Source organism: Butyrivibrio sp. XPD2002, from assembly GCF_000423945.1.
GTDB lineage: Bacteria > Bacillota > Clostridia > Lachnospirales > Lachnospiraceae > Butyrivibrio.
The window spans coordinates 1-57671 of record NZ_AUIY01000004.1; the positions used below are offsets into that span (position 1 = coordinate 1).

Annotated in this window: 45 protein-coding genes, 6 tRNA genes, 1 rRNA gene, 1 other RNA gene and 2 pseudogenes (1 of these 55 running past the window's edge); 50 read left to right on the plus strand and 5 right to left on the minus strand. The window is 43.0% G+C overall.

The window, feature by feature from the left end:
* The 8 genes from G587_RS0102960 to G587_RS21165 all read left to right on the plus strand — a co-directional run.
* Positions 1 to 347 (plus strand): 23S ribosomal RNA (locus tag G587_RS0102960); the annotation flags it as partial.
* A 94-nt stretch (positions 348 to 441) separates the two neighbouring features.
* A tRNA-Asp gene (locus G587_RS0102965) sits at positions 442 to 515 on the plus strand.
* A 30-nt stretch (positions 516 to 545) separates the two neighbouring features.
* Positions 546 to 618, plus strand: a tRNA-Val gene (locus tag G587_RS0102970).
* A 31-nt stretch (positions 619 to 649) separates the two neighbouring features.
* Positions 650 to 722 (plus strand) — tRNA-Thr (locus tag G587_RS0102975).
* 8 nt (positions 723 to 730) lie between these two features.
* Positions 731 to 812 (plus strand) — tRNA-Tyr (locus tag G587_RS0102980).
* Between the two features lie 13 nt (positions 813 to 825).
* Positions 826 to 899: transfer RNA gene (locus G587_RS0102985), tRNA-Met, on the plus strand.
* 9 nt (positions 900 to 908) lie between these two features.
* A tRNA-Phe gene (locus tag G587_RS0102990) sits at positions 909 to 981 on the plus strand.
* A gap of 160 nt (positions 982 to 1141) precedes the next feature.
* Complete coding sequence (locus G587_RS21165) at positions 1142 to 1678, plus strand: HD domain-containing protein (RefSeq protein WP_051200637.1); 537 nt, start codon at positions 1142 to 1144, stop codon at positions 1676 to 1678.
* A gap of 126 nt (positions 1679 to 1804) precedes the next feature.
* Here G587_RS21165 and pckA read toward each other — a convergent pair whose 3' ends face one another.
* Positions 1805 to 3418, minus strand: a complete 1614-nt coding sequence (gene pckA, locus G587_RS0103000; protein ID WP_026491029.1) for a phosphoenolpyruvate carboxykinase (ATP) — start codon at positions 3416 to 3418, stop codon at positions 1805 to 1807.
* A gap of 174 nt (positions 3419 to 3592) precedes the next feature.
* Positions 3593 to 3769 carry a hypothetical protein gene (locus G587_RS25300; RefSeq protein ID WP_155829405.1) on the minus strand — a complete coding sequence of 59 codons (177 nt, stop codon included), beginning with the start codon at positions 3767 to 3769 and terminating at the stop codon, positions 3593 to 3595.
* Between the two features lie 25 nt (positions 3770 to 3794).
* On the opposite strand from G587_RS25300, the pseudogene G587_RS26830 reads away from it, so the two are divergent.
* From G587_RS26830 to G587_RS0103050, 10 genes and pseudogenes are all read left to right on the plus strand, one after another.
* Positions 3795 to 3928 (plus strand): annotated as a pseudogene (locus tag G587_RS26830) (sugar ABC transporter permease); the annotation flags it as partial.
* A gap of 135 nt (positions 3929 to 4063) precedes the next feature.
* Positions 4064 to 5827 carry a carboxylesterase/lipase family protein gene (locus G587_RS0103010; protein WP_242830024.1) on the plus strand — a complete coding sequence of 588 codons (1764 nt, stop codon included), beginning with the start codon at positions 4064 to 4066 and terminating at the stop codon, positions 5825 to 5827.
* 100 nt (positions 5828 to 5927) lie between these two features.
* Positions 5928 to 7397, plus strand: a complete 1470-nt coding sequence (locus G587_RS21170; RefSeq protein ID WP_035785607.1) for an aminotransferase class I/II-fold pyridoxal phosphate-dependent enzyme — start codon at positions 5928 to 5930, stop codon at positions 7395 to 7397.
* A gap of 1 nt (position 7398) precedes the next feature.
* The gene (locus G587_RS0103020) at positions 7399 to 7992 is read left to right on the plus strand and encodes a hypothetical protein (protein WP_026491031.1); all 594 of its coding nucleotides are present in this window, start codon (positions 7399 to 7401) and stop codon (positions 7990 to 7992) included.
* Positions 7993 to 8007: 15 nt separating this feature from the next.
* Positions 8008 to 8448 (plus strand): YaaR family protein, encoded by a 441-nt coding sequence (locus G587_RS0103025; RefSeq protein WP_026491032.1) that lies wholly within the window; start codon positions 8008 to 8010, stop codon positions 8446 to 8448.
* 33 nt (positions 8449 to 8481) lie between these two features.
* Positions 8482 to 9513, plus strand: coding sequence for a DNA polymerase III subunit (locus tag G587_RS0103030; RefSeq protein ID WP_026491033.1), 1032 nt, complete (start codon positions 8482 to 8484; stop codon positions 9511 to 9513).
* Between the two features lie 3 nt (positions 9514 to 9516).
* Positions 9517 to 10407 (plus strand): annotated as a pseudogene (locus tag G587_RS26530) (PSP1 domain-containing protein); the annotation flags it as partial.
* Positions 10408 to 10846: 439 nt separating this feature from the next.
* Complete coding sequence (locus tag G587_RS0103040) at positions 10847 to 11602, plus strand: tRNA1(Val) (adenine(37)-N6)-methyltransferase (RefSeq protein ID WP_026491034.1); 756 nt, start codon at positions 10847 to 10849, stop codon at positions 11600 to 11602.
* A complete protein-coding gene (gene rsmI, locus G587_RS0103045) occupies positions 11592 to 12458 on the plus strand; it encodes a 16S rRNA (cytidine(1402)-2'-O)-methyltransferase (RefSeq protein ID WP_026491035.1) in 867 nt (288 codons plus the stop codon). Before G587_RS0103040 ends, rsmI begins: the two co-directional genes overlap by 11 nt.
* A gap of 23 nt (positions 12459 to 12481) precedes the next feature.
* Positions 12482 to 12922: a restriction endonuclease gene (locus tag G587_RS0103050; protein WP_026491036.1), complete on the plus strand. Its 441-nt coding sequence runs from the start codon at positions 12482 to 12484 to the stop codon at positions 12920 to 12922.
* 98 nt (positions 12923 to 13020) lie between these two features.
* Here the strand turns inward: G587_RS0103050 and G587_RS0103055 are convergent, their stop codons facing one another.
* Positions 13021 to 13578: a hypothetical protein gene (locus G587_RS0103055; protein WP_026491037.1), complete on the minus strand. Its 558-nt coding sequence runs from the start codon at positions 13576 to 13578 to the stop codon at positions 13021 to 13023.
* Positions 13579 to 13874: 296 nt separating this feature from the next.
* Here G587_RS0103055 and G587_RS0103060 point away from each other — a divergent pair, with 296 nt between their 5' ends.
* The 29 genes from G587_RS0103060 to ffs all read left to right on the plus strand — a co-directional run bounded on the left by G587_RS0103060 (position 13875) and on the right by ffs (position 51101).
* The gene (locus G587_RS0103060) at positions 13875 to 14972 is read left to right on the plus strand and encodes a GntR family transcriptional regulator (RefSeq protein WP_026491038.1); all 1098 of its coding nucleotides are present in this window, start codon (positions 13875 to 13877) and stop codon (positions 14970 to 14972) included.
* Positions 14973 to 15022: 50 nt separating this feature from the next.
* The gene (locus G587_RS0103065) at positions 15023 to 16618 is read left to right on the plus strand and encodes a xylulokinase (protein ID WP_026491039.1); all 1596 of its coding nucleotides are present in this window, start codon (positions 15023 to 15025) and stop codon (positions 16616 to 16618) included.
* Between the two features lie 72 nt (positions 16619 to 16690).
* Positions 16691 to 17389: an L-ribulose-5-phosphate 4-epimerase gene (locus G587_RS0103070; protein ID WP_026491040.1), complete on the plus strand. Its 699-nt coding sequence runs from the start codon at positions 16691 to 16693 to the stop codon at positions 17387 to 17389.
* A gap of 127 nt (positions 17390 to 17516) precedes the next feature.
* Positions 17517 to 18347: a transketolase gene (locus G587_RS0103075; RefSeq protein WP_026491041.1), complete on the plus strand. Its 831-nt coding sequence runs from the start codon at positions 17517 to 17519 to the stop codon at positions 18345 to 18347.
* A gap of 12 nt (positions 18348 to 18359) precedes the next feature.
* Entirely contained in the window at positions 18360 to 19301 is a 942-nt protein-coding gene (locus tag G587_RS0103080) for a transketolase family protein (protein WP_026491042.1), read from the plus strand.
* 196 nt (positions 19302 to 19497) lie between these two features.
* A complete protein-coding gene (rpe, locus tag G587_RS0103085) occupies positions 19498 to 20148 on the plus strand; it encodes a ribulose-phosphate 3-epimerase (protein WP_026491043.1) in 651 nt (216 codons plus the stop codon).
* A 615-nt stretch (positions 20149 to 20763) separates the two neighbouring features.
* Positions 20764 to 21486: a leucine-rich repeat protein gene (locus tag G587_RS0103095; RefSeq protein ID WP_026491044.1), complete on the plus strand. Its 723-nt coding sequence runs from the start codon at positions 20764 to 20766 to the stop codon at positions 21484 to 21486.
* Between the two features lie 116 nt (positions 21487 to 21602).
* Complete coding sequence (locus tag G587_RS0103100) at positions 21603 to 23162, plus strand: O-antigen ligase family protein (protein WP_026491045.1); 1560 nt, start codon at positions 21603 to 21605, stop codon at positions 23160 to 23162.
* Between the two features lie 81 nt (positions 23163 to 23243).
* Positions 23244 to 24119, plus strand: a complete 876-nt coding sequence (locus G587_RS0103105) for a methionyl aminopeptidase (protein ID WP_026491046.1) — start codon at positions 23244 to 23246, stop codon at positions 24117 to 24119.
* Between the two features lie 14 nt (positions 24120 to 24133).
* Positions 24134 to 26191 (plus strand): methionine--tRNA ligase, encoded by a 2058-nt coding sequence (gene metG / locus G587_RS0103110; protein ID WP_026491047.1) that lies wholly within the window; start codon positions 24134 to 24136, stop codon positions 26189 to 26191.
* Between the two features lie 297 nt (positions 26192 to 26488).
* On the plus strand, positions 26489 to 26851 hold the full coding sequence (locus G587_RS26535; RefSeq protein ID WP_051200642.1) for a competence type IV pilus major pilin ComGC: 363 nt from the start codon (positions 26489 to 26491) through the stop codon (positions 26849 to 26851).
* A 25-nt stretch (positions 26852 to 26876) separates the two neighbouring features.
* Positions 26877 to 27236, plus strand: a complete 360-nt coding sequence (locus tag G587_RS0103120) for a hypothetical protein (protein WP_026491048.1) — start codon at positions 26877 to 26879, stop codon at positions 27234 to 27236.
* Between the two features lie 40 nt (positions 27237 to 27276).
* Positions 27277 to 29001, plus strand: coding sequence for a GspE/PulE family protein (locus tag G587_RS0103125; RefSeq protein WP_026491049.1), 1725 nt, complete (start codon positions 27277 to 27279; stop codon positions 28999 to 29001).
* Positions 29002 to 29013: 12 nt separating this feature from the next.
* On the plus strand, positions 29014 to 30066 hold the full coding sequence (locus tag G587_RS0103130; RefSeq protein ID WP_026491050.1) for a type IV pilus twitching motility protein PilT: 1053 nt from the start codon (positions 29014 to 29016) through the stop codon (positions 30064 to 30066).
* A gap of 15 nt (positions 30067 to 30081) precedes the next feature.
* Positions 30082 to 31305: a type II secretion system F family protein gene (locus G587_RS0103135; protein ID WP_026491051.1), complete on the plus strand. Its 1224-nt coding sequence runs from the start codon at positions 30082 to 30084 to the stop codon at positions 31303 to 31305.
* A gap of 1 nt (position 31306) precedes the next feature.
* Entirely contained in the window at positions 31307 to 32098 is a 792-nt protein-coding gene (locus G587_RS0103140; protein ID WP_026491052.1) for a prepilin peptidase, read from the plus strand.
* 13 nt (positions 32099 to 32111) lie between these two features.
* Positions 32112 to 33695: a pilus assembly protein PilM gene (pilM, locus tag G587_RS0103145; RefSeq protein ID WP_026491053.1), complete on the plus strand. Its 1584-nt coding sequence runs from the start codon at positions 32112 to 32114 to the stop codon at positions 33693 to 33695.
* The gene (gene gspM / locus G587_RS0103150; RefSeq protein WP_026491054.1) at positions 33692 to 34288 is read left to right on the plus strand and encodes a type II secretion system protein GspM; all 597 of its coding nucleotides are present in this window, start codon (positions 33692 to 33694) and stop codon (positions 34286 to 34288) included. The genes pilM and gspM overlap by 4 nt, the downstream gene beginning before the upstream one ends.
* Positions 34289 to 34294: 6 nt before the next feature.
* A complete protein-coding gene (locus tag G587_RS0103155) occupies positions 34295 to 34921 on the plus strand; it encodes a hypothetical protein (protein WP_026491055.1) in 627 nt (208 codons plus the stop codon).
* Between the two features lie 21 nt (positions 34922 to 34942).
* Positions 34943 to 35161, plus strand: coding sequence for a type II secretion system protein (locus G587_RS0103160; protein ID WP_026491056.1), 219 nt, complete (start codon positions 34943 to 34945; stop codon positions 35159 to 35161).
* A gap of 11 nt (positions 35162 to 35172) precedes the next feature.
* Positions 35173 to 35736 carry a hypothetical protein gene (locus G587_RS0103165; RefSeq protein ID WP_155829406.1) on the plus strand — a complete coding sequence of 188 codons (564 nt, stop codon included), beginning with the start codon at positions 35173 to 35175 and terminating at the stop codon, positions 35734 to 35736.
* A gap of 43 nt (positions 35737 to 35779) precedes the next feature.
* A complete protein-coding gene (locus tag G587_RS0103170) occupies positions 35780 to 44755 on the plus strand; it encodes a SpaA isopeptide-forming pilin-related protein (RefSeq protein ID WP_026491058.1) in 8976 nt (2991 codons plus the stop codon).
* A gap of 131 nt (positions 44756 to 44886) precedes the next feature.
* Positions 44887 to 45822, plus strand: coding sequence for an alpha/beta fold hydrolase (locus G587_RS0103175; protein ID WP_026491059.1), 936 nt, complete (start codon positions 44887 to 44889; stop codon positions 45820 to 45822).
* A 168-nt stretch (positions 45823 to 45990) separates the two neighbouring features.
* Entirely contained in the window at positions 45991 to 46704 is a 714-nt protein-coding gene (locus G587_RS21185) for a YesL family protein (protein ID WP_051200644.1), read from the plus strand.
* A 223-nt stretch (positions 46705 to 46927) separates the two neighbouring features.
* Positions 46928 to 48037, plus strand: coding sequence for an ABC transporter ATP-binding protein (locus G587_RS0103185; RefSeq protein ID WP_026491060.1), 1110 nt, complete (start codon positions 46928 to 46930; stop codon positions 48035 to 48037).
* A gap of 197 nt (positions 48038 to 48234) precedes the next feature.
* A complete protein-coding gene (locus tag G587_RS0103190) occupies positions 48235 to 49326 on the plus strand; it encodes a PucR family transcriptional regulator (protein WP_026491061.1) in 1092 nt (363 codons plus the stop codon).
* A 17-nt stretch (positions 49327 to 49343) separates the two neighbouring features.
* A complete protein-coding gene (gene tadA, locus G587_RS0103195) occupies positions 49344 to 49895 on the plus strand; it encodes a tRNA adenosine(34) deaminase TadA (protein WP_026491062.1) in 552 nt (183 codons plus the stop codon).
* Positions 49896 to 49914: 19 nt separating this feature from the next.
* A complete protein-coding gene (locus tag G587_RS0103200) occupies positions 49915 to 50892 on the plus strand; it encodes a radical SAM protein (protein WP_242830025.1) in 978 nt (325 codons plus the stop codon).
* A 109-nt stretch (positions 50893 to 51001) separates the two neighbouring features.
* Positions 51002 to 51101, plus strand: an RNA gene (ffs, locus tag G587_RS24975) — signal recognition particle sRNA small type.
* Between the two features lie 36 nt (positions 51102 to 51137).
* Here the strand turns inward: ffs and G587_RS0103205 are convergent.
* Positions 51138 to 52004 (minus strand): helix-turn-helix domain-containing protein, encoded by an 867-nt coding sequence (locus tag G587_RS0103205; RefSeq protein ID WP_026491064.1) that lies wholly within the window; start codon positions 52002 to 52004, stop codon positions 51138 to 51140.
* 359 nt (positions 52005 to 52363) lie between these two features.
* Here G587_RS0103205 and G587_RS0103210 point away from each other — a divergent pair, with 359 nt between their 5' ends.
* Positions 52364 to 53341, plus strand: a complete 978-nt coding sequence (locus tag G587_RS0103210) for a glycoside hydrolase family 43 protein (protein WP_035785610.1) — start codon at positions 52364 to 52366, stop codon at positions 53339 to 53341.
* A 41-nt stretch (positions 53342 to 53382) separates the two neighbouring features.
* Here G587_RS0103210 and G587_RS0103215 read toward each other — a convergent pair whose 3' ends face one another.
* Positions 53383 to 54858 (minus strand): nicotinate phosphoribosyltransferase, encoded by a 1476-nt coding sequence (locus G587_RS0103215; protein ID WP_026491066.1) that lies wholly within the window; start codon positions 54856 to 54858, stop codon positions 53383 to 53385.
* A 296-nt stretch (positions 54859 to 55154) separates the two neighbouring features.
* Here G587_RS0103215 and G587_RS21190 point away from each other — a divergent pair, with 296 nt between their 5' ends.
* Positions 55155 to 56447, plus strand: a complete 1293-nt coding sequence (locus tag G587_RS21190; RefSeq protein WP_051200647.1) for a 5-bromo-4-chloroindolyl phosphate hydrolysis family protein — start codon at positions 55155 to 55157, stop codon at positions 56445 to 56447.
* 98 nt (positions 56448 to 56545) lie between these two features.
* On the plus strand, positions 56546 to 57671 hold the 5' portion of the coding sequence (locus tag G587_RS0103225) for a toxic anion resistance protein (RefSeq protein ID WP_026491067.1). 32 nt of this gene lie beyond the right edge of the window; the window shows 1126 of its 1158 coding nt (coding positions 1–1126); the start codon lies at positions 56546 to 56548; the stop codon falls past the right edge of the window.

The window sequence follows — 57671 nt, forward strand, 5'->3', positions numbered from 1 at the left end:
TGTTCGCCCATTAAAGCGGTACGCGAGCTGGGTTCAGAACGTCGTGAGACAGTTCGGTCCCTATCCGGCGCGGGCGTAGGATATCTGAGAGGAGCTGTCCTTAGTACGAGAGGACCGGGATGGACGGACCGCTGGTGTATCAGCTGCATCGCCAGATGCATAAGGCTGGGTAGCCAAGTCCGGAAGGGATAAACGCTGAAGGCATCTAAGCGTGAAGCCCCCCTCAAGATGAGATATCCCTGCTTCGGCAGTAAGACCCCTTAGAGACTATGAGGTAGATAGGCACAAGGTGTAAGCATGGTAACATGTTCAGCTGATGTGTACTAATAGGTCGAGGGCTTGTCCAAAAAATGGATATAGAACGAAAAAATGTGTTGACTTTCTGAAATAGATGTATTAAAATCTTTAGTGTTCGGTTTTGAAGGTACAGACGAAATATCTGGCCCGGTGGCTCAGCTGGTTAGAGCGCCGCCCTGTCACGGCGGAGGTCAGGGGTTCGAACCCCCTTCGGGTCGTTCATAATCTAATTTTTGTATATATAATCTGGGGTCTTAGCTCAGCTGGGAGAGCATCTGCCTTACAAGCAGAGGGTCATAGGTTCGAGCCCTATAGGCCCCACTATTTCTGAGAAGAGATTCTCATGAAATAAGCCGATGTGGCTCAATTGGCAGAGCAGCTGATTTGTAATCAGCAGGTTAACGGTTCGAGTCCGCTCATCGGCTCTTTATATGGATGGCTTCCCGAGTGGCCAAAGGGGACAGACTGTAAATCTGCTGCAAATTGCTTCGGTGGTTCGAATCCACCGCCATCCATTCAACTAAATAACGCGGGGTGGAGCAGTCTGGAAGCTCGTCGGGCTCATAACCCGAAGGTCATAGGTTCAAATCCTGTCCCCGCTACTCAAGTTTGCCTAGATAGCTCAGTTGGTAGAGCAGAGGACTGAAAATCCTCGTGTCCTTGGTTCGATTCCGAGTCTAGGCATCTTTTTTATTAATCTTTTTGATATTCCTTTTCTTCCCAAATACTTATAAATGATATTTTATTTCAAGAAGATAGTGATTTAATTAATTGTTTATTGATTATTGTAAAATATGCTTTTAAAATAAACTCTAGACTTACTTTTAAAGGTGGTACCATTTTAATGACTAAGCAAGAGAAATTAGAGAGAAAGAGTAAGATCAGAGAAGCACTTAAGAAACATGGACAGGAGATTCTTTCTTCTCACTCATTTATAAAATCCAATGGCTTTATCCAGCACGGAGATATGTCAGTATATGAGCATAGTATAAATGTTGCAGAGAGAGCTCTTAGAATAAACAGATTCCTGCATGCGAAGAGTGTTGAGCGTGATCTGGTAAGAGGCGCTCTTTTGCATGATTATTTCCTCTATGATTGGCATGTAGATGGCAAGGATAAGGGTAATATACATCCTAAGCTTCATGGCTTTTATCACCCCGGTACAGCGCTTAAAAATGCCAGCAGGGACTTTGTATTAACACCCAGGGAAAAGGACATTATACAGAAGCATATGTGGCCTCTGACGATTGTTCCTCCGCTTTGCAGAGAAGCATGGATTGTGACACTGGCTGATAAGTATTGTTCTCTTATGGAGACCTTAGGACTTCATAAAGCTAAGGTAAAGGCCAGATATATCGAAATACCAAGAGAAGATGATTGATATTGATTATAAATTGTTTAAAGGTGCCGTATGGCACCTTTTTTCATGTAGGTTAAGCGCAAAATAAAAAAAGGCAAATGCACGAAGCATTCGCCTTTATTATATCTATTGAACCAAATCAAGCTATCAAAGCTTAGGGCCAGCAGCTACAAGAGCCTTACCAGCGTCATTGCCTTCATACTTCTTGAAGTTCTTTGTGAATCTTTCAGCAAGATCCTTAGCCTTAGCTTCCCACTCAGAAGCATCAGCGTATGTATCACGAGGATCAAGGATTGCAGGATCAACTCCAGGAAGAGATGTAGGAACCTCGAAATCGAAGATCGGGATCTTCTTTGTCTCAGCCTTGTTTACATCACCGTTAAGGATAGCATCGATGATACCACGTGTATCCTTGATGGAGATACGCTTGCCTGTGCCGTTCCAACCTGTGTTAACAAGGTAAGCCTTAGCACCAGACTTCTGCATCTTCTTAACAAGCTCTTCACCATACTTTGTAGGATGAAGCTCAAGGAATGCCTGACCGAAGCAAGCTGAGAATGTAGGTGTGGGTTCTGTGATACCACGCTCTGTACCAGCAAGCTTAGCTGTGAATCCTGAAAGGAAGTAGTACTGTGTCTGCTCAGGTGTAAGGATAGAAACCGGAGGAAGTACTCCAAACGCATCAGCTGAAAGGAAGATAACGTTCTGAGCATCAGGACCAGCGGAAATCTTGTTAACCTTTGAAGCAATGTTGCCGATGTGGCTGATAGGATAAGATACACGAGTATTCTCTGTAACGCTCTTATCATCGAAATCAATCTTGCCGCTTCCGTCAACTGTTACGTTCTCAAGAAGAGCATCTCTCTTGATAGCGTTGTAGATATCAGGCTCAGCGTCCTTATCAAGACCGATAACCTTAGCATAGCAACCACCTTCGAAGTTGAATACGCCGTTGTCATCCCAACCGTGCTCGTCATCACCGATGAGGAGTCTCTTAGGATCTGTTGAAAGTGTTGTCTTACCTGTTCCGGAAAGACCGAAGAAGATAGCTGTGTTCTTACCATCCATATCTGTGTTAGCAGAGCAGTGCATGGAAGCCATACCCTTAAGAGGAAGGTAATAGTTCATCATTGAGAACATACCCTTCTTCATCTCTCCGCCGTACCATGTGTTTATGATAACCTGCTCACGGCTTGTGATGTTGAATGCTACGCAAGTCTCAGAGTTAAGACCAAGCTCCTTGTAGTTATCAACCTTAGCCTTAGATGCGTTGTAAACAACGAAATCAGGCTCGAAGTTTGCAAGCTCTTCATCTGTAGGAACGATGAACATGTTCTTGATGAAGTGAGCTTGCCAAGCAACCTCAACGATGAAACGAACCGCCATGCGAGAATCCTTGTTAGCACCGCAGAAAGCATCAACTACGAAAAGTCTCTTGTCGCAAAGCTCTTTCTTAGCGATATCCTTAACTGTTGCCCAAACCTCCTCGCTCATAGGATGGTTGTCGTTCTTATACTCGTCAGTTGTCCACCAAACAGTATCCTTTGAGTTAGCGTCCATAACGATGTACTTATCTTTAGGAGAACGTCCTGTATAGATACCTGTCATAACATTAACAGCGCCAAGCTCAGTATCCTGACCCTTTTCATAACCTTCAAGACCAGCCTTCATCTCTTCTTCATAGAGAAGCTCATAAGAAGGATTGTGAACGATCTCAGTTGTGCCAGTAATACCATACTGTGTTAAATTGATTTCTGCCATTTCTTTAACTCCTTTTCTTTTTCTATTGTGATAGCTGATTGTCTGAAAAAACAACAGCTAAACGCTCATACACTACATTATACAATACTTTGTCAGAAAAATAACGTAAATTATAGAAATTTAACAAATAGTTAAAATTTGCAGGTATAAACAGGATTATATGAAAATAATTTACTACTTCTGAGAAATTGTCTCATTAAATAAAGAGATGAAGGATTGTGCCGTAAGTGAGAGCTCATCTAAGGTGTAGGTCTTATTTACATCAATATCAAAGTCTGAAGAGACAATAGGAATATCATGAAATTCCAAAACCTTTGTAACCTGGAAAATATCAGCTATAGGCGCAGGCATAACAAGCGTGATCGGAATTCTGGATGTGGTATTTGGATTCCCGGCACCGATTATCTTTGCACTTCTCCTTAATGAAGTAAAAAAGTTAAATACAAGAAGCTGGTACAGACTGTTTCATACATGCCGTACTTCATTTCAATGGTTGTTGTATGCGGGATTCACTGATGAAGTACTTAAGTCACAGGGGTATAATGAGGATGATAACTTCAACATCGTTGCAACATGTGCACCTGTAATGAAGGAAGGCGACACACCTGAGATCGGATATTCCACAAGTGAGCTTGTAAAGGACAGATGGGTATCGCGGCAACAACAAAGGATCTTGAGCTTGCATGCAGATATCTTGATTACTGGTACACACCTGAGGTAATGATGCTTGGAACAATGGGTGTTGAGGGTGAGACCTACGTTGTTGATGATGACGGAACATATCATCTTTCAGACCAGATGAAGGATATGGTATCAAGCGGCAAGGTTAACACAGATTTACACGGAGGCTACATAATAATGAAACAGTTTAGACAGGATGATTCCACTATCGTAAGCACGAAAGCAGGAAAACTACAGGGATACTTTTTTGACGGAACTTATATTTTCAAGGGAGTTCATTATGCAGAAGCAGAGCGTTTTTGTCAGCCTACAGAGGTTGAGCCCTGGGAAGGAATAAAGGACGCTACATCATTTGGCATGGTCTGCCCGCTTATGCACCAGGATACACCCCGCGGAGAGCTCATGGTTCCCCATGCATACTGGCCTCAGGATGAGCATTGCCAGAACCTCAACGTATGGTCAACAGAGCTCGATAAAAATGCTAAAAAACCGGTTATGGTATGGCTTCATGGAGGCGGATTCTTTGCAGGATCTTCCATAGAACAGCTCTGCTATGACGGCGCGGCTATGGCTAAGGAAGGTGACGTGGTTGTTGTAACAATCAACCACCGTCTAAACCTCCTTGGCTACCTGGATCTTTCACCCTTTGGAGATAAGTATAAAAATTCCGGCAACTGCGGTAATGCGGACATGGTGGCAGCACTTAAGTGGGTTAAGGAAAATATTGCAGCCTTCGGTGGAGACCCTGACAACGTAACAATCTTTGGACAGTCAGGCGGCGGAATGAAGGTTACATCACTTATGCAGACTCCTGCTGCAGACGGCCTCTTCCACAAGGGCATCGTAATGAGCGGTGTTCTTGGTAAGGACTTCATGGATACAGGAAAAGGTGATGGAAAGCCTATCGTAACCGCAATGTTAAAGGAGCTTGGTCTTACTGAAAATGATGTTGATAAGCTTCAGACACTGCCTTACGAGAGACTGGTTGAAGCCTATGAAAAGGCTGCTCCTGAGATCAAAAAGCAGGGCCTCTATGTTGGAATGTCACCTATGATCAATAACTGGTATCAGGGAGAGCCTCAGTTTACAGGCTTTACCGAGAACGCAGCAAAGATCCCGATGATGATCGGAAGCGTCTTTGGAGAATTTGCTTTCATGCCTCTTGATTTTGACAAGACAAAGATGACAGAGGATGAGATGAAGGAGAGACTTACAAGGATATTCGGGGGTAAGACAGAGGAGCTTATTGAGAAGTTTAAAAAGGCATATCCTGATAAGAAGATTATTGATGTTATGTCCTTTGACTCAATTTTCAGAGCACCTACCAAGGTTCTTATTGAAGAAGCAAGTAAGAGACCTGAGGCACCTGTGTATTCATACCTGTTTGCCTTAGAGTTCCCGATTCAGCATAACAAGCCGGCATGGCACTGCTCCGATATTGCATTCTTCTTCCACAATATAGATCTTGTGCCTGTGGCTAATGTTCCGGGAGTCTCAGATAAGCTTCAGGAGCAGATCTTTAAGGCAGTTATTAACTTTGCAAAGACAGGCGACCCGAATCATGAAGAGCTTCCTGCCTGGGATGCATCAAAGCCCGGTGATGAGGCGACAATGATATTCGACAGAACTTGTGAATGCAGGCATAATTTTGACAACGAGCTTGTAGATCTCCATAAGACAATCATTCCTAAGTTAGAGTTTGGAGGAGATGTGGAGATACAGCACTAAAATTGGTTACTCTCTTTTTCATAAACCAACTTGAAAAGGCTACCGCCATGTTGCGGTAGTCTTTTCGCGATATTATAGTTATATGTAGAAAGAGAGGCCTATGAAAACAATAAAGGAAGAACTTGAAAACTTAAGAGATGGTGATCTGTATCCGTTCCACATGCCGGGGCATAAGAGAAATCCTGATGCCGGAAGCATGGCGGGATACATGGATATAGATATTACGGAAATAGATGATTACGATAACCTCCATGATGCAGAGGGCATGATACTTGAGGCACAAAAAAGGGCAAAGAGGCTTTACGGCGCAGACGAGACCTTTTTCCTTGTAAACGGAAGTACCTCAGGAGTGTTGTCTGCTGTGTCGGCAGCAGTATCAGAGGGAGGTCTTCTTATTGTGGGAAGAAATTCCCATAAGGCGCTGTATAACGCAGCATATTTAAGAAAATTAGAGCTGCGATACTTATCGCCTGTAAGGGTAAAGGTCCCCGGTGGGGGATTTCTTATGGGAGCGGTAGACCCCGAAGAGGTTGAGAAGAAACTCGCTGAAAATGAAAAGGCCGAGGCGGTTTTTATCACTTCACCAACCTATGAGGGAATATCCTCGGATATCAGAAAAATAGCAGATATTTGCCATAAGTATAATAAAATCCTGATAGTTGATGCAGCCCACGGAGCCCATTTGGGATTGCATGAGGGGCTCCCCTTAAATGCGGTGACAGAAGGAGCGGACATTGTAATACACAGCGTCCATAAGACTTTGGCATCAATGACACAGACAGCGATTCTTCATGTTCAGGGAGACCTTGTAAACAGAGACAGGCTGCGGAGATTTCTCAGGATTTATCAGTCAAGCAGTCCCTCCTACGTATTAATGTCATCAATAGATTCCTGTATAGGAGATATTGAAAAAAGAGGAGACGAGATATTCGGGGGACTTCTGGAATATAAGGACAGGATACTTAAGGAAACAGCTGACTGCAAAAATCTCTTCATCGCACCTGCGGGCATTATTTCAGATCCCTGCAAGGTCCTTGTGTGTGCAAGGGACTCTGCTATCACAGGGCAGCGTATATATGATATACTTCGATTAGAATACAGACTTCAGCCTGAGATGGCAGGTGACTTTTATGCGCTAATGATCATCACGGGATATGATACGAAGGATGGCATAGAGAGACTCATAGCTGCCATAAAGGACATGGATATCCGCATAACAAACGAGGATATCGTTAAAGAAAAGTCCGAGTTAAAAAAAGCCGGTATTAATGATATTACTGAAAAGGAATCTGTAATAAACACAGAGTATCCAAAGGCACTTTTCCCTATATATAAGGCATGGGATACGGAGCGGGAGATGGTGGATATCACCACAGCTTCCGGCAGAGTGTCTGGTGAGTTCATTAATTTGTATCCGCCGGGGATACCACTTATTGCACCGGGAGAGATTTTTACAAAGCAGATGATCCATGATATAGGCGAATACATTAATGCAGATATGAATGTGCAGGGCGTCTGTATATCAGGTAACGGAGATAGAAAGGTAAGCGTATTAAAAAGCGCTGATTGATATGGGAAAGATATTTGAGATCATGGGCAGAAGCTCATGTGGCAAGGACACAATTTATAAGCACCTTTTGGAGAGGGGCAATGTTGACCTCAACAAGGTCATTATATATACGACAAGACCTATGCGTGAGAAGGAAAAGGACGGTGTGCAGTACTTTTTCTGCAGCATAGAGCGTTATGAGAGTCTTAAGGCAGACCGAAAAATAATAGAGGAGCGCACATATAACACCGTCTATGGCCCTTGGCACTATTTCACGGTTGATGATGGACAGATAGATCTCTCCAAGGGAAATTACCTCATTATCGGAACGGTGGAAATGTTTGTATCCATTCGTGAGTACTTCGGAGAGGGCAATGTGGTGCCGCTCATGATAAGTGCCACAGACGGCGAGATCATGAAGAGAGCCATGAAGAGAGAGCAAAAGCAGGAGGAGCCAAAGTACGATGAAATGTGCAGGCGCTTCCTTGCGGATAAGGCGGATTATGCAGATGAAAAGCTTGCAGCAGCAGGCATAACAAGAACCTTTGACAACAACGGTGAGCTTGAGGACTGCATAAAGGAGATTGAGAAGTTCATCCTCGAAGAGACAAAGTAAAGAGGTGGGTTTATTATGGATATCAGGATTGATAATATTCAGCAGACCACACAGGTTCAGCAGACTGGGGGCGTCCAGGAGGCAAGCGGGGATTTTAAATTCACGCTTACAAGTAAGATCGAGGATGCGTCACTTGCCGAGCGCTTAAATCTCATGATGCAGGATATTGTTCAGCAGGGAAAACAGATCTCCAAGAAAAATGATATCCGTGACATGCAAAGATACAGGCTTCTCATAAAGGATTTCCTTAATGAGATAGTTACAAGATCCCACGCCTTTTCAAGAGAAAACTTCCTGGACAGAAGAGGACGCCACAGAGTCTACGGCATAATAAGGCTGATTGATGATAACCTGGACGAGCTGGCGCAGGAGCTTGTTAAGGATGAAAAGGACAACATAAATATCCTGGCAAAAATTGGACAGATTGAAGGCCTTTTGCTTGATATTTTCACGTAATAAAGGTTAGGTACAGGGGAGGAACTGCCGTAAATGGCGCTTTTTTCAGACATAATAGAGCAGAATCAGATAAAGGAGCATATGCAGAATGCTCTAAGGACAGATAAGATATCCCACGCATACATAATATCGGGGGATACGGGCAGCGGCAAAAAGATGATCGCAAATATCTTTGCTCAGGCGATTCTGTGTGAGGATAAGAAGGAAATAGACGGCTATATCGAGCCCTGCGGGGAGTGTCATTCCTGTAAGCAGGCGCTGGCGGGCACACATCCGGACATCCGCGTCGTGATGCATGAAAAGCCGACCTCAATAGGTGTGGATGAGATAAGGACGCAGGTTTGCGATGATGTTTATATTAAGCCCTATTCGGATCATAAGATCTATATAATTCCGGACGGCGAGCTAATGACAGCTCAGGCGCAGAATGCTCTTCTTAAGACTCTTGAGGAGCCTCCTGCTTACACTACGATCATTATTCTGACTTCAAATATAGACGCATTTCTTCAAACCATACTCAGTAGATGTATAGTCTTTCCGATAAAATCAGTCAGGGACGATCTCATACAGAAATATCTCATGGAAAAAAGAAAAATTGTGGATTACAAGGCAAGGCTGGCGGTTTCCTTTGCACAGGGAAATGTCGGCAAGGCTATCCTTTTGACTGAAAATGAGAACTTTGAGAAGTTAAAGAACGGCGCCATAGATCTGATGGACAGACTTCCGAGAACTCAGGCGGGAGATCTGGCAGAAAGGCTTCTGGCCCTTCTTACACCTGAGGATTCATCGGATAAAAAGCCCGATGTGATAATGACAAATGACTTTCTGGATGTACTGCTGTTTTACGTCAGGGATCTTCTTGTCTACAAGGCGGAGAAGAGCGCGGATCACTTGATTTTCGCGGATAAACTGTCGTATATTAGTAGTGTTACGGATAAGTGTTCCTATAAGGAAATTGATAATATTTTAAATGCAATCGAGAGGGCGAGAACAAGGATTCGTGCCAACGTAAACAGCATGATGACTCTCGAGATGCTGATGCTTGATATAAAGGAGAATTTATAATATATGACCAGAGTTATCGGCGTAAGATTCAGAACGGCCGGCAAGATCTACTATTTTGATCCGGGTAACTTTGATATAAAAAAGGGTGACCATGTAATTGTTGAGACAGCCAGAGGTGTTGAGTACGGCACAGTACTTTCAGATCCCAAGGATGTTGAGGATGAGGAAGTTACAAAGCCCCTTAAGTCAGTGCTTCGCATGGCCAATGATAAGGACAACGAGCAGGAAAAGAACAACAGAGTCAGAGAGAAGGAAGCCTTCAGGATCTGTAAGGAGAAGATAATCAAGCATGGTCTTGAGATGAAGCTTATAGATGCTGAGTATACCTTTGACAACAACAAGGTTCTGTTCTATTTCACTGCTGATGGAAGAATTGACTTCAGAGACCTTGTTAAGGATCTGGCATCTGAGTTTAAGACAAGAATCGAGCTCAGACAGATCGGTGTAAGAGATGAGACCAAGATAATCGGTGGCTATGGAATATGCGGAAGACCGCTTTGCTGCCATTCTTATCTTTCAGACTTTATACCTGTTTCCATAAAAATGGCTAAGGAGCAGAATCTGTCACTTAATCCCACCAAGATTTCAGGTGTGTGTGGAAGACTTATGTGCTGCCTCAAAAACGAAGAGGATGTATATGAAGAGCTTAACCGCAAGATGCCCGGAATCGGTGATATCGTTAAGACAGAGGATGATCTTGAGGGCGAGGTAGCAAGTGTAAATATTCTTAGACAGACTGTTCGAATCCTTGTTGATGTTGATGATGAGAAGGAAGTTCATGAGGTAAATGTGGACGATCTTACTCTTGTAAGGAAAAAGCAGAAACATAAGCAGAACGGTCCTAAGGAGAAGGATGCTGACGAAGAGGCTGCAAAGGCTTTGGAGCAGCAGGACAGAGATATTAATACCTCTGAGAAGCCTCAGAAGAACAAGAATCAGAACAGAGATAATCAGGACAGAAATAAGAATCAGGAAAACAAGGGCCAGGATAACAACAGAGGCCAGGACAATAACAAGAACCAGGGAAATAATAAATCCCAGGATAACAACAAGAATCAGAACAACAATAAGCCTCAGGAAAACAAGGCTCAGGAAAATAAGACCCAAGATAACAATAAGAACCAGGACAATCGTGATAAGTCCCAGGATCATGGCCAGAATGACGGTCCAAACGGACCTCAGCAGAAGGGCCATAAGAACTTCGATAAGAAGAATAACAACAGACGCAGGAATTTTAATAATAAGAAGAACCACAATAACCGTGGTCAGAATTCCGGAAACCAGGATAACAAGGGACAGGACAACAGAAACCGAAATCGCGGTGAGGAATCGGATGCAAAGAACTGAGGACAAAGATAAGCTCCTTAAGGAAGGAGAAAGACTGGATGATCTTCAGCGAAATGGACTGATGATCATTCAGGATCCCGAGAGGTTCTGCTTTGGAATGGATGCGGTTCTGCTATCAGGATTTGCCACAGCGGCAGCAGGCGATAAGGTTCTTGACCTGGGAACAGGTACGGGAATCATTCCGATTCTAATGTCTGCAAAGACAAATGCGGAGCATTTCGTAGGACTTGAAATACAAAAAGACAGTGCGGATATGGCTATGCGAAGCGTCATGTACAATGACTTAACTGAGCGCGTGAGTATAGTAAACGGAGATATAAAAGAGGCGGAGAAATTATTTGAACCTGCCTCTTTTGACGTTGTAACAACAAATCCGCCGTATATGATAAAGGGGCACGGTCTGACTAATCCTGACAGCCCCAAGGCTATAGCAAGACATGAGGTGCTGTGCGACTTAAACGATGTGCTGAGGGCTGCCAAGATCATGCTTCATCCCGGCGGAAAGTTTTTTATGGTGCACAGACCCTTCAGACTTGCCGAGATATTTGACTGTATGCGCAAGAACAGGATAGAGCCCAAGCGCATCAGACTGATACATCCGTATCTTGATAAGGAACCCGGCATGGTTCTGATAGAGGGTGCAAGGGATGGAAAGCCAAGGCTTGCTATAGAACCACCGCTGATTATTTATGAAAAGCCCGGAGAATACAGCCGGGAAATGAAGGAGAATTATGGCTTCTAACACACAGGGTATGCTGTATTTATGCGCAACTCCCATAGGAAACCTTAGTGACATAACCGCAAGGGTCTTAGAGACTCTTGAAAAGGTGGACTTAATCGCTGCTGAGGACACGAGGAACAGCATCAAGCTTTTAAACCATTTCGATATACATACTGAAATGACAAGCTACCACGAGTACAACAAGGTGGAGAAGGCTGAGTACCTCATAAGGCTTATGCAGGAAGGAAAGGATATAGCACTTATCACGGATGCAGGGACTCCTGCTATCTCTGATCCCGGAGAGGTTCTTGTAAGAATGTGCCATGAAGCGGGAATTACCGTGACATCACTTCCGGGACCTGCTGCATGTATTACAGCGCTTACACTTTCAGGGCTTAATACCAGAAGGTTTGTGTTCGAGGGATTTTTACCGGGACAGGATGATAAAAAGGAAAGACGCCGAATCCTGGAGCAGCTTCAAAATGAGCACAGAACCATCATAATGTATGAGGCACCTCATCACCTTAAGGCAACTTTAAAGGATTTAAAGGAAGCTCTGGGTGACAGGAAGATTTCAATATGCAGAGAGCTCACCAAGAGATTCGAAGAGGTGATGCCTACAACAATAGATGGGGCGATAGCATATTACGAGGAAAATGAACCCAGAGGAGAATATGTCCTTGTAATAGAGGGAGTAAGCCTGGAGGAGCTGAACAGACAGAAGCAGGAGGAGTGGACAAAGATGAGCCTTGAGGACCACATGGCCTACTATGAAAATAGCGGCATGAGTCACAAGGATGCCATGAAACAGGTTGCTTCTGACAGAGGAGTTGGAAAAAGGGAGATTTATCAGGCACTTTTGGATAAATCCAAATAACGCATTTGGGGAGTAATTATTTTATGTTAGATAAAACCATAATGGTTTTTGCGATCGTTGCAGGGGTAGTTCTTTTTGTTCTGCTTGGGCTACTTATTATAGTAAGAATTCGAAGACAGAGGCCACTTCCTATGGATGAACTGGAGGGCCATGACTTTGAATACTACTGCGCTGACCTTTTAAGGGAGCATGGATTTCTGGATGTTGAAGTGACCAAGGGAAGCGGGGATTTCGGAGCGGACATCCTTGCTGAAAAGGATGGAGTAAGCTATGCGATCCAGTGCAAATGCTACGATAAGCCTATTGGAGTGAAGGCAGTCCAGGAGGTTTACGCAGGAAGAGATTACTACGACTGCATGATAGGCGTTGTTATGACTAATCAGTACTTTACGGCACCTGCTGTAGAGCTTGCCAGGAAGCTAAAGATAATGCTTTGGGACAGGGGATATATAGATAGTATGTAAATAAAAGAGCCACCGGAAAACCGGCGGCTCTTTTTCGATCTATTCATAGTTACAAATCCGACAATTAAGGTTTTATTTTCTTAATTACCCAATAAGTATTACCAGCCAAGGCAAGCCTTGTATGTCTCTTCTGTGCCAGCTGCAAGATTGCCGCCCTGGAAGAGATAGATGTGGTTATCAGATGCATTCAGATTAAGAGCAATCTGTCTGTCGTTAACTCTCTCAACAGCAATAGTATTGAACTTCTCACCATGCATTGAAACAGCAGTAAGGTTAGCAGGCATATCGAAACCATCCTTAACATGTAAAACTACTCTGCCGCCTGAAACAAGGGGCGGAAGCTTAACGCCAAAAGCACAAACGATTGTTGCACCATGTGTTGCAGCAATTGACTGAGCTGTGCGTGTATAACGAGGATTTACATGGAAGAGATCTGCTGTCATTCCTGACTCTGTCTGGCCGTCAAGAGTGAAATCACCAACACCTGAAGAAACAGGAATAAAATCATTGGTTTCAAGCCAGAGTCCACTAAGAACTGCGTTGTTAGTATACTCTCCGGGTAAAAATCTGCCGGGTGTCATCGGAGCTGCGCATACAGAAATAGACATAGCGCAAACCATAACTGCTGCTAAAGCGAAAGAAACAATTTTCTTCATTCGAAGTCCCTCCTTAAATACGATTAAGTTTCGGATGTAACTACGTTACTGCCATACATCATAGCCTATAGTCATAAATTGGCTATTTATTATGTATTAATTTTTTCTAAAATAGGGAGGCTCAAAAACGGAACCGCATGGGGACTAGTGTAAAGAGCTTTTTGTTTTTATAGGTAAACTTGTATATATACAACTTGAAAAACTTGTACAAAATTACAAGACAAAATGTATTGACCTGATCATTCTCTCTAGTTATGATTTTTAGGTAATCACTTAGTGATTTCCGGAGGGGAAACGTGGCGAAATATCAAGAGGTCATCGACTGGATACAAAAGCAGGTGAGCAGTGGTGCACTGGCTCCCGGAAGTAAGATACCGTCGGAAAATGATCTATGTGTACAATTTAATATAAGCAGACAAACGGTGAGACACGCAATAGGGATACTTGTACAGGAGGGAATCCTTACTGCCGAGCGGGGAAGCGGAACCTACGTCACCGACGAGAGGGTGCAGACCGGAGAGCGAAGCAGGATAGCTGTAATTACAACTTATGTTGACAGTTATATCTTTCCTAAGACAATACAAGGGATTGAGAGTAAGCTAAGGGAGCTTGGATATACAGTACAACTTTTCTTTACAAACAATTCATCTGTGAGGGAAAGGGAGATCCTGTCGGAGATAATTGAAAAGGACGAAGTGGCGGGAATAATCTTAGAGCCCACAAGAAGTGCTCTTCCAAATCCCAACACGGATCTTTTGTCTAAGATAACAGCCATGAAGATACCCATTCTTTTCATGAACAGCTATTATCCCGAGATGACGAGAACATCTTCGGGGGAAGACGGAGGAAGTGGTATTCCACATGTGTCCATGAATGATAAGAAGAGTGCTTACAAGGCGGTGAAGAGTCTTTTGGATAGTGGGCACAGAAATATAGGCTGCGTTCTTAAGATGGATGACAGGCAGGGACTGGACAGATACAGCGGATATCAGGAGGCTATCTCTGAGAAGGGGTTGGCGCCGGAGGATTCAAGGATCACCTGGCTTGATACCGAGGACTTAAAGAGCCAGGAGCATATCAAGGACAAGATTCGCGACAGGCTTTCTGATTGCACGGCGGTCTTTTGCTATAACGATGAAGTGGCGGCGCTGGTAATGCAGATTCTAAAGGAGGACGGAAGGAAGGTTCCGGCTGACATTTCACTTGTCAGCATGGATGATTCGGACCTTGCCAAGCTCACAAGGCCTCCGATAGATTCCATACCGCATCCAAAGGAAAAGCTTGGAGAGCGGGCTGCTGAAAATCTGGTGAGACTTATACACCACCCGGGATTTTCAGCCACTTATGAATTTGAGGAAGATATTACAAAAAGAGGATCGGTTAAAGAGATTTAGAGCCTCTATAAGACAATAAAACAATTTTTAGCGGGAAAAGGAGAAGAAGTATGGGAAATGCAAAACAGGCTATCGCAGATGGCAAAACACTTTTGGGAATCGAGTTTGGGTCAACAAGAATCAAGGCTGTTCTTACTGACATGGATAACAATCCTATCGCTCAGGGATCACATAGCTGGGAAAACAGACTTGAGGATGGAGTTTGGACCTACACACTTGATGATATCTGGGGAGGTCTTCAGGACTGCTATAGCAAGCTGGTAAAGGATGTTGACGAGCAGTATGGAGAGAAGCTTACAAAGGTCGGTGCTATGGGATTTTCAGCAATGATGCACGGCTATATGGCTTTTGACAAAGATGACAACCTTCTTGTTCCCTTCAGAACATGGAGAAACACAATAACAGAGAAGGCTTCAGACGAGCTTACAGAGATTTTTGGATATCACATTCCTCAGAGATGGAGCATCGCTCACCTCTATCAGGCAATGTTAAACGGTGAGGAGCATGTAAAGAACGTGGACTTCTTCACAACTCTTGCAGGCTATATTCACTGGCAGCTCACAGGGGAGAAGGTTCTTGGTGTAGGTGATGCATCAGGAATGTTCCCTATTGATTCAGCAACCTGTGACTACAATGAAAAGATGGTAGGCCAGTTTGACAAGCTTACAGCCAAAAAGGGCTATTCCTTCAAGCTTCGCGACATCATTCCGAAGTCACTTCCTGCAGGAGCAGAGGCAGGTAAGCTCACGGCTGAAGGTGCTAAGAAGCTTGATCCTACAGGCGCACTTGAAGCAGGTATTCCGGTTTGTCCTCCTGAGGGAGATGCCGGCACAGGAATGGTTGCAACAAATTCTGTTGGCGTAAGAACAGGTAACATCTCAGCAGGAACTTCAGTATTTTCAATGGTTGTTCTTGAGCATGATCTTTCAAAGGCATATCCTGAGCTCGACCTTGTTACAACACCTTCAGGTGAGCAGGTTGCCATGGTTCACTGCAACAACTGTACTTCAGACCTCAACGCTTATGTAGGACTTTTCAGAGAGTTTGCAAAAGCTGTTGGTGCTGATGTGGATGATGATACACTTTATGGAACTCTTTACAGAAAGGCTATGGAGGGCGATGCAGATTGCGGAGGACTCCTTGCATATAACTATTTCTCAGGAGAGAGCATCACGGGCTTCAATGAAGGAAGACCGCTGTTCGTAAGAAGACCCGATGCAAAGATGAACCTCGCAAACTTCATGAGAACACACCTTTACACAGCACTTGGTGCACTTAAGGTTGGTAACGACATCCTTATGAAGGAAGAAAACGTAAAGGCTGACTTCTTCTTTGGCCAGGGTGGATTCTTCAAGATCAGAGGCGTTGGTGACAGAGTAATGGCAGCAGCACTTGATACACCCATCAAGCTCATGGAAACAGCAGGTGAGGGCGGTCCTTGGGGTCAGGCTATTCTTGCAGGCTTCATGCTTAACAAGGAAGACGGTGAGACTCTTGAGCAGTATCTTAACAACAAGGTATTCAAGGATGGAAAGGTTGAGACCTGCGAGCCCGTAGCAGAGGATGTTAAGGGATTCGATGAGTTTATGAAGGATTATAATGCGGGACTCGAGATCGAGAGAGCGGCTGTAGATACACTTAAGTAATAGGACCCTCATCCGCCCTTCGGGCACCTTCCCCCAGAGGGGGAAGGCAAGAGGAAAAGAAAGGAATATAACATGTTAGAAGAACTTAAAAAGAAGGTCTACGAAGCAAACATTCTGCTTCCCAAGTATGGCCTTGTTACCTTTACCTGGGGTAATGTCAGTGAGATTGACAGGGAATCAGGACTTTTCGTAATTAAGCCGAGCGGAGTTGACTATGAGACAATGACACCCGATGACATGGTTGTCATGGATCTTAACGGTAAAAAGGTGGAGGGAAAGCTTAATCCTTCATCAGATACACCCACACATGTGGAGCTTTACAAGGCATTCAAGGATATAGGTGGTGTTGTTCATACACACTCATCCTATGCAACAAGCTGGGCTCAGGCAGGAAGATCAATCCCTTGCTATGGCACAACACATGCAGACTATTTCTATGGAGAGATTCCCTGCGTAAGATGCCTTACTAAGGATGAGATTGAGGATGCTTACGAGGAAAACACAGGACATCTTATCGTGAATGAGTTCAATGCAATGGGCAAGGATCCGGTTGCAGTACCCGCTGTTCTTTGTAAGAACCACGGAGTATTCTCATGGGGTAAGGATGCTCACGAAGCAGTTCACAATGCAGTAGTTACAGAGGAAGTAGCAAAAATGGCATATAGATGTGAGGTTATTAATCCCAGAGTTATGCCTGCTCCTCAGGAACTTCAGGATAAACACTACTACAGAAAACATGGCGCTAATGCTTACTACGGTCAAGCGCATTAACAATTTTTAAGAAAAAGAGCGCAAAAAAACGATAGTCGGATATTGCGATTTGTGTTAAATTGATACTGCCTGGGATTCCGGGCAGTACTTCATAAGATTTTTAAGAAAAAAAGGAAGTGGAGGAATTATGACAAACAAAGAATTGCAGAAAATTGCAAATGAAGTCCGCAAGGGCATAGTAACAGCTGTTCATGCTGCAAAAGCTGGACATCCCGGCGGATCACTTTCAGCAGCAGATATCTACACATATCTGTATTTTGAGGAGATGAACATTGATCCTAAGGATCCGGTTAAGGCAGACCGTGACCGTTTCGTTCTTTCAAAGGGACACACAGCACCCGGCCTTTACTCAGTAATGGCTCAGCGTGGATACTTCCCTGTAGAGGAGCTTAAGACTCTTCGTAAGCTTGGATCAAGACTTCAGGGACACCCCAGCATGCAGTACCTTCCCGGACTTGATATGTCTTCAGGTTCACTTGGACAGGGTATTTCAGCGGCTTGCGGTATGGCACTTTCTGCAAAGCTTGATAATAAAGATTTCAGAACATACACACTTTTAGGTGATGGTGAGATTGAAGAAGGACAGGTTTGGGAGGCAGCTATGTTCGCAGGCTTCCGCAAGCTTGATAACCTTGTTGTTATCGTTGATAACAATGGTCTTCAGATTGACGGACCTGTTGATCAGGTTTGCTCACCTTACCCGATCGACAAGAAGTTTGAAGCATTTAACTTCCATGTAATCAACATTGATGCACATGATTTCGATGCTATAAGAGCAGCCTTCAAGGAGGCTAGAGAGACCAAGGGACAGCCTACAGCAATTATTGCACACTCTATAAAGGGTAAGGGTGTATCCTTCATGGAGAACCAGGTTTCATGGCACGGTGTTGCACCTAATGATGAAGAGTATGCTAAGGCAATGGAAGATCTTGAAAAGATCGGCGCATCTTTAGAATAATTGGAGGTTAAAATGAGCGAAGTTAAGAAGATAGCTACCAGAGACAGCTATGGTAAAGAACTTATAGAGCTTGCAAAGGAAAACGACAAGGTAGTAGTACTTGACGCTGACCTTGCAGCAGCAACAAGAACAGGCTGGTTCAAGAAGGAATTCCCGGATCGTCACATCGATTGCGGTATTGCAGAGTGCAACATGATGGGCATCGCTGCAGGACTTGCAACAACAGGTAAGATTCCTTTTGTCAGCACATTTGCAATGTTTGCTACAGGACGTGCTTACGAGCAGGTTCGTAACTCAGTAGGATATCCTCACCTCAACGTTAAGATCGGTGGAACACATGCCGGAATTACAGTAGGTGAAGACGGTGCCAGCCATCAGTGTAACGAGGATCTTGCACTTATGCGCACAATCCCCGGAATGGTTGTTATGTGCCCTGCAGATGATATCGAGGCAAGAGCTTGTGTTCGCGCAGCAGCTGAGCACGAGGGTCCTGTTTATATCCGTTTCGGACGTGCAGCTTGCCCTATTGTTAATGACAGACCTGATTACAAGTTTGAGCTTGGTAAGGGAACAGTTCTCCGCGAGGGAACAGATGTCAGCATCATTGCTACAGGTATCGGCGTAGGTTCAGCTCTTGAAGCAGCTGAGAAGCTTGCAGCTGAGGGTGTAAGCGCAGAGGTTATCAATATCTGCACAATCAAGCCTATCGACAGAGAGCTTGTAGTAGCAACTGCTAAGAAGACAGGCAAGGTTGTAACAGTTGAGGAGCACTCAGTAATTGGTGGACTTGGTTCTGCAGTTTGTGATGTTCTTTCTGAAGAGTGTCCTACAGTTGTTAAGAAGATCGGTATGCAGGATCGCTACGGCGAATCAGGTTCTGCAGGTGACCTTGTTAAGAAGTATGGTCTTGACGGAGAGGGTGTATTCAACTCAGTTAAGGAATTTCTTAAATAAGTTATTGCTTGGTAAAAATACGTAGAATTGTTAAGTTTGGTACCCATTTTTCCGCATAAAATGGGTACCAAATTATTATATTGTGATTATTGTTTCCAAATTTAATTGAAATGAGTTAAAATATGGGTGTTTTTGGGTACCAAATCAGGAAAAACGCTCGGAATTTACAAACACATGCATTTGAGGTTAAACAGATATGAATATTCTTGCACCATCAATTCTTTCAGCGGATTTTACAATACTCGGGCAGCAGATTAAGGAGACTGAGGCAGCAGGCGCGCAGTACCTTCACTTTGATGTTATGGACGGTATATTTGTTCCCTCTATATCCTTTGGCTTACCGGTACTTAAATCCATAAGGAAGGCTTCTAAGCAGGTCTATGATGTACATCTTATGATAGAGGAGCCTATCCGTTATATTGAGCATTTTGTGGAGAGCGGTGCGGATATTATAACCTTCCATGTAGAAGCTGCATCAGATTCCAGAGAAGTAATAGATAAGATCCGCAGTCTCGGTAAAAAGGTTGGACTTGCTATTAAACCCAAAACACCGGTAGAGGCTGTAGTGCCTTATCTGGAGCATATAGACATGCTTCTTGTTATGACTGTTGAGCCAGGATTTGGCGGTCAGAAGTATATGGATGAATGTACTGACAAGATAAAGGAAGCAAGGAAGCTTATAAGTGACGCCGGACTTTCAGTTGACGTAGAGATTGACGGCGGAGTAACTGTTGATAACGTTAATGTGCCTCTGGAAGCAGGTGCCAATGTTATCGTTGCAGGTTCTGCTGTGTTTAATGGTGACATATCAGAAAATGTAAAAAACTTACTTGGGAAAATGCAGTAAGTAAGAATATTATGCAAATATAAATATTATCTAAATTGTTAAGGAGCATAGTCAAAAAAGGGCTTTGCTCCTTAATTTTCTCTAAATTTTTTCTAAATATCGAGAATTGCTGCGCCTTATAACGTATAATTAAAGTGGAAGTATACCCATTAGTGAAAGTAAGGGTAAAGTTATGGCGCACAATGTAAGAAATATTTGTATGAATTGTGGAAGGATGTTTACGGCAAGAGAGAGCTATCATGCCTTCTGCTCACTTGAATGTAAAAAGATGTATTCAAATCACTCAGGATACAGATGCAGAGACTGCAGAAATGCAGGCTGTAAAGTGCGCAACGATTCTCTTGTAAATTCCCCACCTGACTGTGAAAATCTTCAATTGCATAAATCTTATAAAGCATCAGGTTCTAAATAATCTATTTTTATGGTATTCTCATTTGTCCAAATTATTAAATTTTAATAAAATTCTGATAAAATGATTATTTATTTCAATATTTTGTAAGAAAAATGAAATAATTGTATTGAAATTTCACTCAAAAGCGTTATACTTGTACATGACTTCTAAAATTATAGAGTGTGAAGTTAAGAAAAGTAATCTTCATGAAAGGGGAAACAAGTATGAAACTTAACAAACATGTTATGGCTATGAATTTAGCCGCAGTAATTGCTTTTGGTGCTGTTGCTGGCATCGTAGCTCCTTCAGTAGTAGGGGAGACCAGTATTGTTGTTAGTGCTGCTTCAGCCGGTGATGCAGGAAAGAGTGGTTCAGATGCTGCAGAAGTTCTCGAGAAAAAGACAGCAGGTGAAAAGATTGTTCCGGATGATGCTGATAAGACAGCAGACAAGAATGCTTGGTATGAGAGTACCGCTGATGGTACAGTAGCTTATTCAGTTGCTAAGCAGGAAGATGCTAAGAAGGTTGTTATTCCTGATACTATCAAAGTAAACGATAAAGACGTTGCTGTAACAGCTATCAAGGAAGGCACATTCACAGGCAGTGCAGCACTTGAAGAGCTCACACTTGGTGCTAACATCAAGGAACTTGGCACAAACGCACTTAAGGATTGTAAGAACCTTACAAAGTTTGATGCATCCAAAGCTCCTCTTGAGAAGATCGGCAAGTATGCACTTAAGAACGCTAAGAAACTTAAGAGCTTCAAGATTAACGGTAAGAAGCTTAAGAAGGGCAAGATTGATAAGACCTTCGTAAAGGGCTGCAAGAAGCTTAAGACAATCAAGGTTAAGGCTTCTAAGAAGCAGTTCAACAAGATCAAGGGTAAGCTTGAGACAGCTGCTAAGAAGACCGGTTACAAGAAGGGCACAAAGGTTAAGAAGAGCTGATTTTCTTTAACTGATAAGATGTAAATACCACACAGGCAGGGAGAAATCCTTGCCTGTGTTTTTTTCTATAAGTATAATAATCAAGAGTTAATAAATACATTTGTTGGAGGAGCAATTTGAAACAGGAGCGAAAAACCACTTTAGAGGTTATTCACGATTATGGGGAACAGATAACAACCTACTATCTGATAGTGATGCTGGCGTTTGTGCCCTTCTTTTATCAGAACGGATACAGTGATATAGCTAATGCAAAGTATAAGATATACAGGCTTGTAACAACAGCATTCATAATAATATGTGGATTTATCTGTTATCTAGTAGAGACCGGATGCTTAAGAGGAGAAAACTTAAAACGCAGGCCAAAACTACCTATTATATTTGTGCTTACGCATCTGTTGTCACATATTATCTCATGGATATTCTCAAGCAATCATAAGACCTCTTGGGTTGGAAATGGGAGCTGGCACATGGGATTCCGTGTACAGCTATTGTTTATCGGAGCCATGCTTCTTGTTTTTTACTATTATAAGGACAAGCTCTCCATCTGGATCGCTGCCGGCATAGGCGCCGGAATTACAGGACTTCTGACAGTTCTAAACAGATTCGACATCTACCCTAATAAGATGGGTAATACCTATCCCGGATTTATTTCAACTCTTGGACAGACCAACTGGGCGACAATGTATGTGGCCTGTCTTATGGGTGCAGGAATTGCCTATTATATATATGAAGAAAACCGAATGCGCAGGATGATAGCACTTTTTGTCGATGCCTTCATTTTTATGGGAGCATGGGTGATTGGAAGTGACACCATACTGCCGGTGATGATGGCAGAGCTATTTATTTTATTTGGCGTTTGTATCAGCAAAAGAGAAATGCTACAGAGATTTTCAGTAATTATCGCGATGTTTGGCGTAGTTACCGAGATAGTATATGTTCTGGTGTTTGTGTTCTTTCATGATAAATTTGTTTTTGTTGATGAAAATGATGCAGTTAATTCACTCCTGAGAAAGCATGTAGGAGTTCTGATAATATTTGTAGCCTTGGTTATCATGGCCATGCTATATGCTACAAGACAAAAAGAATGGAAGGGTAAAGCCCTGAAAATTCTATATAAGGTAATGGTGGCAGGGCTCCTTTTGGGAATAATTCTCATTGTGATCGCAATGGTGGTTGTTACTAATTCGCCCCAAAAGGCGGGTAGCCTTGCCAATATCAGAATGCTGAGGTTTGATTACGATTGGGGAACGCACAGAGGCCTTAACTGGAGATGTGCGGTGTACGGCTTTGGAAGACTTCCCTTTTGGCGAAAGCTTGTTGGAACAGGCCAGGGCGGGTTTGCGGCATACATATACTCTTTTCCGGACTTTGAAGAGAGCCTGATTGAAATGTATGGAAAATATAAGCTGATGGTCGCCCATAATGAATACCTTCACTTCCTTGTTGAAAACGGTATTCTGGGGTGCATCACCTACGCCGGGTTTATAATAACTTCATTTGCTGCACTTTGGAAAAGAGCAGATAAAAGCAGGCTTTCAATGATGGCGCTCCTGTCCCTTTCAGGCTATTTTGCATGCAGCATATTCTTTTTCCAGCATGTATATGCAACATCATTTATGTATCTGTTTGTTGCCATGGCCTTATCGGAAGAGCGAAAAACAAAGATTGCAAATTGACAATAATAAGCAGTAAAGGCATACTAGATAATAGACTTTATGCGTAAACCTGTAATATTTAGAAAGGTTGATATTTAGATAATGTATAAAAAGATGGATAGAAATGCACCGTGCTGGTGCCAGAGTGGTAAGAAATACAAGGCTTGCCACGAGGCTTTTGATGACAAGATCATCAAGCTTCAGAGGGAAGGTAAGATAGTTCCCCACAGATCACTCATTAAGACTGAAAAAGATATTGAAGGCATTAAAAAGAGTGCGAAGATAAATATGGCCTGCCTCGACGAGGTAGCTGACAAGATAAAGGCAGGCATGTCGACTCAGGAAATCGATGATATCGTCGCTGATGTAACTAAGAAGATGGGCGGTATCCCGGCACCTCTTAATTATGAAGGTTTTCCTAAGAGCGTATGCACTTCCATTAATGATATGGTATGTCATGGAATTCCGTCTCCTGACGATATTTTGCAGGAGGGCGACATTATAAATGTAGACTGCTCCACAATTCTGGATGGCTACTACTCAGATTCTTCACGAATGTTCTGCATCGGAGATGTGGATCCTGAATGGAAGAAGCTTGTGGATGTTACTAAGGAAGCAGTTGATATAGGTGTTAAGAATGTAATCCCCTGGACACCCCTTGGAAATATGGGCGACGCAGTTCATCAGCACGCTCTTAAAAATGGTTACACAGTGGTTCGTGAGATTGGCGGACACGGCTGTGGTAACGATTTCCATGAGGAACCCTGGGTTAGCTTTGTAAGTAAGCCGGGAACAGAGATGATCATGGTACCCGGAATGGTATTCACCATCGAGCCTATGATAAACATGGGTGAGGACAAGATTTTCGTGGATGCTGATAATGACTGGACAGTTTATACTGAGGACGGTTCACCTTCAGCTCAGTGGGAAGTAGAAGTTCTGGTTACCGAGACCGGTTGCGAGATATTATGTTGGTAAGGAGATTTTTATAAATGCAGAACAAAGGAAAATATTACATCACTACAGCGATAGCTTATACATCAGGTAAGCCTCATATCGGAAACAGCTATGAGATCGTGCTTGCTGACGCTATTGCAAGATATAAGAGAAAAGATGGCTATGATGTTCATTTCCAGACAGGCTCTGATGAGCACGGGCAGAAGATTGAGACAAGAGCAATCGAGGCAGGCTGCAACAGCCCTAAGGAATTCGTTGATGGCGTTGCAGGTACAATCAAGAGCCTCTGGGATATGATGGATACATCCTATGACAGATTTATCCGTACCACAGACGAGGATCACGTTCAGCAGGTTCAGAAGATATTCAAGAAGTTCTATGACCAGGGCGATATCTATAAGGGATCCTATAAGGGAATGTACTGTACAGAGTGTGAGGCATTTTACACAGAGTCTCAGCTTGTTGACGGAAAGTGTCCTGAGTGCGGATCAGACGTACATCCCGCTGAGGAGGAAGCATATTTCTTCAAGATGAGCAAGTATGCACCTCAGCTTATCGAGCACATCAATACACATCCTGAATTCATTCAGCCTGTGTCACGTAAGAATGAGATGATGAACAACTTCCTGCTTCCCGGACTTCAGGATCTTTGCGTATCCAGAACCTCCTTCAAGTGGGGAATCCCTGTAAGCTTCGATGAAAAGCATGTAGTATATGTATGGCTTGATGCGCTTACAAACTATATCACCGGTATCGGCTATGATGTGGATAACAGCAGCGAGGACTATAAAAAGTGGTGGCCTGCTGACCTTCATCTTATCGGTAAGGATATCATCAGATTCCATACTATTTACTGGCCTATTTTCCTTCTTGCACTTGGTGAGCCTCTTCCGAAGCAGGTATTCGGACATCCCTGGCTCCTTCAGGGCGGCGAGAAGATGAGTAAGTCCAAGGGCAACGTAATCTACGCTGATGACCTTGTAAGTCTCTTCGGTGTTGACCCTGTTAAGTATTTCGTACTTCACGAGATGCCCTATGACAATGATGGTGTGATCACATGGGAGCTCATGGTTGAGCGTTACAACTCAGACCTTGCCAATACACTTGGTAACCTTGTAAACAGAACAATCGCAATGTCCAATAAGTACTTCAATGGCGTTGTAGCTGACAAGGGCGTAGAAGGCGGCGTTGATGCTGACCTCAAGGCAGTATGCACAGGCGCTTACGAGAAGGTTGAGAAGAAGATGGATGAGCTCAGGGTTGCTGATGCTCTTACAGAGATTTTCGCAGTATTCAAGCGTTGCAATAAGTACATTGATGAGACTGAGCCGTGGAACCTTGCAAAGGATGAGGCACAGGCTGACAGACTTTCAACAGTTCTTTACAACCTTGTTGAGGGTATTACAATCGGAACAAGTCTTCTTGAGCCCTTCATGCCCAGAACAGCAGAGAAGATTCTCTCTATGCTGAACACAAAGAGCCGCGACTTTGATACTCTTGATACCTTCGGAAAATATGAGAGCGGCACAAAGGTAACTGATGCTCCTGAGCAGACCTTTGCAAGAAAAGACCTTAACGAGGTTCTTGCTGAAGCTGCCAAGATCACAGAGAAGCAGAAGGCTGACTTCATCGAGTCTCAGAAGAGAGCTAAGGAAAATCTTACCAAGGCTGGAATGCTCAAGGAAGCTAATGCCATTGTTATCGGCGGCGCTGAGGACAAGGCTGAGGAAGGCGAGGCAGCAGAAGGAATCGATATCCCTGCAAAGGATGAGATCACCTTTGATGACTTCATGAAGATGCAGTTCCAGGTAGGTGAGATCATCGCCTGCAAGGCAGTTCCGAAGTCCAAGAAGCTTCTTTGCTCACAGGTTAAGATCGGAAGCCAGACAAAGCAGATAGTATCCGGTATCCGCAAGTACTATACTCCCGAGGAGATGGTAGGTAAGAAGGTAATGGTTCTGGTAAACCTTAAGCCTGCAAAGCTTGCCGGTGTTGAATCTGAAGGAATGCTCCTTTGTGCAGAGGATGCAGAAGGTAACCTTGCACTTATGACACCTGAGAAGGCTATGCCCTCAGGAGCAGAGATCTGCTAATAATTATATAAATACGAACCCGATAATTTCATCTTGGAAGTTATCGGGTTTTTCTTATAATTTATATTTTTTTGGAGATTTATAAACTGAATTTTAGTAGACAAACCAAATACAATCTATTTTCACACAATTTACCTAAATGAATGAAGAAAACAAAAAATTATATAAAAAATATGAGAATTAATAGTATTTTTAGAAAAATAAGCGCTTAATAGCTTGTATAATAAAAATTGCAAAGGTAAAATTATTATAGCAAAATATTATTTCATTTAGCATTCCTATGGAAGGAGACTTGAAATGATCAAACAGATGAGGGAGAGATTGAAAAAAGCAAGGGGGTTCACACTAGCAGAACTCTTAATTGTGGTAGCTATAATAGCAGTTCTTGTTGCAATCGCAATACCCACTTTTACCAATCAGCTCGAGAAGGCAAGAGAGGCTACTGATGCTGCAAATATCAGAGTTTTGTATGCAGAAGTTATGGCTGAATATCTTGAAACAGGTAATGCAGTCGGAGCAAAGACCATTCCTGTACAGCAGAGAAAGGAAGGCTGGCAGTCTCAGATTTCATGGCCCAGCGGAATCACTCCGCCTGCTGCTAAGACTTCAGGCAGTTGGTCTGTTTCATGTGGTGCCGACGGTACGATATCCATTAATTAATTGTGTTTAACTTGAGATATGGACTATGAGAAAACTATTTAATGCCAAAGGTCTATCTCGCATTGTGGTGGTAGCAATTGTTTTTGCAATTGCTCTAATTGTATTGGTGGCGATTAAAGTCGTAAACATGAGGACTGAGAATGCTTTGGAGGATATGGACAGACAGGTGGAAATAGCCGCAGAGCATAAAGCAAAGCTGGCATATACGCAAAACGACATGCTGGAAAAAATGGTTTACGATGCGACGAACAAGACATTTGTTGATCCTATGGAGGCTGTAAGCACGGTTGAGCCCTACGGTTCATCAAAGGAACATCAGGGCAAGTATCTGCTCATAGTTTTTGGCGACGAAGAAAATATAACATTAGAATGGGTTAATCCATAGCATATACACATAAGATTCAGTTTTTTATGCAGGGGGAAATATGGCAAAAAGAAGAATCGGCGATATGCTTATAGAACGTGGTCTGATTAATCAAAGAGAGCTGGAATATGCTCTTGATGTACAGAAGCAGACACACGAAAAACTTGGTGAAGTACTTATCAGTAATAAGATAGTCAGTCCGGAAGACATGGCTAAGACACTGGCTGTGCAGCTGGAGGTTGACTACATCGATCTTGCAAACGCGGCGATTCCTCAGGAGATGACCAAGTACGTTCAGAGGAATATTGCCAAGCAGAATCACCTGGTACCGGTGCAAAAAGAAGGGGATTCTCTATACGTAGCGATGGATGATCCTCTGAATATTTATGCCTTGGATGAGGTACGAAAGGTTGCTAACCTAAAGATTGTTCCTCTCATTGCAACACACATGGCTGTTGAGAGAGCGATCAATACTCTTTATGGAAATGAGAACGCCAAGCAGGCAATCGCTGACTATAAAAAAGAACATGGAATTGAGGAGAGAGGTGACATTGAGACATCTATGTCATCCGCTTTTGATTTCATAATCTCTTCAAATTCCATTACCGGAGACAACGAAGGTGCGCCCACTATCAGACTGGTTAACTCTATTATTGAGCGCGCTGTTTCAGAGCATGCATCTGATATCCACCTTGAGCCCAGAGAAAATGGGATGGATGTCAGGATGCGTATTGATGGTGTCTTAAGGGATATCCTTAAGGTTCCGAAGGATATAACCGCGGCAGTAATTGCCCGCATTAAGACCATGTCCGGAATGGATGTGGCTGACAAACGAATTCCGCAGGACGGTCGCTTCGCAGTAAGCGTTTTAGGCAGAAGCATCGATATGCGTGTTTCTACGCTCCCTATCGCATGGGGAGAAAAAATAGTGTGCCGTCTTCTTGATAAATCCAACACAGAAATAGATAAAGAGATGCTGGGACTTAGTCCTGACGACATGGAAAAATACGAGAAGCTTATCCATTATAAAAATGGATTGATGCTCCTTGTAGGACCTACCGGTTCAGGTAAAACCACCACAATGTATGCAATGCTTAACGAGTTAAATACAAGAGACGTTAACCTTGTGACATTGGAGGATCCCATAGAGTATAACCTGGATGGCTTAAATCAGGTTCAGGTAAATGCAAAGACAAACATGACATTTGCAAACGGACTTAGGGCTATTCTTCGTCAGGATCCGGATATTGTATCTGTTGGTGAGATCCGTGACGGCGAGACGGCAGAGATATGTATGAGAGCAGCCCTTACCGGTAGATTCGTCATGAGTACTATTCATACCAATGACGCAGTGGGTGCCATAGACAGACTTGAGGACATCGGCGTTGAACCTTATCTTATCGCAGCTACACTTAGAGGCGTTATTTCACAGAGACTTGTAAGAAGGATCTGCCCTTACTGCGCTGAGGAATACGAGCCTCAGAGGGATGAGATAGACAGACTTGGCGTGAAAATTAAACCAGGAACCAAATTCAAATATGGAAGAGGTTGCCAGCAGTGCTTCAACACAGGTTATTCAGGGCGAATAGCTATTTTCGAAATAATGATGGTAACCCCTAAGATCAGAGACCTTATCAGCAGAAAAGCGGTAAGAGCTGAGATAGAAGAAGAGCTTAGAAAAGAAGGCAGCAATTTTGTATCACTAAAGGAAGCCGGAATGAGACTCGTTTACGATGGTGTCACAAGCGTTTACGAGGTGCTTCGAGTAACTAATGAGAGTGATTAAAGGAAATAAGCTATGACAAGTATTGAAGAGCTGGTAGCGAGAGCAAAAGCCGAAAAAGCTTCTGATATCCACATTATATGCGGGCTCTGTCCTAAATACAGAAAGGACGGCTCTCTTGAAAATATGGAGGATACACCTGTCACCAAAGATGACTGTGTCTTGACAGCAAAGGTGCTTGCAAAAACAGAAGAAGCCTTCGAAACACTTATGAAAACCGGCGAGATAGATATCGGAGATACTATATCAAATGCAAGGTGCAGGATTCACATTTATAAGCAGCAGGGAGTGCCTTCCATAGCACTCAGAATCCTTTCGGAGGAGATACCTCAGCTTCCGATGCTTGGTCTTCCTCTTGGAGTTCTCGATATACCCAAGATGCATAAAGGCATAGTCATCGTTACAGGTGAAACAGGCTCCGGTAAATCAACAACCCTTGCAGCTATTCTGGATGAAATAAACCACAGCTACAAAAGGCACATAGTTACATTGGAAGACCCGATAGAATATGTATACAAACCGGATTTATGTGCCATAAACCAGCGCGAAATCGGAAAGGATACCGAGAGCTTCGCTGCAGGCTTAAGAGCTTCACTACGTGAGGACCCCGATGTAATCCTGATCGGTGAGATGAGAGATAGAGAAACCATAGAGACAGCGATAACAGCTGCAGAGACCGGACATCTTGTATTTGGAACGCTCCATACAGGAAGTGCGGCGGATTCAATAGATCGAATGGTTCAGGTATTCCCTGAGGCTAAAGCGCAGCAGATAAGAGTACAGCTTTCCATGGTTTTAAAGGCAGTCCTTACTCAGCAGCTTCTTCCCAAAAAGGAGGGAGGAAGAGTTCTTGCCACAGAGTACATGATAGTTACGGATGCCATAAAAAATCTCATAAGAAACGGGGATACACCTCAGATAGCAAACATGGTTGCCACCAGTGCTGAGATTGGCGGTCAGACAATGGACCAGTCGATAGTCATGCTGGTGAGAAAGGGAATGATAACAAGAGAAACAGCACTTCACTATGCAGTTAACAAGGACTTTGTATCAAGAAATATGAATTAACGTTAGAGGGGAAAGATGAACAGCTACAAATACACAGCTCTGTCAGCTTCAGGCGAGCAGGTTAAGGGGATGCTGGAAGCAATCGATCAGCTTGAAGCGACTGCAAAGATCAGGGAACAGTATAATGTGGTTTTATCAATAAAGGAGATCAGGAAGAGTTCTCTTGAGCTGCCGGAATTCCTGACTTCGGAAATCAGTGTGAAAAAGCTTGATCCTAAGGCTTTCACATTGATGTGTAGTCAGTTTGCCACAATTTTAAAAGCAGGTATTCCCATTGCAAGAGCTGTAAGACTTATCGGGGATAAAACAACAAATAAGAATCTGAAAAGACTTTTATCTGAGGTGTTTGCAGATGTTGAGGCAGGAAGATCACTTTCTTCCGCGTTTGAGGATCACGGATCAGGAATGCTTCCACCGACCTTTTGTGAGACCATAAGAGCAGGAGAGGAAGCGGGAGATCTGTCAGGAGCATTTGATTCGATGTTCAGACACTTCGACAAGCAGACAAAGCTTGGAAATAAGGTCAAAAGTGCTATGACCTATCCCATGTTCGTGCTCTTTGTAGCGGTTGTGGTTGTGATCATACTTATGGTAAAGGTGGTGCCCACATTTACGGCATTATTTGATGAGATTGGAGAACAGCTCCCTCTCACCACCAGAATACTCATAGGGATTTCGACATTTTTCAGTAATAACATACTTATCATTGCTACCGTGATCGCACTTATTGTGGTGCTTTTCATAATCTATAAGCAAAATCCCAAGGGAGCACTTCAGCTGGCAAGGCTGCAGCTTAGGCTTCCACTGTTTGGAAATATCGCAGAGCTCAATGCGGCAAGTCTTTTTTCAAACACAATGGCGACAATGATCAGCGCAGGCCTTCCGATGACAAAGGCAATAGATATAACTTCAAAGGTTATGACCAATGAAGTCTATAAGCAGAAAGTCGCAGAGATGGTTGGAAAGATAGAAGAAGGCAGGACCATTGCAAGCTCAATGCGTGAGATAGCTGTTATGCCGGATATTCTGACAGACATGGTTGCGGTCGGAGAAGAGACCGGCGAGATGAAGCACACCATGGATATCGTTGCAAAGTATTACGACAATGAGCTTGAGCAGGCAGTTGCGAAGGTAATTGCAATGCTTGAACCGGCGCTACTTATATTTATCGCGCTGATAGCAGGATTCATAGTAATAGCTATTTACATGGCAATGTTCAGCATGTATCAGGGGATGTAGGTTGGCAGAGCAAATTTACGAGATCATCTGCATATCGCTCTTTGGGCTTGTGTTTGGGTCATTCCTAAACTGCATGGCGATGCGAATGGTCAGAAAGGAAGATTACGTAAAGGGCAGAAGCCACTGCATGAGCTGTGGTCACGAGCTTGGCCCGCGGGACCTGATACCGGTTTTCAGCTATGTGAGTAGCGGCGGCAGATGCAGATACTGCAAGGAGAAAATATCACTCAGATATCCGATAACGGAAATCAGCTTCATGGTTCTTTCGGATGTCTTATACATCTGCACGAGACCTGACGGGATAATGTTTTATAAAAACTGGGTACTTGTCGGCTTACTCTTTGCAATAGCACTTGTAGACCTTGAAGCCTTTGAGGTTCCAAATGGGCTTCTCTTGGCAGCATTTATAAGCTGGGCAGCATTTTCAGTAATAGAGCTGATACTTGGAAGAAATAACCTTTTGTACTATGGAAAACAGCTCCTGGCAGGCCTGATATTAGGCGCGGTGATGCTTCTGTTAAGCCTCCTTATGGATTCTATATTAAAAAGAGACAGCCTTGGAGGCGGAGATATAAAGCTTTACGCAGTCCTCGGAGTTTATCTGGGATTTGCAAAGAGCTACGAACTGGTACTTTTGTCCTGCATATTCGGACTTATTTTTGCACTTATAAGAAAAATGATAAGCCGTAATGCTTCGAAGGAATTTCCGTTTGGACCTTCAATTGCTTCGGCGGCATATCTGGTTTTACTGTTTGGAGATGCGATAACAGCCTGGTATTTCAAACTGCTATAAGAGGGGTAAACAGATGGCAAGAAATGATGGCGTTTTAGGATTAAGTGTTACTCATGAAATTCTCTCACTTACGCTAATGAAGGGCGGAGTAATACGCAAGACAGTATGGGAAGAATTCCCGGACAATATAGTTGAGGAAGGAAAAATTGTTTCCCAGAACCTGTTTGCAGAATTCCTAAAGGAGCAGCTGAAGGAAAAGAAAATTAACTGCAAAAATGTAGCGTATGTAATTTCGGACACAGATATTTTCGTCCGTAATATTTCTATGCCCAAGATAGATGAAGAACAGATAAGGTTCAACATCCCCTTTGAATTCAAGGATCTGATCCAGGGTGAGCTCAATCAGTATGTATATGACTACGTTGAGAGACGAACCGTGAATGATGAAGGAAGTAATACCATAAAACTTCTTGCTTATGCAGTTCCTTTAGGTGTTATCACAGAAATTCGTGAGACCTTAAAGCTTGCGGGATTGAAGCTGGTAAAGGCTTTGCCTGAGACCTCGGTCTATGAGACTCTCCTTGGTGCCATAGGCAATGAGGAGGAAATCCTGAAAGAGCGCTGCTTTATGGATATCAGTCAGAAGACTATAAGAATGATGATATTCAAGAACGGTGAGTTCAAGGTTTCTCACATGATCGATATAGGTGAGGACAGGGTAATAGATGCTATTGCCGATGAATTCAACGTCGACAGGCATCTTGCAGTTACTTACCTTAGAAGCAAATATAAGGACTGTGACCAGGTTCCCGGTGCTATCAATGCATACAAGGATATCTCGATAGAGATAATGAAAGGAATAAATTACTACGAGATGTCAGATATGACATCAAGGCTTAAGGATATCGTCCTTTGCGGTATGGGTGCGATGACAGAGCCTTTGGTAGAGATGCTTAAGCAGCGCCTTGATAAAAATGTAGTGACGCTTGATGAATTATATCCAAAATTCAAGAAGGATAAGGATATAAGCGTGACCTTCGGCTCGGTGGGAATACTTCTTAGTGATGCCGTCGGAGCAGCCACTAACGGAGATATGGCTGTTGCCGGAGAAAAGAGAAAGGTAAAGACAAGCTCCGTACTTATTGCAGCTGCTGCGATTCTTGTTGTCCTTTGTATTGGTGCAAAGTTTGGTGTCATAGACAGAATGAATATTCTTAAGGCTGAGAGAGAAAAGGCAGCACTTTTACAGGAGGAAATAACTGCGCAGACAAAGCTTATAGTGGATGCCGAGAGCGCGATGGAGGACTACTACCACTATAGCTGGGATATGCTCAGCGATGAGGAAAAGGGAAGAGTTGACAGATTAGAGGCGGCAAAGCTTGCTGATCTGATAGGGCAGCAGGGTATGAAGATAAAATTTATGGACCTTGCAGGAGAGACGCTTACCGTTGATCTTCTCGCAAAGAATCTTGACAGTGTAAGTCAGCTGTCAAGGCTCTTAAGCCAGCAGGATATAGTTGAAAGCTGCGCTGTTACTTCAGCAAAGACTATAGAGGAGGCACTTCGCGATGATATTGGGGCCGGGGATAACAATGTTAATGCTCAGATAAAGATATATCTGATTACTGATTCTTCAAAAGAGGGGAATGAACAGTGAATAGACTAAACAAGGAACTAACCGGAACTGAAAAAATTCTGCTTGTTATTCTGGGACTTGTGATAATCGGAGCCCTGTACTATTTGCTTATATTTACTCCGATCGAGAATGGAATAGAAGCAGCAAGATCAGAGCAGCAGGCTCTTGAAACAGAGCTCTCTGTCACCAAGGCAAGGCTTGAAAAGATAGAGAGAATGCAGGCGGATGTAAGTAGTGAGGATAAGTCTGGAATCAGCTATATGCCAAGCTATAATGCGGGAAAAGAGGAAATTGATTTTCTCCACACCTTGCTTGGGAAGGCTACGGACTATTCTGTAAAGTTCACAAACATCTCAAGAGAAGAAGACCTTATCCGCAGGGATTTTGCAATGAGCTATACAGCAGGGAGCTTAGCTCAGGCAGAAAAAATCCTTAAGGAACTTGAAGACAGTGAGCTTAGGTGCCTCGTAGGTGATATGTCGATATCTCCGTTTTTCAGAGAGTCAAACCTTCAGGACGGTGAGGTGACAGTAAGCTTAAGCGGAACATTTTATGAGACCATGCACGGAGGAACTCCGGATAAAGAGCTGCCGGAGGACCAGAAGAAGGAATAATTATCAATGCGTTCATCTTTAAAAGTTAAATGTCAGAAAAAATTAAAATCCGATAATGGCGCATCCGTAATTCTTGCTCTGGTGGGATTTCTCATCGTTGCCTTTGTTGCCATAGCTATCGTGAATGCAGCGATTCTTAATGCGAGGCGAACAGTCGAGGAGAAAAAAGAGGAGGTAGCATATATTGCTACAACCGAAGCTGCGAGACTGATTCAGGATTGTATCGAGGGAGATTTCGCATACAAAAGGGCTGAGGATGATGATGAATCAACGCTGACAGGAGTTGACGACAAGCTTGGAGACAGCATTAAAAGCATGGCAGATTCCATAGCTGCAGGGGGAGGAAGCCAGGAGAGAGACATTAGCTTTTCATACAGCGGACTTGAAAAGATTGAAGGAAGCCTCGTTGGAAAAATGAAGATGGATTCAAGCTATACGATTTCCATCGATATCTGGGTGGAATCCGGAAAAACGGATTATCCTCTTACGATTATTATCCCCGGAGAGGGACAGACAATTGAAGAGGAAATCCCCGGGACAGGCGATGAAAACGGAAACATGGAAAAAAGAAAAGTAACCTATGCATCATGGTCAGGCGAGGGAGCATATATTATCGGAAAACAGAAGGACTAAAGTAAGAACGGGTAAATAGTCATGCGGGTCAGGATATTAAAAAGGCTTAAAAGTAAAAAAGGAGAGTCGCTTATAGAGACTCTGGTAGCGCTTCTCATAGGAGTGCTGGCGCTGATGATGCTGCCGGGGGCAGTTGTTGGAGCAGCCAGAGCTAACAGGAAGGCGGCGGAACAGTCGGTCTATTCTGATGAGAATGCAGTGAACTTTGGGGTTGAGGTTACTGATTTTAGCATTAGGTGACAGATACAGGTATGAAAAGGAAAAAGATAAAGCTGATAAAGCTTTTGCGGAATAAATTAAAATCCGATTCAAAGGGATTTTCCATATTGGAAATGCTGCTAGCTGTGGTCATACTGCTTCTAGCTACGCAGCTTGTGACTCAAGCCATGGACCTTGCGGCAAAGCGCTATATAGAGAGCACCAACAGATCCAAGGCGCAGATGATAATGTCGACGCTATCCGATTTTGTAAGAAATGAGCTGACTACAGCGAGTGATTTTGTATTAGAGGGCAATGACATATCCTTTATCGATGGCAGCGGCATCCTGGGCGGAAGATGTGTGCTGGCAAATGATCAGAACACGGTATGTCTTAAGAACATAAAATCTGAAAAAAGCTATTATCCGATAGTTGGATCAAATAACGGAACAGCTTTTAATTATGCAAATAACCTTAGAGTGAGATTTGACCTTGGTTCATCTAAGGATGACAGTAACATAAATTTTGTTTACACGATAAATGTAGAGGATAAAACAGGTAAGGAGCTGGCGGCCGGAAAATATAAGGTTACGGTGAAGGCTTCAGAAATGGATTAAAAATTTTCTTAAAATAAAATACTAGTTGGGGAGTTAGTTGGTAATGAAAAAAGTTAACTTAAGAGAAGACAGAAAAGGCTTTACGATTGCAGAGCTATTAATAGTTATAGCTATTATCATAATTCTTATGGCATTTGGCTTTATTGCCGGCATGAGATTAATAAGGAATATGCGACAGTCTCACCTTGATAAAAGAGCTGAGGCTGTTTATTATGCCGCTGAAAGCCGAATGATGGAGCTTTTCGTAACTGAAGAAAAGACAGAGAAGAAGGAAGATAAAAAGGTAAAGGCGGTAGTTGAAAAGCTGTACAATGCCAAGACCTTTAACTATGAGGGCGCAACACTGGCGTATATCACATCGGAGGATGTGGGAGAAGCAAAGAACCTGTTTGCAGAGGATAACTCTCTGGAAGCAGAGATAAAATCCGCATCCTGGATCATAGAGTACGACCCTGTCAGCCTTAATGTATTTGCGGTTATTCTTAGTGATGATCTGGAAAAAGCCGGAACAAGTATCGCAGGACTTAGCGAATCACCAAGTGGTGCGCCTGTAAGAGGAACACCGCAGGACAGAATAGCAGCCTTTGATGCCTATGTGGGCTATTACTCAGAGGGTGCAAACGGCGTCCTGGGAGCTTCTGCTAAGAATGGTCTGTCAGTTGGCGCATGGATTCTTAACAGACGTGACCTTCTTGGTGTCATCAAGATTACTGCAGACGAGAACACAAGGGCTGCAATTGAGAATCTCTCCTTCAGAATATCTCTTAAGGGAACCAAGTCGACGTCAGACGGAGACGAGGTTGACATCTCTTCAAATGAAATATACTGGCAGAACTATGCAGGTGATAGTGGTAGCAATTTCCTTGAGTCTGATGGAAGGACAGGAATAGTTATCACCACTAATGATGTCAGAAATACAATCCCTGTATCCTGCTTTGGTGATACAACGGATTCGAATGATAAATATGGTCTTATTGGATATATAAAGCTCGACAGTCTTGATATCGACAGACAGTTTAAGGATCTTAAAGTAAAGGGTGGCGGTGCGTTAGGCGATTATATAACACCCGGTGATGATATCACTATGTCCGTAAAGGTCTGGGATTCTTCTGATGGTAATTCCAATTATTCACAGAATGTCAGAAGGACAAGCGCAATCTCAAATACTGAGAACAGTCTGTATGCAGATTTTGACGTAGAAGGTGCAAATGGCGTAGCTAAGATAGTTTACCCCAGACATCTTCAGAATCTTGCAGCGGAGTTTTCAGAGGTAAAGGCCGAGATGGCAGCAGGTAACAGTAATCCCGGCAGCATGGATGCTGTACTTCTCGAGGATATCACCTGGGATGAGGAGAAGAACCTGTATAAGCAGGGCGGCTCTTTGGGTGTAATACGTAATTTCACACCTATATCCAATACTCAGCTCGTATCCTTTAACGGATATAGATTTGAGACAGCAAAGAGTGCTCAGCCCCTTAGAAATATTGAGGATGCCACAAAGGAAAATCCGGAGGAGGTAAACCTCAAATCATCTAAGAAGGAAAACAAATACCATTACATTACAGGATTAAGAATAGACACTTCTGACAGTTCATACAGGATAGTAGGAAACCCGGCAGATATCGGGTTATTCGGTAAGCAGTCAAATCTTACGCTTGCTAATCTTGTTCTTACCAATTTTGATATTAAGAATAATAATGCCGGCGGTACAGGAATGCTGGCAGGTGAGCTTGATAATTCCAAGATTAAAAATGTGCTCATCTATGAAAAGAAGGATGCAAACAAGGTAATTACGGGAGCCGGAGATACAGCCGGCGTAGTTGGCGTGCTAAACAGTTCGTCCATAGAGGACTGTGTAATCAAGAATATCTCTGTCAAGACTACTGCAGGTTCAGCAGGAGCTCTTGCAGGAAAAGCATCATCCTCAGAGATTAAGAATACGCTGGCATACAACGGCGAGATTACCGGTGTAGAGGGAAGCAACACTCCCGGAACAACAGTGGGCTTTGACGATTCCAAACTGGAGATTACAGGCGGTAAGAACGCGGGTGGTCTCATCGGTGAGATGGATGGTGGAAGTGTTACAGGCGCAGCAGCAGCGCTGTATGTAAGAGCAACCGGTGGAAATGCCGGAGGCTTTGTTGGCAGCGCTCGCGGAGCTTCAATAGATATGTGCCATTCAGGCGGTCATACTGTAACCCTTGATAATAAGATTGGACGATATGACAAGGTTCAGTCAGATGGCTCAAAGGGAAGAGTTAATGTTATAGGAAGCTCTAATGCAGGTGGTTTTGCAGGTAAGCTTGATGGCGCATCTGTTCAAAACAGTTATTCAACCTGCTCTGCAACAGCCGGAACAGTTGGCGGCTTTGTCGGTGCTTCATCAGGTGGAACAATATCCAAAAGCTATGCAGTAGGACAGGTATTCTTTACAAATGCAGCCTCTGCAGGCGGTTTTGCCGGAAGTCTTGGTGGTGCCGGAGTATCAGATGATCACTATTTTGAGATTATCAATCCTACTGAAGATGGCAAGTATTTGCAGGGAGTAGGTAATGTCAAGAAGGACGCAGAAGGCTTAAAGGCAATAGATAAGCCTCTTGAAAAGGGTGAAGATGAGTACGAGTACAACAAGTTCATGCTGGCAGCAGCTGACTTAACAATGGCTCGTCAGGATAAAACACATAGATATGACAGTGAACTTCAGCCTGCAATTTTCGCTATGCCCTTCTGCTCACAGCTAAAGGATGTGGCTTCTTCTGACATGTTCTTTGTAGAAGCGCATTACGGCGACTGGCCCATTGTGGAAACACATGTAATAAATGCAGACAGTTCTGCAAGGGTTCGATTTACAATGTCTGATCCCTTTGCGGTTATCAAGGCCTTTGCCAGCGACCTCAGTAAATCCGATATATTAAGGTCTCTCGCAGAAGAGGTCATAACTACGCCTATTCCGGAGGAGGACCTCGCCGAAAATAAGGACTCAAGTGAGGAACAGGCTCCTGCTGAGGAAGAGGAGAAGGCGGAAGAGATTAAGGAAGAAGAGACTCAGCCTGAAGAACAGGTTGAAGAAACCACATCTGAGGAGAGTGAGACACAGCAGGAAGAGACTCGTCAGGATGAGGTTTTAGAGGAAAATACAGAAGCTCCATCAGAGGAGCCCGCAACCGAAGAAGCAAAGGATGAAACTGCGACAGAGACTGCAGAGCCTCAGGAGGAGAAGCCTGCTGATGAGACAGCAGCCGAAGCTCCTACAGAGGATAAGGAAAAGGAAGACCAGGATCTTATAGAAGAACAATCCTATGCGATGGTAGTAGGTGAAGAGGAAGAAGAGCCGGAAGATGATTCTATAGAGGGTCGCCTTGAGGCAGAAGGAAGTGGCGTAGCCATAACCTTTGGAAAGGATGCAGAGATTCCTGAAGGCTCCGAGCTTCAGGTTACCTATATCACAGAGGATAGCGAGGACTATGACTATTCTCAGCTTATTAGTGATGCCACAGAAGCAATGGAGATAGATTCTGAGGAAGTCGCTAGCTATAAGGCAATTGATATTGCAATCATGAAGGACGGCGAAGAAATCCAGCCGAAGGCACCTGTTGATGTAGAAATAAAGGCAGAGAATTTCTATGAGAATAAGGAGCTTTTCCTTGATGATGAAGTGACAGCTGTTCACATAAAGGAGGATGATCCTGAGGTTATCGGTACTGAGCTTAAGAAGGATGAGACTGAGAAGAACTCACAGGCTGAGGATGAGAACCCTGCAGCAAATGAGTCTGCGGATTTCGTCAACTTTACTGCAGACGGATTTTCCGTTTATGTTCTTGTGCAGCCTATCAGTGCCAAGAAGGTTGTCACATCTGATGATAGTACCTATCAGATAACAGTTGATTATGATAATGCATCCGGTATTCCCGCAGATGCTGAGCTTGTAGTGGTTGAAACTACATGTGATAGTGCTGAGTATGCAGGCATTGTGGAGGAAAGTGCAAAGGAACTTGGAACCTACAGTGAATATGTAAAGGGTGCACATGTATTTGATATTTCATTTGTTAATCCTGAAACTGGTGATACATACCAGCCTGTTAAGGATGTAAAGGTTTCTGTAGAACTTATGCAGGAAGAGGTTGACGCAGAAGACGAAGAGATTAAGGTTGTTCACTTTGGGGAAGCCAATGAGGTTCTTCGGCCTGTTGTAAATGAAGGTCAGATTGAGTTTACTACAGGCGGTTTCTCAACCTATACAATCATCAAGTTACCTACCTTTGATGTATTTGATACTGCCCTTGATGGCGAAAAGTATTACATATCATATGAGGATACAACTACAGATCCAGCTACAAAGTATTATCTCTTCATAGATGGATCAACATCTCCTGTCAGTTTTGGATACACCGATGATGCTGCCAAGGCTACAGCATGGAATTTTGAGCTTTTTGGAAAGGGTTACAGAATTAGCAACGGAACCAATTACCTGTCCAATGATGGAACTGATTGGATGCTGGGTACTGAGACAAATGCCAGCGAATTTACATCGACAGACTGGGGTGACTATCATCTTCTGTGCCTTGCTGAGTCAAATTTGCCTAATAAATATCTTGGATATGGAGCAGCAGCAGATCACCTTGATATGATAGCTAACACTGCTACAGCGCATATGCAGCTTACTGTTGCAGTTAATGGTACTGATATTGAGGATAAATCCTACCATGGAAGAAGCTTCTATATCACTGGAAGCGGATATTTCCTTACCTATAAGGATGGATCAACATATACTCAGGCTCAGGTTCCGACGATGTCTACCGAGTGGACCTTTATTCTTGATGACCATGGCTACAAGATTCACAACGGACAGAAGTATGTTGGAATTGAGAATGGACAGGTGGTGTTCACAAAAGCATCAAAGGGTGCTCAGTTCAAGGTTGTTGATCTTGGCGAGTATCACTTGCTTGAGTACTATGATGAGACAGCTTCTATACCTGGATACAACGGACAATATCTGAATATTGGAAGAGCAAAGGATTCTCAGTTTGGCATAGCTGCAACTGATCCTTCAAATCCTGCTGAGACAGCCAAGATGCTGCTCATAAATGATATTACTATAGAAGGCAACTATGCTATGTATCTGACTAAGGCACCAGATAAGTTTGCTGTTGCTGATGTGAAGGTGACACAAAGTGGCAGAGGCGACATGCTAAGAGCTGATAATATTAAAGGTATTGTCAACGAAACCACAGGTCAGATAGTGGAAACGGCGTCAGTTAAAATTAATGCCACCTGGAATTTTGAGAAGGGCGAGAACAAATTTGAGCATTATATTAAGGTTGCTTCAGGAACTCAGGTCGGAAAATATCTGAATCTGGTATGGGATGGCGGAAAGTCACATCTTAGGCTGACAGATACGAAGCAGGCCCTTACTATAGCGACTTTACCAAATGGACAGATCCGTATTTTCGGTGGAAGTAATACGGCGCCTCTCGCAGTTGACTATTCAAATGGTGGTAAGAATTTCCAGGCCTATGAGTTTTTAAAAGGCTCTGATGGTACTGCTACAAATGAGTGGTTTAACATTGCGGAAGTCAGCACTTTGACTCACTACACATTGCATTACACCTATCCTAAGGAAGTGGATGATGTGGGTTATAAGAATAATCTTCCGGCCGCAACTACAGAATTTGTTTCAGGGAATGCATCGGATACGACAGGACCTCTTCAAAATTATGAGCTGAAGGCTCCCACCGCTGATAAGTATTATTCCTATGATGATAACTGGAAGTACACATACGAGTTTGTGGGCTGGAAAATTGCTGGCCTTACAGGAATTCATGATCAGCAGACCTTTATACCGACTGAAATAATTGATCTTGTAAATTACATGGAGGGACTTACTCCAAAGATCAGACCTTCAGGCTCTACCATAAACATTAAGGCTGTATGGAAGCTGGTTAAGAAGGAAAAAATTGAATATAAGGTAATCTATCAGATGTTTGATGCTGAGCCTGGTTACGGTACAGGAATAATTGGAGATAAGCTTCCTGATATCGTTGACCTTCCTTATGATGCCGGAACATCGTATCTGGCAACTGAAACTGTGGCTCAGGATGACATAAAAAAGTATTCACTCAGAAACATCGGTTATAAGGATGGCGATGGAAAGTACTGGATATCTTATCAGGAAAAGACCGACCCAGATGGATATTTCCCTAATAGGAATGTAAGGACATATCAGCGCTATAGCGGATCCGGAGATTTAACGTTCTATCACACCTATTTGTTCATGGGATGGGAAACAGAAACAGGAGCAGTTTTAAGCGCTTACGATCTCGATCATAATAAGCGTGATCTTTCAAAATATGATGAGAATCTTGATGGAACGATAGAGCTCAAGGTTGTATGGTCTTACCAATGGGCTGAATCAGGAAACTCAAATCCGTCAGTGAATTTGTCAGTGCTTAGAAATGCTGACCAGATTGATAATCCGAACAATGCTAATCAGTTCCTTACTGAAGACAGGAGTATGTATATTCATATCGATGGCGCTACTATGTACCAGCTTGATGAGAATGGCTATCCTGTTGCCCATACTGAATGCAGAGCTCCTTCCAAGAGGCCCTATAAGTATTTCATGCAGTATATTATCGACGAAAATACTGTAACAAGAACTGAGAAGGATATCGTCAGAGCTGATAAAGCTGTTAGGAGAAAGCTTGCAGGAAGCGACGGGTATTCTGATAGCGGTGCAATAGACGAGACTGTTCATGACAAATATGAGTCTGAGAGCACTGTAGGACCTGTAAGTGACAATGTAGATAAGGGTCACACATGGCAGATTTCATATCTTCCAAGTGATGAGCGTGTGTTTGATTATCTTAGCAAGAAATCAACAAGAGATATATTTATATACAATGAAATTACCGGTAGAAGCGAGAAAATTAATAAAAGTGAGCTTACTCCGGATAAATACATGATCAGATGGGTAGTTGTTAAGTACCAGTCAGGAGACAGTGAGATTGGATGGCATATCAACGCCAAGATTACTAAGAAGATAAGCTGTGTGACAGTAACCAAGACCTTTAAGGGTAATGCTGATAATATCAGTAAACTGATGGATGGTATTGAACAAATACAGGAGGGAGATTCGGAATCAGAGATATCCAGAAAGGTTGATATTGCCAAGAAGAAGTTCAATATCACTCTTAAAAACAATGCAAATCCTGACGAGGTATTGTATCTTACACTACTAAACCGGGTGACTAATAATGCCGCAATATCAAAGACCGGCATGGCAAAGGTTGCTAATGATACCTTTGGCTATGTTGATTACAAGGAGAAAACAGATAGCAACGGCAATATAACCGGTACCTACACCTGGCTTATAACTTTTGATGATGAAAAGACCTTTTCAATTAAGGAGAACAATTACGACGACAGGGATCCGGTTACAGGTAAGTCAACCTTTGGTACAGAGCTGACTTATAACCAGACTAACACCGGAGCATCTGATGATGGTGAAGAAAAGCAGTGGGATCCGGAAATACCTGTTAAGACATCAGCAGAGCCGACAGATAATACGGATTACGAGGATAATTTTACAACTAACCTTACCAACAACATTAAGCCAATTTCCCTTTTCAGAATCAAGAAGATCAATGATAAAAAAGAGGGAATAAAGGACGTTAAGTTCAAGGTATATCTTAAGGGTAGTGATGATCCCATAAGGCTTTATTATCGAAATGATGGCGAAAATCCTGATGGAAACTACAACGTTCTTTATGAGAACAATAAGAGTGAGTTCTATGCTCTTACAAATGACAAGGGATTTCTTAACCTGTACCTTGCATGGCCTCAGAATGAACCAATTGTTTATACGATTCAGGAAGAGATTCCGGAGGGATATCAGGGACATGAAAAGTATGCTCCGAAATTCGAAGTTGAGGTAAAGAATGACGGAACAGTTTCCATTACAAAGTCCAAAATCGATATGCCACCGTCCTATGGTATGGTTGAGCCTTATGCAATAACAGAAAACGGAACAGAAGATGTCTGGACCAAGAAGCCCTATGAAAAAGTCGGTGAAGAGCAGATAGCTATCTGTAATGGTGCGCTTGTAACCAATAGCAGCGGAGTTGAAATTGCTCTTAAGAAGATTTCCGGTAAAGCTGATACTGATGGAAAGGCAGAACGACTTGGTGAAGCACAGTTCACCTTCTATGATGCAACAAAGGAAGGCGATAATAATTCGCTTGCATCAGTTGTTGATGGCAGCGCCACGGAGTACAAGAATATTATTCTTAAGAATGGTGATGATGAAGAAGTGGCAACTGTTGTCAAATCGACTGATTCAGCTGATGAAAAGGGCAATCTGATTTTCAAGATTCCTGCTGGAATATATTACATGAAGGAGACAACAGCACCTGCCAAATATGAGCCTGATTACTATGTAGAAGAAGGTAAGGATCCTGATGATGAGGAAAATCATCTACAGTATATTTACAGAATTTATGTAGGAGAGGACTACGTTAAACAGGCAGTAGAGGATGTCCGGAAGGATACAGGAAAAACACTGGATATAGTAGAAAACGGCGAGAATCAGACGATGTATGTGATCGTCAGAATGGATAAGGATGATGCTGCTGAAAAGATTGATACCGAATGTATCCAGAAGAACAGAGCTGTTATAGGTGATTTTGGAATCATAGATCTGTCAAAAGAAGTAACCAAGGTCGTTTTAAAGAAGGTAGGAGGAGATGGCTTACCGCTTACTGGACCTAAGTTTGAGATATACAGAAGTGACGGACTCAGGATTCTGAATGGTGAAAACGAAAGCTGGACTGCCGGCGCAGCCGGAGCGTTCTATATTGGAAAGCTAAGTGTAGGTACTTATTTCTTACATGAGACTGCAAATGGCGGAGCAGGCAGTGATTGCTGGATAAGAATCGATGTGGAAAAAGACGAAGGAGGAACTATCAAGGTAAGTGAACCTAAACAAATATCAGGCTCACCGTTTAAATTAGACACTGAATAAGTGGTAATCATGAAATAATTATAAAAAATATAACAATTTAACGAATTTTTAAGAATGTGTATGACGATATTGTGGTAAAATATACACAGAAGATATATGTCTAAAAAAGCTATCTTGCTTAAGGGGGTATTATGGCACGAAAAGAGGAACTTACTTACAAATCTAGAGACCGCGAAACTACTATTCATGCGATAAGATGGATTCCAGATGAAAAGCCTATTGCTATTCTGCAGATCATTCATGGTATGCAGGAGTATATTGACCGTTATGATGAATTTGCCAATTTTATGGCAAAGAACGGAATCATGGTAATCGGAAATGATCATCTGGGACACGGAGATTCAGTATCTACCAGAGTACCCTATGGATACTTCTGCAAGAATGATCCTGCCACAGTAATCTTAAGAGATGCTCACAGACTTAAGAAGATGACACAGGAAGAGTATCCCGGAATTCCGGTTATCCTTCTTGGACATAGCTTTGGTTCATTTGTAGCAAGAGAGTACCTTACAAGATATGGTACAGGTATTCAGGGTGCTATCATTCAGGGAACAGGATGGCAGAATCCCGGAACAATCAAGTCCGGTAAGACATTGTGTGCAATACTTGGTGCCTTCTTTGGTGAAAAGCATCGCTCCAATTTCATGAACAATATGGCATTCAAGGCATATAACAGCAGAATATCCAGTCCTAAGAGCAAATTTGACTGGCTTTCTCACAACGAAGAGAGTGTTAAGAAATACGAGAACGATCCCAAGGATAATTTCGTATTTACCATAAATGGTTTTGAGACACTTTTCGAGCTCCTTAACAGAGTTCAGGATACAGGTAAGATGGAAGATATTCCGAAGAAGCTTCCAATCCTCCTTACAGCAGGTAAGGAAGATCCTGTTGGTGAGTATGGCAAGAGTGTAGAGCATCTCTATGGAATCTGGAAGGATCAGATTGGCCTTCAGAATCTTGAGATCAAGCTTTATGAGGGAATGAGACATGAGCTTCAGCAGGAGATTGGCCGTGAGAAGGTATTTGCTGATCAGCTTGAATGGATCAAGAAGACAATAGGATGATAAAAAATCAATAATTGAAATGCATTTAACGCTCAAGCATGTTATAGTAGTGCTTGAGCGTTTTTTGTTAAGTGAGATAGAAAATCTATGATTTTCGTGATCGAACTTAGTTCTGGCGAGCGCTTTAGCGCGAGAGCAGAACTTCATTGTATTATAAGGAGTTATGTTATGGGTAAGATATTTGATTTAGACAGTCCTTTCATAAGAGCACTCAACAGAGTTGCAGATCTTATGATTTTGAATCTGGTTGTACTTTTGTTTGTTCTTATACCGTTCACAGGAGGAGCAGCTCTTACAGGTATGCACTATGTACTTCTGAAAATGGTAAGAAATGAAGAGACATACGTTGTAAAGGGATTTTGGAAGTCCTTTAAGCTTAATTTTAAGCAGGCCACAATTTTGTGGATAATCATCATGGTGCTTGCAGGTATTATCGGAGTTGATTTCCTTTGGGTTAGAGCCAATGCAGCAATGCTTCCTTCGATATATACATACATTATGCTGGGAATTGTGCTTATCCTTTATATGATTTCACTTTATATATTCCCGCTTCAGGCAAGATTCGAGAATCCTATCAAGAACACTCTGAAGAATGCATGTATGTTTTCAATTCTCGGTCTTCCCAGAACAGTAGGAATGGCAGCTGTTTCACTTATTCCGCTTCTGCTTCTGTATTTCTTCGATATCAGGATCGTACCGATACTCATCATGTTTGGTCTCACAGGTCCTGCTTATCTTATGGCTCTTATGTACAACGGACTTTTCAAGAAGTTTGAGCCCAAGGTTGCAGATACTGGCGATGAAGAAGTTCGCACAGATGATGACGATGAGGAGCTTCAGGCTGCAATAAAGCGTATGCAGGAAGCAAGAGATAAGAAGTAATATTGACAACATGCACACAAGAATTTATAAAATTTGTGCAAATATTCCTAAAGAATTTATAAACAAAAAATAAATAAGCAATACTTACAACGATTACCGAAATCTTTGTATAATAGTTGCATAGCCAAAGCAAATCGCTTTGGCTATACTTTTTATATCGTGAAAAACGATTTTGAGGGTACTCGGTATCCTATTTTGCCAGTTAAAAGAGGAGGAAAAGGAAATGGCAAGTTTAACACTTGAAAATGTATGCAAAGTTTATCCTAACGGTTTCGAAGCTGTTAAGAATTTCAATCTTGATATTCAGGACAAGGAGTTCATCATCTTCGTTGGACCTTCAGGATGTGGTAAGTCAACAACACTTCGTATGATCGCAGGTCTTGAAGATATTTCTTCAGGTACACTTAAGATCGGTGATCGCGTAGTTAACGATGTAGAGCCTAAGGACAGAGATATCGCAATGGTATTCCAGAACTACGCTCTGTATCCTCATATGACAGTATATGATAACATGGCATTCGGCCTTAAGCTTCGTAAGGTTCCGAAGGCTGAGATCGACAAGATGGTTAAGGATGCTGCTAAGATCCTTGATCTTACAAACCTTCTTGATCGTAAGCCGAAGGCTCTTTCCGGTGGTCAGAGACAGCGTGTTGCTATGGGTCGTGCTATCGTTCGTAATCCTAAGGTATTCCTTATGGATGAGCCTCTTTCAAACCTTGATGCTAAGCTCCGTGTACAGATGAGAACTGAGATCGCTAAGCTTCACCAGAGACTTGGTACCACAATCATCTACGTTACACATGACCAGACAGAGGCTATGACTCTTGGTACAAGAATCGTAGTTATGAAGGACGGTGTTGTTCAGCAGGTTGATACACCTCAGAACCTCTATGACAAGCCTTGCAACCTCTTCGTTGCAGGATTCATGGGATCACCTCAGATGAACTTCCTTGATGCTGAAGTAGAAGTATCTGGCGACAAGGCTTGCCTCAAGATCGCAGGTCAGTCAATCGAGCTTCCTCCGGCTAAGGCTAAGAAGGTTATCGAGGGTGGCTATGCTGGAAAGACAGTTACATTCGGTATCCGTCCTGAGGATGTTGATGATTCTGAGATGGTTGTTAGCACATCTAAGGCTGTATTTGAGTCAACAATCAACGTATACGAGCTTCTTGGTGCAGAAGTTTATCTGTACTTCGATCTTGCAGGCTTCCCTGTAACAGCACGAGTTGATTCTCGTACAACAGCTCGTCCTGGCGATAAGGTTAAGTTCGCATTCGACGTTGAGAAGATTCACGTATTCGACAAAGAGACAGAGAAGGTTATCACAAACTAAGCGACAAAGCAGGATATGCAAGAATAATAAAAAGAGTCCAGACGCATTTATGTGTCATGGACTCTTTCTTATTATTCTTATACACCGTGCAAACGGTGACAGGGAACGCGAAGCGTTCGCTGTATATCCGCTTTGTTGCAAACTATATTGATTTATTCTATGATTATGCATATAACATATCACGGAGGCAGGTTTTCATGATAACAGCACAGATTATTCAGAATAGTATTGATGAGCTTTCAGCTATAACAAGAGTGCAACTTAGTGTCATGGATTTAAAGGGAAGAGCAGTGGCTGCAACAGCTTCTGCGCCTGATTTTGACACAGACTTTGTTGCAAGTTTTGCAGAATCACCTGTAGAATCTCAGGTTATTAGCGGAGTACATCTTTTGAAAATATTGGATGAGGGCGAGCTTGTATATATCCTTCTTGCTTCAGGTCAGGGTGAGGATGCATACATGGTCGGCAAAATCTGCGTAAGTCAGCTGCAGAATCTTATTGTGGCCTACAAGGAAAAATATGACAGGAATAACTTTTTCCAGAACCTCCTTCTTGATAATCTGCTTCTTATCGATATTTACAATCGTGCGAAGAAGCTTAGAATAGACGTAAATGTTCCGAGAGTTATCATTCTCGTTGAGACAAGGGCTGAGAGAGACAGCGGCGCTGCTGAGCTTCTTGGAAGCATGTATACATCTCAGACAGGCGATTATGTTACAGCGGTTGATGAGTCCAGTGTTATCCTGATCAAGTCCCTTAAGTCAGGGGAGACCTATGAGGATATCGAGGGCATTGCCACAACTATTGTGGATATGATGAACACTGAGGCTATGCTTGATGTTCGTGTTTCCTACGGAACAATAGTTGGAGAGATCAAGGATCTTAGTAAATCCTACAAGGAAGCTAAGATGGCTCTTGATGTTGGCAAGATCTTCTATGCTGAAAAGCATGTTATCGCATATAACACATTGGGAATCGGAAGACTTATTTATCAGCTTCCCATCAGCCTTTGCAGAATATTCATCGACGAGATCTTCGGAGACCGCGAGGTACCGGAGAATCTGGATGAAGAAACTTTAAATACAATTAATAAATTCTTTGAGAATAACCTCAATGTGTCAGAGACTTCAAGACAGCTCTTTGTTCACAGAAATACACTTGTGTACAGAATTGAGAAGCTTGAGAAGGCTACAGGCCTTGATATCAGAACCTTTGATGAGGCGCTTACCTTTAAGATTGCGCTGATGGTTCTGAACTATATGAAATATGTGGATTCAAATAATTTTTAATTAAGCAATAAGATATTATGAGTAAATACCCCCAGTTAAATGTAAAGAGTGATGAAGAAAAGCTCGATGAAAAGTACATGAAAGCAGCGCTTAAACAGGCGCGAAAGGCAATAGAGCTTGGAGAGGTTCCCATCGGATGCGTTATCGTGTACGAGGGCAAGATCATCGGAAGAGGCTATAACCGCAGAAACACTGATAAGTCCGTTCTTTGCCACGCAGAGATAACAGCTATTAAAAAGGCATGCAAAAAGATGGGCGATTGGAGACTGGAGGAGTGCACTCTTTATGTGACATTGGAGCCCTGCCAGATGTGCGCCGGGGCTATTGTGCAGTCGAGAATCCCAAGGGTTGTTATGGGAGCTTCAAGTCCTAAGGCGGGATGTGGCGGAACAGTCTTAAATATCCTTGAGAATCCTGAGTTTAACCATCAGGTCGATGTTACAAGAGGCGTTCTGGAGAAGGACTGCAGCGATATCCTTAAGGAGTTTTTCACAGAGCTTCGAAAGAGAAATAAAGCAGAGAAGGAAGCGAGAAAGCTTGCCGAGGCTGCTGAAGAACAAAATTCATAATTTTAGAGAGTAATATATTTTGAAGACAGGGCAGGAAAAGCTTGATTTGAAAACATGCATTATATGTCCAAGGAAGTGCGGCGTGGACAGGACTAAGGGGCAGCTTGGCTATTGCAGGCAGCCTGCGCACCTCACTGCGGCAAGGGCATATCTCCACGCCTGGGAGGAACCCTGCATTTCCGGGGAGAAGGGCTCAGGCACGGTGTTCTTTTCAGGCTGTAATATGCACTGTGTCTTTTGCCAGAACTCAGAGATCGCATTGGGAGATGTTTCAAAACAGATTCCGCAGGAACGATTATCTGAGATTTTTTTTGAACTTCAGGAAAAGGGTGCTTCGAATATCAATCTGGTTACGCCCACGCATTTTGTTCCATTAATTATTCCTGCGCTGGAGAATGCCAGGAATCAGGGGCTTTCCATTCCTGTAGTTTATAACACAAGTGCCTATGAAAATGTGGATACACTTAAGGCGCTTGAGGGTTTGATAGACATTTATCTTCCGGACTGTAAGTACTACTCCGAGGAGCTTTCCTTAAGATATAGCAATGCGCCAGGTTATTTTGAGACCTCCATCGCGGCGATTGATGAGATGCTGAGGCAGGTTGGAGTGCCGAAGTTCTTTGCGAATAGGCCAATAGGAGCAAACGCTTACAATTTATTAATGGAAGAGTCAGAGGATGATTATGAGGGACCTCTGATGAAGAGCGGAGTAATAATAAGGCACCTTATGCTTCCGGGACAACTAGCAGATTCCAAGAAAATCGTTAAAGAGCTCCTTCATAGATATGGAGATAAGGTGTATCTTAGCATAATGAATCAGTTCACTCCCCATGGAGATCTGACAGGATACCCCGAGCTGTTAAAGGGAGTTAATCCCGATGATTACGATGAGCTTATAGATTATGCAATAGAGCTTGGACTTGAAAATGGATTTTTCCAGGGCGAAGGAACGGATGCTGAGAGCTTTATTCCTGCCTTTGATTTTGAAGGTCTGTAGAAGATAGAAGAAAAAGATGAAAACTACAAGCGCGGAGAGGTTGACAATATGCCCTCTTCTGCGTATCATAAACAAATGACGGTCTTGTGATGGGTACACGCTCGTGTGGGATCGGGTCTTATGCAATGATAGCCTGCGAACCGTGTCAGGTCGGGAACGAAGCAGCACTAAGCGGAATCTCTCATGTGTTGTAAGGTAGCCTGGTTTCACCTTGCGTGTGTCCTTCACAGGACCGTTTTAATTTCTTATTTAGCACACCAGTACATATTTCTGAATTCTGTGGGTGTGCATCCCTTTATAATTTTGAACATTCTTATAAATGATGACAGAGAAGGAAAACCGCAATTTAATGCAACGTCAGTAACTGAGTTGCGGGGATCCATAAGGTATGTCTCTGCCTTGGCAATGCGCTTCTGATTTACATATTTATAGAAGGAGACATTGGTGAACTGCTTAAATCTCCTTGAAAAATAGAACTTACTAAAGCCGCTTCTGTCAGCAATCTCATCAAGACTAAGATCCTCTGAGCAGTGCTCCTGCAGATAGTCACAGATCTCAATGAATTTCTCGAAGTATTCATCGCCTCTTGAATACTCGGAAGGATCACCGTTACTTCTTGTGCTCACATAGTTCTTGCCGATGCAGGAGAGGAACTCAAGGAGCTTACAGAAAATATCAACCTCTGAAAAAGCGTTGTTCTTTTTATAAATCTCATTGATCTCCAGCAAAATGGAACGGGCATGACTGTGAATCTCGGGGTAATCCTCGGGAGTTACTACAATATAAGGGGACATGAGATTAATAAGGCTCTCAACCTCACTCATGAATCTGAGCTCAGTGGTATCGGGCTGGAAGATGATTCTCTTTCCAACCTCAGGGGCCTTGATGGTGTGAATACAACCGGGGCAGATGATTATGATGTCACCCTCCCTAAGCACTACGTCCTCGCCTGCGCAGTTTAAGTAGTAGGGATTCATGGTGGGCATGATGATCTCAATGGCTGCGTGCCAGTGCGGAGGATAGTCCTCGTATTCGTCGTTATCGTAGAGCTTTATGGATGTGCTCTGCTTAAAGTTTACAGTTTCAACCAATCCGTTTAATGTCTCTATCATATGGTATTACTCCATTTTCTTGAAAAACCGGTCATTAGTAGTAGTTACAAAGCTGTCTATTGGTTTCTCAATTATTGCGTTAGCAATAATTGGTTAGTATAGCAAATATTCTATTACAAAAAAGTGCTCTTTTAACTATCAAATATTGCTCTTCGATAATTAATTATTGCGGATTAAAAAGAGAATATTAGGTCAAAATGCCTTGATATGTACGAAGATGCGGTAATAATTTGACATACAGAGCAAAAATACATCACAACAGTAGGCAATATTTAATAATGAAGTAACAAGTATTGAAAAGAAAAGAATATATTTCTTGTGGTATCTTTATATCACTTGAAATGACGAGAGGAGACGCAATGAGCAAAGAAAGAGAGCCCTTAGTTACACATATTTTCACAGCCGATCCGTCGGCCCATGTTTTCGATGGAAGAATATACGTATATCCATCACATGATCTTCCCCATGACGGAGAGGACAATGACAACGGCGATGAGTACCAGATGGAGGACTATCATATCCTTTCAATGGATAAACTCGGGGGCGAGGTTACAGACCACGGAGTGGCTCTCAGCATGCATGATGTGCCCTGGGTGAGAGATCAGATGTGGGCACCTGACGCTGTAAATACAAATGGAAAGTACTATCTTGTTTTCCCGGCAAGAGATAAGGAAGGGAACTTCAGACTTGGCATTGCTGAAAGTGATAAGCCCGAAGGACCCTTCAAGCCAGAGGAGAATTGTATAGAGGGAAGTTTCAGTATAGATCCATGCTCCTTTAAAGATGACGATGGCAAGATTTATGTATACTTCGGCGGACTCTGGGGTGGTCAGCTTGAAAAGTACAGAACCGGCGAGTTTGATCCTAACGGAACAGAGCCTGCAAAGGATGAGCCTGCAGTATGTCCTAAGGTTGCGCTTATGAATCCTGATATGAAGTCCTTTGCTGAAGTACCGAGAGATGTGAAGATTCTCGATGAGAATGGAAATGAGCTTCTTGCAGGTGACGAGGACCGCAGATATTTTGAGGATCCCTGGACATATAAGTACAATGGAAAATATTATTTTTCATATTCAACAGGAACAACACACTATCTGTGCTATGCAGAGAGCGATAATCCGTACGGCCCCTTCACCTATAAGGGAAGAATCATGGAGCCTGTAATCGGCTGGACAACACATCACTCAATCCTTGAGATCGAGGGAGAGTGGTATCTGTTCTACCATGACTGCGAACTGTCTAGCGGTGTTAACCACCGCCGCTGCGTAAAGTATACAAAGCTTAATATTGCAGAGGATGGTACAATCGAGACAATTCATCCTTATGACCATAAATAAAAGGAAACCCGCGAGTATTTGATACCCGCGGGTTTGTTACATTAATTTTCTACGTTTGTCATATCAAGACCGCTCATCTGATCAAGAAGCTTCATCTTTGTATCGTAAAGTCTCTTGGACAAATCTACGTGAACCTCATGAGGATTGAAGAGACGTCTTGTTTCCTCCCAAAGAGTATCCTGCTCCTTTAAGCAATAATCTCTGATTTCCATAGTCTTGGGTGAAGTGTATACACATTCGCCGTTCTTGAAGATAGGAACCATGATCTCGCGAAGAGTGAAGGATCCTGCAGGAAGAAGTGTTTTCTTCCAGGGCTCAAGGGGATCGAAGAGAAGGAGCTGCTTATCCTCTGTAAAGGTCTCGTTCTCGAGGCAGATAAGATCAGCCTTGATCTTGCCGCTGGCCTTTTCATAAACTCTGTAGATCTTCTTGTTGCCGGGGTTGGTAACCTTCTCAGAATTCTCTGAGAGCTTGATCTTGGGGATGAACTCGCCGTCCTCACCCTTGATTGCTGCAAGCTTGTAAACACCGCCAAATGACGGATTGTCCTTAGCTGTGATGAGGTGAGTACCAACACCCCAGGAAGTGATTGCTGCGCCCTGTGTCTTAAGTGATGAAATAAGATATTCATCAAGGTCGTTGGAAGCAGAGATAACAGCATCCGGGAAGCCTGCGTCATCAAGCATCTTTCTTGCTTTCTTGGAAAGGTAAGCAAGGTCACCGCTATCAAGACGGATGCCATAGAAGGAAAGGTCGATGCCCTCTTCCTTCATCTCTTTGAATACTCTGATAGCATTCGGCACACCTGAATTTAATGTGTCATAGGTATCTACAAGAAGGATGCAGGCTGAAGGATAAAGCTTTGCGTATGTCTTAAATGCTGTATATTCATCAGGAAAGCTCATGATCCAGCTGTGAGCGTGCGTTCCCTTAACAGGTATATCAAAAAGCTGACCGCAGAGAACGTTACTTGTTCCAACACATCCACCGATAACAGCAGCTCTTGCGCCGTAGGTTCCTGCGTCAGGTCCCTGTGCACGTCTTAAGCCGAATTCCATTATTCCATCGCCCTGGGCTGCATAGCAGATACGTGCTGCCTTTGTGGCAATAAGTGACTGGTGATTGATGATGTTAAGAATAGCTGTCTCTACAAGCTGTGCTTCCATGATAGGAGCGATAACCTTTACGAGTGGCTCGCGGGGGAATATAAGTGTTCCCTCAGGAATTGAATAGATATCGCCACTGAATTTGAAGTCCTTCAGATAATCAAGGAAATCCTCGTCGAAGATACCGATACTTCTGAGGTAATCAATGTCTTCCTTATCGAAGTGCAGCTCCTTGATGTACTGGATAAGCTGCTCTAAGCCTGCCATTATGGAATAGCCGCCGCCGAAGGGGTTATTTCTGAAAAAAGCATCAAAGATAACAGTTTCGTTCTGAGACTTGTTCTTGAAGTAACCCTGCATCATTGTCAGCTCGTACAGGTCGGTTAATAGTGTGAGATTTTGTCTGTCCATAATAATACCCTCGTTTATATAGTTTTTTACGATAAACCTTATGTAACATAATACCACAATTATGGAAAAGTGAACGATTAAGATAAGAGCTTGTCAAATTGTAAAAATCATAAGGGTGTAAAGTGCCAAAAGATACAAATTAAAGATGCGGAAGAAGTGGGCGCTATCATTGTTTTTTGCGAAATCTTATTATAAAATGGTAACGATACGAAGTCAGGCGAATGTATTCTTGCATTTCCAAGGCCTGGCTTTGGTTAGAGTCATAATTATAATTAATTCATAATGGATGAAAAAATATGGGAGATTACGACAAAATTTACAATGCGAGCAGTCGCATATTAAAGGAAGTTGAGAAAGCCGTTGAGACCGGCAACTATAATAATCTGAGCAGTTCGCTCAAAGTATCAATAGAGGATGCGGTTAAAGCTGCAAAGGCAAACCCGTCAAAGAATTTTAGCGGAAAAGCTTCAACTGTAAAAACCGTACATTATGCAGGTGCAGGAAGAAGAACACCGTTCTTTACAAGAACCGTTGGATATAATACCGGAATGGGAAAAGCTGTTTTTGGAATTATCGGCGCGTCCTTCTGGGGAGTGGCAGCACTTGGAGCTCTTATTGATGCGAGCTTTGCAGCAGGTATCGTATTCCTTGCAATAACAGCGGTGTGCGGACTTCTTATTAAAGCAGGCTCTGATGAGAAGAAGCTTGCCAGAACATTCAATAAATATGGAAAGATACTTGGAAATGCCGAGTATTTTGCAATAAGCGATCTTGCCATAGCAGCGGGAGAACGTTCTGAGACAGTTCTGGATAATATTAAGAAGATGATCAAGAAGGATTACCTTCCCACAGCAAGAATCGATAACGCTGAGACAACAGTAATGCTGTCAGAGCGTGCTTTTGCTCAGTACATCAAGGCTGAGAAGGCAAGACAGGACAGAGAGTTTGCAGAGAACCAGAATAAGCTTAATGCTGCGGCAGCTGCAAACAATAACCAGGCATTCCAGGCTGAGAGCACAGCTAATGTTGCTGATGCTCGTGCAAGAGCAGTTATTAATGAAGGAAATGCTTACATCGCTTCAATTCAGAGACTTAATGATGCTATTCCCGGCGATGAGATGTCAGCCAAGATTTACAAGCTTGAAGGCATCATGAGGAAGATCTTTACTCAGGTTGAGAAGGATCCCGGATGTGCGGAGGATCTTAAGAAGTTTATGGAGTATTACCTTCCTACAACCACAAAGCTTTTGCAGGCTTATGCTGATCTTGATAAGCAGCCTGAGGTTGGAAGCAATATCACGCAGACCAAGAAAGAGATTGAGGATGCGATTGATGTTATAAATGAAGCTTTTGAAAATCTTCTGGACAGCCTGTTCCAGGATATGGCATGGGATATTTCCTCTGACATATCTGTCATGAAAACAATGATGGCTCAGGACGGACTTACAGATGATGCTTTGACACAGATTCAGAACGGACAGATGCAGGGCTTTGAGGGCGGCGCTTACCAGACAGCTCCCGGAGGTCAGGCTATGGCTCAGGCAGCTGAGCAGACCACTGAAGATGGCAAGGTTCAGCTTAAGTTCTGATAAGAGGATAAAAGCCTAAAATTACTAAAATAATTACAGTCGTAAATGTATGTTTTTTGGAACATTTTGAAAAGAAAAAAGGAGTTGGAGGAATTAAAATGGGAGACGAGTTTAAAGAGTTTGAGAATTCAGCACCGACATTATCATTCGATGCACCTGTTGCGGAGGCTGAAGCACCGGCTGCAGCAGCTGTGGCACAGCAGCAGACACCTGAGGCAGCAGCCAAGGAAGCACAGCTTTCTGAAGAAGAGATGAAGCAGATCGATGCTTTTGTAGATCAGATCGATATCACCAATTCACAGGGAATCATGAACTACGGAGCAGGAACTCAGAAGAAGATGGCAGACTTTTCAGAGAAGGCCATTGATAATGTTCGCACTAAGGATATGGGACAGGTCGGAGACATGATCTCAGGACTTGTTACAGAGCTTAAGAACTTTGAGGTCGAGGAAGATGAGAAGGGTCTCAAAGCTCTTTTCAAGAAGAGTGCCAACAAGGTTACTGCATTAAAGGCAAGATATACAAGCGTTGAGAAGAACGTTGAGACAATCAGCAACGAGCTGGAGAGACATCAGATGCAGCTCATGAAGGATGTAGCAACTCTCGACAATATGTACAAGCTTAATCTCAACTATTATAAAGAGCTCTCAATGTACATCATTGCAGGTAAGAAGAAGCTCGAGCAGGTTAGAGCAAACGAGCTTGTTGAGGCTCAGAAGAAGGCAGAGCAGTCAGGACTTCCTGAGGATGCTCAGGCAGCTAAGGATATGGCAGCTCTTTGCGACAGATTTGAGAAGAAGATCTATGACCTTGAGCTTACACGTACAATTGCTATGCAGACAGGTCCTCAGATCCGTATGGTTCAGAGTGCAGACACAGCCATGGCTGAGAAGATCCAGTCAACAATCGTTAACACTATTCCTCTTTGGAAAAACCAGATGGTTATCGCCATTGGTATCGAACATTCAGCACAGGCAGCTAAGGCAGAGAGAGAGGTTAATGACATGACAAACGCACTTCTTAAGAAGAATGCCGACATGCTCAAGGTAGCTTCAGTAGAGGCTGCGAGAGAGTCCGAGCGCGGCATCGTAGATATGGAGACTCTTAAGCACACAAACGAGACTCTGATCTCAACACTTGATGAGGTTATGAAGATACAGACAGAGGGTAAGGAAAGAAGAAAGAACGCAGAGGCTGAGCTTTCACAGATCGAGACACAGCTCC

Excerpts from the sequence above, each read along its gene's own strand:
- G587_RS0103095 (WP_026491044.1), top strand. The coding sequence starts at position 20,764 with ATGAAACTTAACAAACATGTTATGGCTATGAATTTAGCCGCAGTAATT.
- G587_RS26535 (WP_051200642.1), top strand. The coding sequence starts at position 26,489 with ATGATCAAACAGATGAGGGAGAGATTGAAAAAAGCAAGGGGGTTCACA.
- G587_RS21165 (WP_051200637.1), top strand. The coding sequence starts at position 1,142 with ATGACTAAGCAAGAGAAATTAGAGAGAAAGAGTAAGATCAGAGAAGCA.
- G587_RS0103215 (WP_026491066.1), bottom strand. The coding sequence starts at position 54,858 with ATGGACAGACAAAATCTCACACTATTAACCGACCTGTACGAGCTGACA.
- G587_RS0103160 (WP_026491056.1), top strand. The coding sequence starts at position 34,943 with ATGCGGGTCAGGATATTAAAAAGGCTTAAAAGTAAAAAAGGAGAGTCG.
- G587_RS0103105 (WP_026491046.1), top strand. The coding sequence starts at position 23,244 with ATGTATAAAAAGATGGATAGAAATGCACCGTGCTGGTGCCAGAGTGGT.
- G587_RS0103010 (WP_242830024.1), top strand. The coding sequence starts at position 4,064 with ATGGGTATCGCGGCAACAACAAAGGATCTTGAGCTTGCATGCAGATAT.
- G587_RS0103155 (WP_026491055.1), top strand. The coding sequence starts at position 34,295 with ATGCGTTCATCTTTAAAAGTTAAATGTCAGAAAAAATTAAAATCCGAT.
- G587_RS0103065 (WP_026491039.1), top strand. The coding sequence starts at position 15,023 with ATGGGAAATGCAAAACAGGCTATCGCAGATGGCAAAACACTTTTGGGA.
- G587_RS0103125 (WP_026491049.1), top strand. The coding sequence starts at position 27,277 with ATGGCAAAAAGAAGAATCGGCGATATGCTTATAGAACGTGGTCTGATT.
- tadA (WP_026491062.1), top strand. The coding sequence starts at position 49,344 with ATGAGTAAATACCCCCAGTTAAATGTAAAGAGTGATGAAGAAAAGCTC.
- G587_RS0103030 (WP_026491033.1), top strand. The coding sequence starts at position 8,482 with ATGGCGCTTTTTTCAGACATAATAGAGCAGAATCAGATAAAGGAGCAT.
- G587_RS0103205 (WP_026491064.1), bottom strand. The coding sequence starts at position 52,004 with ATGATAGAGACATTAAACGGATTGGTTGAAACTGTAAACTTTAAGCAG.
- G587_RS0103190 (WP_026491061.1), top strand. The coding sequence starts at position 48,235 with ATGATAACAGCACAGATTATTCAGAATAGTATTGATGAGCTTTCAGCT.
- G587_RS0103210 (WP_035785610.1), top strand. The coding sequence starts at position 52,364 with ATGAGCAAAGAAAGAGAGCCCTTAGTTACACATATTTTCACAGCCGAT.
- G587_RS0103120 (WP_026491048.1), top strand. The coding sequence starts at position 26,877 with ATGAGAAAACTATTTAATGCCAAAGGTCTATCTCGCATTGTGGTGGTA.
- rpe (WP_026491043.1), top strand. The coding sequence starts at position 19,498 with ATGAATATTCTTGCACCATCAATTCTTTCAGCGGATTTTACAATACTC.
- G587_RS0103130 (WP_026491050.1), top strand. The coding sequence starts at position 29,014 with ATGACAAGTATTGAAGAGCTGGTAGCGAGAGCAAAAGCCGAAAAAGCT.
- G587_RS0103070 (WP_026491040.1), top strand. The coding sequence starts at position 16,691 with ATGTTAGAAGAACTTAAAAAGAAGGTCTACGAAGCAAACATTCTGCTT.
- rsmI (WP_026491035.1), top strand. The coding sequence starts at position 11,592 with ATGGCTTCTAACACACAGGGTATGCTGTATTTATGCGCAACTCCCATA.
- G587_RS0103040 (WP_026491034.1), top strand. The coding sequence starts at position 10,847 with ATGCAAAGAACTGAGGACAAAGATAAGCTCCTTAAGGAAGGAGAAAGA.
- G587_RS0103170 (WP_026491058.1), top strand. The coding sequence starts at position 35,780 with ATGAAAAAAGTTAACTTAAGAGAAGACAGAAAAGGCTTTACGATTGCA.
- G587_RS21185 (WP_051200644.1), top strand. The coding sequence starts at position 45,991 with ATGGGTAAGATATTTGATTTAGACAGTCCTTTCATAAGAGCACTCAAC.
- G587_RS0103025 (WP_026491032.1), top strand. The coding sequence starts at position 8,008 with ATGGATATCAGGATTGATAATATTCAGCAGACCACACAGGTTCAGCAG.
- G587_RS0103135 (WP_026491051.1), top strand. The coding sequence starts at position 30,082 with ATGAACAGCTACAAATACACAGCTCTGTCAGCTTCAGGCGAGCAGGTT.
- G587_RS0103050 (WP_026491036.1), top strand. The coding sequence starts at position 12,482 with ATGTTAGATAAAACCATAATGGTTTTTGCGATCGTTGCAGGGGTAGTT.
- G587_RS21170 (WP_035785607.1), top strand. The coding sequence starts at position 5,928 with ATGAAAACAATAAAGGAAGAACTTGAAAACTTAAGAGATGGTGATCTG.
- G587_RS25300 (WP_155829405.1), bottom strand. The coding sequence starts at position 3,769 with ATGCCTGCGCCTATAGCTGATATTTTCCAGGTTACAAAGGTTTTGGAA.
- G587_RS0103080 (WP_026491042.1), top strand. The coding sequence starts at position 18,360 with ATGAGCGAAGTTAAGAAGATAGCTACCAGAGACAGCTATGGTAAAGAA.
- G587_RS0103055 (WP_026491037.1), bottom strand. The coding sequence starts at position 13,578 with ATGAAGAAAATTGTTTCTTTCGCTTTAGCAGCAGTTATGGTTTGCGCT.
- pckA (WP_026491029.1), bottom strand. The coding sequence starts at position 3,418 with ATGGCAGAAATCAATTTAACACAGTATGGTATTACTGGCACAACTGAG.
- G587_RS0103020 (WP_026491031.1), top strand. The coding sequence starts at position 7,399 with ATGGGAAAGATATTTGAGATCATGGGCAGAAGCTCATGTGGCAAGGAC.
- metG (WP_026491047.1), top strand. The coding sequence starts at position 24,134 with ATGCAGAACAAAGGAAAATATTACATCACTACAGCGATAGCTTATACA.
- pilM (WP_026491053.1), top strand. The coding sequence starts at position 32,112 with ATGGCAAGAAATGATGGCGTTTTAGGATTAAGTGTTACTCATGAAATT.
- G587_RS0103185 (WP_026491060.1), top strand. The coding sequence starts at position 46,928 with ATGGCAAGTTTAACACTTGAAAATGTATGCAAAGTTTATCCTAACGGT.
- G587_RS0103175 (WP_026491059.1), top strand. The coding sequence starts at position 44,887 with ATGGCACGAAAAGAGGAACTTACTTACAAATCTAGAGACCGCGAAACT.
- G587_RS0103165 (WP_155829406.1), top strand. The coding sequence starts at position 35,173 with ATGAAAAGGAAAAAGATAAAGCTGATAAAGCTTTTGCGGAATAAATTA.
- G587_RS21190 (WP_051200647.1), top strand. The coding sequence starts at position 55,155 with ATGGGAGATTACGACAAAATTTACAATGCGAGCAGTCGCATATTAAAG.
- G587_RS0103075 (WP_026491041.1), top strand. The coding sequence starts at position 17,517 with ATGACAAACAAAGAATTGCAGAAAATTGCAAATGAAGTCCGCAAGGGC.